This window comes from Streptomyces sp. NPDC002324, assembly GCF_053593335.1.
Genome location: NZ_JBSFCF010000035.1, coordinates 57672 through 106035 on the forward strand (window position 1 = coordinate 57672; position 48364 = coordinate 106035).

The window sequence follows — 48364 nt, forward strand, 5'->3', positions numbered from 1 at the left end:
GTGCGGGCCGCACGGATCACCGCCGCCGAGGGGGAGGACGGGGGCCGGCAGGGGCCGGAGGGGCTGGCGTGGCTCAGCCGGGCCGAGGCGGAGTGGACGCGGGTGCGGACCGGGCCCGATGTCGAGGCATGGCGCGCGGTGGTGGACGCGTTCGCGTTCGGTGATCCGTACGAGCGGGCGCGGTGCCGGCTGCGGCTGGCGGAGGCGTTGGCGGAAGCGGGCGAGCGGGAGGAGGCCGGGGCCGAGGCGCGGGCGGCGGGGGAGAGCGCCGACCGGCTGGGGGCCGTGGCGTTGCGCGCCGACCTGGACGCGCTGGTCCGTCGGGCACGGCTGGCACAGGCCCCGGCGGCCGGGGCCGTACCCGCGCTCACCGCACGGGAGGGCGATGTCCTGCGGCTGCTCGCGCTCGGGCGCACCAACCGGCAGATCGGCGACGAACTGTTCATCACCGGGAAGACGGCGAGTGTGCACGTGTCCAACATCCTGGCCAAGCTGGGCGCGGCCAGCCGTACGGAGGCGGTGGCCATCGCGTATCGGGACGGGTTGATCACGACGGGTTGATCACGACGGGGTGACGGAGACCGGGGGAGGACGCTCCGCCGACCGGACCGGAGGTCAGAGCCGCGCCCCCTTGAGCGCCATGTGCAGCAGCAGCCGGTCCTCGCCGTCCGTCAGACGCAGGCCGGTGAGCTGTTCGACGCGGGAGAGCCGGTAGTAGAGGGTCTGGCGGTGGATGCCCAGCTCGGCCGCGGTGCGGCCCGCCTGGCCCGCCCGGTCGAGGAACACCTCGGCGGTGTGGGCGAGTTCGCGGTGGGCCGGGGTGAGGAGGAGGCGGACACAGGGGTCCTGCGGGGTCCCGGGAGGGAGCGCGGTGAGCAGCCGGTAGGGGCCGATGGAGTGCCACTCGGCGACCGGGCCGAGACGCGGCTCCGCCAGCGCCGCCCGCGCCGCCGCGGAGGCCTCCCGCCAGTCGGTGCCCAGCTCGGCGAGGCCCGCACGGGCGCCCGAGACCCCCGCCGCCGCGTGCGCGCCCGCGCGCTCCAGGAGCCGGGCGGCGGCCGAGAGCGCCGGCGCCGCTACGTCCGCCGAGCGCAACCGCACCAGCAGGGCCAGGCCCCGGCCCGCCGTGCCCCACGGCACCGTGCACAGCGCGGTCGCCCCCGGCACCGTACGGAAGGACGGGGCGTCGTCGGGGTCGGCGGACGGCCAGGGGGCCACGCACACCATCGCGTGGACACCGTCGCCGCGCGGGCCGAGAGCCGTGCGCAGCTCCGCCACCGCCATGTCGCGCTCCCAGTCGCGCCCGGCGGTCAGGACCGCGCGCAGCTCCCGGGTGAGGTCGGCGCCCGCCTGGGCCTCGTCCGCGAGGAGGGCGCCGATGCGGGCGGCGACCGCCATCGCGGCGGCGAGCTGGGCGTCGGTCGGGCCCGGATCGCCGTCCAGGAGCCAGACGTAGCCGAGCACGACACCGCGATGGCGTACGGGCAGGCAGACGCGGCCCCGGAGCACCCCCGCCGCCGGAGTCGGCGGGATACGGACCGGGGCCGTCGCCCGGGTGATGCCGAAGCCCTCGAACCACTCCCGCACCGCCGTCGTCGAGCGGCGGGTCAGGATCGAGCGGGTGCGGACCGGGTCCAGGTCGGACGGATCGAGGTCGCCCTCACTGTCGTACGCGCCGAAGGCGATCAGCTCGAAGTCGCGGTTCTCCAGCGTCGCCGGGGCGCCGAGCAGCTCGGAGATCTCGTCGACGAGGTCCTGGTAGTCGCCCACGGGGTGGGGCGATGCGGGTTCCGGCGTCACGCGGGCATTCTCCCGTACCGATAGGTCTTCATACACTTGTCTGAGATCTGCGGCACGGATGCGTGACAGCTGTCGATGGCCGACGATCGGCGGGATCCTTAGGTTTCACGGTGGTTCTGTCTGCTGGTCTGTGGAGGTGCCCCGTGCTGGGTCCCGTGATTCTCGCCGCGTCGCGCAGCGGCCGGATACGACGCCTGATCTCGGCGGCGCCGGTGACCAGGCAGGTCGTCGACCGCTTCATCCCCGGGGAGCGGGTCGACGACATCGTCCCGGTCGTCCGGGACCTCACCGCCAAGGGCCTCGACGTGACCCTGGACGTCGTCGGCGAGGACATCACCCGTCCGGAGCAGGCCGCCGCCGCCCGCGACGCCTATCTGGAGCTGATCGACCGGCTGAAGGAGCTGGAGCTCGGCGAGCGCGCCGAGATGTCCGTCAAGCTCTCCCTCTTCGGCCAGGCCCTCCCGGGCGGCCACGAGCTGGCCCTCGCAGGCATCCGGCCGGTCGTCGAGGCCGCCGCCGCGATCGGGACGACGGTCACGCTCGACGCCGAGGACCACACCACCCTCGACTCGATGTTCGCCATCCACGACGAGCTGCGGCGGGACTTCCCGCAGACCGGCTGCGTCATCCAGGCCTACCTCTTCCGCACCGAGACCGACGCCCGCCGCCTCGCCGCGAACGGCAGCCGGGTGCGGCTGGTGAAGGGCGCGTACAAGGAGCCCGCCGAGGTCGCCTTCCAGCACAAGGCCGAGATCGACAAGGCGTACGTACGCGTCCTGAAGATCCTCCTGGAGGGGGAGGGGTACCCGATGATCGGGTCGCACGACCCGCGCCTCATCTCCATCACCCAGGAACTCGCCCACCGCGCCGGACGCAAACCGGACGAGTACGAGTTCCAGATGCTCTACGGCATCCGCGGCGACGAGCACCTGCGGCTCGCCGCCGAGGGGCACCGCATGCGCGTCTACACCGCGTACGGCACCGACTGGTACGGCTACTTCATGCGCCGCCTCGCGGAGAAGCCGGCGAACCTGCGCTTCTTCGTCCGCTCGATGATCAGCAAGGGCTGAGCCGACACCGCCCGTTCAGGACACCGCTCACGTCAAGGAGTTACGGAAATCATGGACGCTGTGACCCAGGTCCCCACCCCCGTCAACGAGCCGGTGCACGGCTACGCCCCCGGCTCGCCCGAGCGGGCCCGGCTGGAGGCCAGGCTCAAGGAACTGGCCGAGAACCCGGTCGACCTGCCGATGACCATCGGCGGCGAGCGGCGGATGGGCGGCGGCGACCGCTTCGACGTGGTGCAGCCGCACAACCACAAGGCCCGCCTCGGCACCTACGCCAACGCGACCCGGCAGGACGCCCAGGACGCCATCGACGCGGCCCTCGCCGCCGCGCCCGCCTGGCGCGCGATGTCCTTCGACGACCGCGCGGCGATCATCCTGCGCGCCGCCGAGCTGCTCGCCGGCCCCTGGCGCGAGACGCTGGCCGCCTCCACCATGCTGGGCCAGTCGAAGACGGCCCAGCAGGCCGAGATCGACTGTCCCTGCGAGCTGGTCGACTTCTGGCGCTTCAACGTCAAGTACGCCCGTGACCTGCTCGCCGAGCAGCCCCCGGCCAACTCCCCGGGCGTCTGGAACCGTCTCGACCACCGCCCGCTCGAAGGCTTCGTCTACGCGATCACCCCCTTCAACTTCACCGCCATCGCGGGCAACCTGCCGACCGCCCCGGCCCTCATGGGCAACGTGGTGGTCTGGAAGCCGAGCCCCACGCAGACCCACGCCGCCGTGCTGCTCATGCGGCTGCTGGAGGAGGCGGGCCTGCCCAAGGGCGTCATCAACCTCGTCACCGGCGACGGCATCGAGGTGTCCGAGGTCGCGCTGGAGCACCGCGACCTCGCCGGCATCCACTTCACCGGCTCGACGAAGACCTTCCAGTACCTGTGGAAGACGGTCGGCGCGAACATCGAGAAGTACCGCTCGTACCCGCGGCTGGTCGGCGAGACCGGCGGCAAGGACTTCGTGGTCGCCCACCCGTCCGCCGACCGCGCGATCCTCAAGACCGCCCTCACCCGGGGCGCCTTCGAGTACCAGGGCCAGAAGTGCAGCGCGACCTCCCGGGCGTACATCCCGGCGTCGATCTGGAACTCGGGCTTCAAGGAGGAGTTCGCCGCCGAGGTCGAGTACCTGACCATGGGCGACGTCACCGATCTGTCCAACTTCGTCGGCGCCGTCATCGACGAACGCTCCTTCGCCAAGAACAAGGCCGCCATCGACCGCGCCAAGTCCGACCCGGCCTGCACCATCGTCGCGGGCGGCTCCTACGACGACTCCGTCGGGTACTTCGTCCGCCCGACCGTCGTCGAGTGCACCGACCCGGCCAACGAGGTCTTCACCACCGAGTACTTCGGCCCGTTCCTCGCCGTGCACGTCTACGAGGACGACCGGTACGAGGAGATGCTGACCCAGATGGAGTCGGTGTCCGCCTACGCCCTGACGGGTTCGGTGATCTCGGGCGACCGAGCGGCCGCCGCGTACACGATGGACAGGCTCCGCTACGCGGCCGGCAACTTCTACATCAACGACAAGTCCACCGGCGCCGTCGTCGGCCAGCAGCCCTTCGGCGGCGGCCGCGCCTCGGGCACCAACGACAAGGCCGGGGCCCCGCAGAACCTGATGCGCTGGACCCTGACCCGCGCCATCAAGGAGACCCTGGTCCCGCCGACGGACTACACGTACCCGCACATGGGCTGACCCGGACACCTGGCCCGCCGCTCGTCGCGCCCCCGTTCCCGTGACCCGGGACCGGGGGCGCGACGATGTGACGGATGGGAAAAGGCCAGGTCAGCGATGTGTGACCCAATCCACCGTCTCAGATAGTAGGAAGTCCGACTAACTGTGGAGACAGATGCGCCTACCTCGCCTAGCTTTGTAGGAGCCGAACGTCTCGCTCGATCCAGCGAATGGCGGTCGTGAGCCGGAGCCCTAGGCAGGCAACCCCTGCGGCCCCGCTCCCCGCCCCTTCCGGCGTCTCGTACACCTCCCGTTTCCGAACTCCGGAATGCCTCGAAGGAGTCGATTCCCCATGGCCGAGACGACCGTCCGCCGCCGAGTCCGTCACGTTTCCCGGACCACCGAGTCCGACCGCAAGAACGCCGCCGCCGCCCTCCAGCGCGCCCTCGACCGCAGGGACAACGGCGGTTCGACCGGGCACTGAGCCCCCTGCCGGGAGCCGCACCCGTGTTCGGGGTGCGGTGCGGCCGTGAGCGGACGGCTCACGCGCCGCGCCGCACCTCGAAGTGGTCGATCCGCCTGCCGTCCTCGGCCAGCGCCGACACCTTCAGGGCCGGACGCGCGCCGCTCTCCGCCTCCACCGAGAGCAGCGAGAAGCCCCGGTAGCGCACCCGCGACCACTCCACCGTCTCCGCCTTCGACCTGCGGGACTTCGTCCACGCGAACGTCTCGACGGCGTCGTGGCGGGTCACGTGTCCCTCGTAGCTCTCCTTGACGCCGGACGGGAAGCCGTACAGATCGCGCCCGCCGCCGCCCGCCGTGACGTACACGATCCCGTCCCGGGTCGGGTCGGTCGACGCGCCGATGGGGACCGCCCGGCCGACCTCGCCGCCCTTGACGGCGTCGGTCCGCTCGTAGACGTGGTTGTGGCCGTTGATCACCAGGTCCACCTGGTGCTCCGCGAACAGCGGCAGCCAGGTGTCGCGGATGCCGCCGTCGGAGGCGTGCGACGACGTCGAGTAGGCGCAGTGGTGGAAGAAGACGACGACGAAGTCCACGCCCTTCGCGGTCCGCAGCTCACCCAGTGTCCTGTCCAGCCATCTGGTCTGCCGACCGCCCGTGTAGCCGAAGTTGGCGGGGATCTCGTACGACACGTCGTTGGCGTCCAGCGCCACGAAGGCGACGTTGCCGTAGGTGAACGCGTACACGCCCGGTGCCGTGCGCGGGTCGAAGCCGTTGTCCGGGAGGGACCAGCGGGCGAGCTGGCCGCCGTAGCCGTCCGGCGAGTACCAGGCCTCCATGTCGTGGTTGCCGGTCGTCACCATCCACGGCACGGACCTGGCCACCGACTCGTTCTGCTTGAGGAACAGGTCCCAGAACCCGGGGTCGTAGCCGTCCGACGTGACGCCCTTGCCGTTGCCGTTCGCGTAGCAGATGTCGCCGGCGTGGAGGTGGAAGGCGGGCTTCCGGCGGGCGATCAGGTTGTCGTTGGCCGCGGCCGCGCTGCCGACGCCCTGGTCGCCGAACGCGGTGAACACGAACTTCTCGGGGGTCGCGGGCGCCGTACGGAAGGTGGCGATCGTCGAGCGGTGGGCCGGGGAGGCCGGGTCGAAGCCCTCGTGGCCGACGCCGTAGTAGTACGTCGTGCCGGGGCGCAGGCCGTCCAGAGCCGCGTGCACGTAGTACTGCTCCAGCTCCAGGCGCACGCCCTCGACCCCCGGCGTGTGCAGGTCGCGGATCTCGGCGTCGATCTTCCGGCTCAGTTCCTCGGGTTTCAGCCCCACCCGCACGTACGGCTTCCGCACCGCCACCGGCACCTGCCAGGAGATCCGCATCTCCTTCCTGGGATCGCCGCCGAAGGCCAGATGGCGGCCGAAGGGGACGACGGCGGAGCCGGGCAGCCGGGAGGTGGCGGGCGACGGGGCGGAGGTCGTCGAGGGCGTCGAGTTCGGCGAACCGGAGCCGCCGCAGCCGGCCAGCAGCCCGCCCGCCGCCAGCGAGCCCGCCGTCACCAGCGTGCGGCGCCGCGTCAGCTTCGTCCGCAGGTACTCGTGCTGCTCGGCCATGCTCATCCGGCGCGCGAGCTGCGGCGGGATGCCGAAGTCGGGTATTTCCATGGGGACGAAGTTCCCAGCGAATCCCAACGCCCGCCCCCCGTACGGGTGAACGTGGGGTGACGTGTGGGCACCGTCACCCTCCGGCGGCCCCCTCGCGCGTCCGTATCGCGGACAGCGCATGTCATCCCGTGGGACAAGGAGTACGGTGCCGTCATGTCTCGCAGCCTCAATCTCGCAGTGATCCCCGGTGACGGCATCGGTAGGGAAGTCGTGGCCCAGGGGCTCAAGGTCCTCTCCGCCGTCCTTCCGCAGGATGTGAAGCTGGAGACCAAGGAGTACGACTTCGGCGCCCAGCGCTACCACGCCACCGGTGAGACCCTCACCGAGGCCGACCTCGACGCGCTGAAGCAGCACGACGCGATCCTGCTGGGCGCCATCGGCGACCCGAGCGTCCCCTCCGGGGTCCTGGAGCGCGGCTTCCTGCTCAAGCTCCGCTTCGCCTTCGACCACCATGTGAACCTGCGTCCGTCGAAGCTGCTCCCCGGTGTCGCCACCCCGCTCGCCGGCCAGCCCGAGATCGACTTCGTCGTGGTCCGCGAGGGCACCGAGGGCCCGTACACGGGCAACGGCGGCACGATCCGCAAGGGCACCGAGCACGAGGTCGCCACCGAGGTCTCGGTCAACACGGCCTTCGGTGTCGAGCGGGTCGTCCGTGACGCGTTCGCCCGCGCCCAGGCCCGCCCGCGCAAGAAGCTCACCCTCGTCCACAAGAACAACGTGCTGACCTTCGCCGGTCACCTGTGGACGAACATCTTCAACAAGGTGGCCGAGGAGTTCCCCGAGGTCACCACCGACTACATCCACGTGGACGCGGCGACGATCTACCTCGTCACCGACCCCGCCCGCTTCGACGTGATCGTCACCGACAACCTCTTCGGCGACATCATCACCGACCTCGCCGCGGCCGTCTCCGGCGGCATCGGCGTCGCGGCCTCCGGCAACATCAACCCCTCGGGCGAGTTCCCGTCCATGTTCGAGCCCGTGCACGGCTCGGCCCCGGACATCGCCGGCCAGGCCAAGGCCGACCCCTCCGCCACGGTCCTGTCGGTCGCCCTGCTCCTGCGCCACCTCGGCTTCGAGGCCGAGGCCACGGCGATCGAGGAGGCCGTCTCCGCCGACCTCGCGGAGCGCGTCGGCAAGCCCGCCCGTTCGACGGACGAGATCGGCGACGCCCTCGCCGTACGAGTAGCCGGCTGACCCGCCGCGCCACTCGAATTCTCTCGAAGCCGCCGGGTCGCACCAGCACCCGGCGGCTTCCGTATGGCTTCCCCATGGTCCCGCCGGGTGTCACCATCATCCCTGGGTCGCATTCACGCCGTTTTCTTCCGCGGACTCCGCTTGCGATAATCGAACGCGGAGCCGCTGAATGAGGCAATGCTCGGACGTCCGAGCACTCGCCACCGGCAGTGCGGATGTGAGCGCGGCCCGTCACACACAACCGGTGAAGGACAACCACTCATGACGACGCCCACGATCGAGCTCAAGCCCTCGGCCTCGCCACTCTCCGCCGCGGAGCGCGACGCGGTCCTGGCCGACCCCGGCTTCGGCCGCCACTTCACCGACCACATGGTCGTGATCAAGTGGACCGAGGGCCGGGGCTGGCACGACGGCCAGCTCGTTCCGTACGCGCCGCTCTCCCTCGACCCGGCCACCATGGTCCTGCACTACGCGCAGGAGATCTTCGAGGGACTGAAGGCCTACCGGCAGCCGGACGGCTCCGTCGCCACCTTCCGGCCGGAGAAGAACGCGGCGCGCTTCCAGGCCTCCGCCCGCCGGCTCGGGATGCCGGAGCTGCCGGTCGAGACGTTCATCGAGGCCTGTGACGCGCTGGTGCGGCAGGACCAGGCCTGGGTCCCGGCCCACGGCGGCGAGGAGTCCCTCTACCTGCGCCCCTTCATGATCGCCACCGAGGTGGGCCTGGGCGTCAAGCCCGCCAACGAGTACCTCTTCCTGGTCATCGCCTCCCCGGCCGGCGCCTACTTCCCCGGGGGTGTGAAGCCCGTCTCCATCTGGGTCTCCGAGGACCACGTCCGCGCCGTCCCCGGCGGCATGGGCGACGCCAAGACCGGCGGCAACTACGCGGCCTCCCTGCTCGCCCAGGCCGAGGCCGCCGCCGAGGGCTGCGCCCAGGTCTGCTACCTCGACGCGGTCGAGCGCAAGTGGGTCGAGGAGCTGGGCGGCATGAACCTGTACTTCGTTTACGGCGACCGGATCGTCACGCCCACCCTCACCGGTTCGATCCTGGAAGGCGTCACCCGCGACTCGCTCCTCACCGTCGCCGCCGACCTCGGCCACAGCGCCGAGGAGGGCCGGATCTCCATCGACCAGTGGCAGGCCGACTCCGAGAGCGGCGCCCTCACCGAGGTCTTCGCCTGCGGTACGGCCGCCGTCATCACCCCCGTCGGCACGGTCAAGCGCACCGGCGCCAGCTGGCAGCAGTCGGCCGGTGAGCCCGGCCCCGTCACGCTCAAGCTCCGCGAGGCGCTGCTGAACATCCAGCGCGGCACGGTGGAGGACAAGCACGGCTGGATGCACGAGCTGGGCTGAGTACGCGGAGTTCACGTCTCGCGTGGCGGCCGGGCCCCTGCCCGGCCGCCACGGGGCACTCCTCGGCCGCCACCGGGCGCTCGGCGGCGCGGCTCCTCATGCCCCCTCCGCCCGCACCCGCTCCACCAGCCCCAGGGTCAGCTCCTGCGCCACGTCCTCCAGGTTCCATTCCCCGTCCCGGTAGGCCTGGTTGCTGATCCAGAAGACGAGGACGCCGTCGGCCGGTGAGCGGCCGAGGAGACCGAGGGACCAGTCGTTGCCGCCGTCGTGCCAGGCGAAGGGGCCGTCGGGGGTGTCCCGCACGCTCCAGCCGTAGCCGTACGAACTCGTCGAGCCGGGCTCCCGGACCCGCGGCTCGAACAGCTTGTCCCGGGCCCGCGCCGGCAGGATCTCCTCGCCCAGCAGCGCGCGGTGCCAGCGGAACACGTCCTCGGCGGTCGAGAGCATCCCGCCGTTGCCGCGCAGGTTCCAGTGGGGCCCGTCGGCGGCCCAGGGGTGGTCGAAGGGCCTGCCCATGCTCCGCCCCCGGTCGTCGTACTCCACCGCGACGAGCCGCCGTGGCCACCGGGGCAGCACGTATCCGGTCCGCTTCATCCCGGCCGGAGCGAACAGGTGCCGGGCCAGGAACTCCTCGTAGCCCTCCGAGGACGCCTTCTCCACGATCGCGGCGAGCAGGCTGTAGCCGGTGTTGGAGTAGTGGAATCGCGTACCCGGCGCGGAGCGGAGCTTCGATGCCAGCGCCCCGCGCACCAACTCCTCGCGCGACACGGGGGCGTAGTCGTCACGAGCCCCTCCACGAGACCGGAGGTGTGGGTGAGCAGCTGCTCGACCGTGATACCGCGTTTGTCCTGCGGCACCGGCCCCAGGTGACGGTCGATGCGGTCGGACACCCGGAGCCGGCCCCGCACTTCCAGCTTGAGGATCGCGGCGGCCGTGAACTGCTTGGTCATCGACATGACGTCGTACACCGTGCGGCAGCTCGCCGCGGTCCCGGCCTCGCGGTCGGCCGTGCCGAAGCCCGCGCAGTACGCCAGTTGGTCGCCGCGCGCGGCGACGACGGTGCCGCCTCCGCCCTGCGGCAGGGTGCGGCGGACGAAGTCGGCGATCGAGGCGCCGGCGCGGGGCGGTGCGGCGTCGGGCGCCGGGCCGTCGCCGGGCAGGGGAGCGAGCATCCCGAGTGCCAGTGCCAGTGCCAGTGCCAGTGCCAGTGCCAGTGCCAGTGCCAGTGCCGCCGCGAGCAGCGCGGCGCTCCCGACCCTCGTACGGGGCTGAGGTGAACGGCGGGGCGGACCCATATGACCTCCCAGTGGTCTCCGAAGCGGGGCGATGCGCACCGAGGTTGACCGCCGATCTCCCGCCTCCTCAAGCTGTGGGGGTGTTCGAGCTTGTACGAGTCCGTGTCTGTCCAGCTCAGCGAGGGGGACCCCGATGACCACCGCACCGCCCGCACCGCCCGACACCGATCCCGCCGCCTTCGTCGCGGCCCTCCGGCGTCTCAAGGCCTGGTCGGGTCTGAGCTATCGCCGGCTGGAGCGCCGAGCGACCGACGCGGGTCACGTCCTGCCCCACTCCACGGCGGCGACCATGCTCGGCCGCGAACGCCTTCCCCGCGAGGAACCGCTCGCCGCGTTCGTCGCGGCCTGTGGACTGCGCGGGGCCGAGGCCGAGGCATGGACGGACGCGCGGCGCCGTATCGCCTGCGGCCCGGACGAGGTCCGGGCCGCGGCAGCCGTGCGGCCACCCGGTGTCGGCCTGCCCCGGCCCGCGTCCCCGGCGCGGCCCGACTCGCTGCCGCGGCCCGGGCGTCGGCGCGTCCTCGCCGTGGCGGCGCTCTCGCTCACCGCGCTCCTGGGCGGGGCCCTGTCCTCCGGCGCGCTCACCGAGGACGAGGAGGTACGGGACACCCGGATCGTGCACTACGACGCGTCTCGCAACCATTAGAGCGGTACTCGAATCACGTTCTCCTGTCATCCGCTCACATTCACGCAGTCAGACGCTGCTGTCCCGATGCGTGGCCGCCATACGCTTCCGCTTTCCTGCGAACCATGTTTAGAGTGACGTTCTAAGTAATGGATCGCAAGGAGGTGTCGCCGGATGCGACTGACCCCCACCGAACGCGACCGCCTGCTCCTCTTCGGCGCCGCCGAACTGGCCCGGGCCCGTCGTGCGCGCGGACTGCGGCTGAACGTGCCCGAGGCGACCGCGCTCGTCGCGGACGCCGTGTGTGAGGCGGCGCGGGACGGGCTGCGGCTCGCCGAGGCGATCGAGCGGGCGCGCGGCCTGCTCGAACCCGACGACGTGCTGCCCGGCGTGGTGGACATCGTGCGGGAGGTGCATGTCGAGGCGGTGTTCGAGGACGGGTCACGGCTGGCCGTCGTCCCGGACCCGATCGGCGGCGCACCGGGAGGTCCCGCCCCCGGTGCGCTCCTGCCGGGCCCGGCGCACGCGGACCCGGAGGCCGTCGTGCGGCTCACGGTGACCAACACCGCCGGTGTGCCCGTCTCGGTCACCTCCCACTTCCACTTCTTCGAGGCCAACCCACGGCTGGACTTCGCGCGGTCGGCGGCCTACGGGATGCGGCTCGCCGTCCCCGCCGGGTCGTCGGTGCGGTTCGGGCCGGGGGAGCGGGTCGAGGTCGGGCTCCTGCCGGTCGGGGGCGAGCGGATCGCGATCGGGTTCGCCGGCCTCGTCGACGGGGAGCTGGACGCGCCCGGCGCCAAGGACGAGGCCCTGCGCCGGGCCGCCGCCTGCGGATATCTGGGGGCGGACCGATGAGCGTCGATCCGTACGGGTACGCCGCCACCCACGGCCCGCGCGCCGGCGACCGGATCCGGCTCGGCGACTCGGGGCTCGTGATCCGGGTCGAGTCGGACTCCCAGCGGTACGGCGACGAGTTCCTGGCCGGCTTCGGGAAGACCGCGCGGGACGGACTGCACCTCAAGGCGGCCGCCGTCCGGGAGACCTGTGACGTCGTGATCAGCAATGTCGTGGTGATCGACGCGGTGCAGGGCGTCCGGAAGGTGTCGATCGGCATCCGCGAGGGGCGGATCAGCGCGATCGGGCGGGCCGGGAACCCCGACACCCTCGACGGGGTCGAGGTGGTCGTCGGCACGGGTACGTCCATCGTGTCCGGCGAGGGGCTGATCGCCACCGCCGGAGCCGTCGACACCCATGTCCATCTGCTGTCGCCGCGGATCATGGAGGCCTCGCTGGCCTCCGGGGTGACGACGATCATCGGGCAGGAGTTCGGGCCGGTCTGGGGTGTCGGGGTCAACTCGCCCTGGGCACTGCGGCACGCGTTCAACGCGTTCGACGCCTGGCCGGTCAACATCGGCTTCCTCGGCCGGGGTTCGTCGTCCGGTGACGCCCCGCTGGTGGAGGCGCTCGCCGAGGGCGGGGCCTGCGGTTTCAAGGTGCACGAGGACATGGGCGCCCACACCCGCGCGCTGGACACGGCGCTGCGCGTCGCCGAGGAGCACGACGTCCAGGTCGCCCTGCACAGCGACGGACTGAACGAGTGCCTGTCGGTCGAGGACACCCTGCGCGTCCTGGAGGGCCGCACGGTCCACGCGTTCCACATCGAGGGCTGCGGCGGCGGGCATGTGCCGAACGTCCTGAAGATGGCCGGGGTCGCGAACGTCATCGGCTCCTCCACCAACCCCACCCTCCCCTTCGGCCGGGACGCCGTCGCCGAGCACTACGGGATGATCGTGGCCGCCCACGGCCTCAAGACCGACCTGCCCGGCGACGCGGCCCTGGCCCGCGACCGCATCCGCGCCGGGACGATGGGCGCCGAGGACGTCCTGCACGACCTGGGCGCGATCGGCATCACCTCCTCCGACGCGCAGGGGATGGGCCGTGCGGGGGAGACCGTCCGCCGGACCTTCGCGATGGCGGGGAAGATGAAGGCCGAGCTGGGCGCCCCGGACGACGGCCACGACAACGAGCGCGTGCTGCGGTACATCGCCAAGCTGACCGTCAACCCCGCCATCGCCCACGGCCTCTCGCACGAGATCGGTTCGATCGAGGTCGGCAAACTGGCCGACCTCGTGCTGTGGCGGCCGGAGTACTTCGGGGCCAAACCCCAGCTCGTGCTCAAGTCCGGCTTCCCCGCGTACGGCGTCGTCGGCGACCCGAACGCGGCCACCGACACCTGCGAACCCCTTGTGCTGGGGCCCCAGTTCGGGGCGTACGGCGCCACTCCCGCCGACCTCTCCGTCGCCTTCGTCGCGCGGGCCGCCCTCGACCGGGGCGGCGACTCGATGCCGACCCGGCGGCGCAGGGTCGCCGTGCGCGGCACGCGCGGGATCGGCCCGGCCGACCTGCGCCTCAACTCCCGCACCGGATCGGTCGACGTGGACCAGCGCACCGGCCTGGTCACCCTCGACGGCGAACCGCTGCGCTCCGAGCCCGCCGAGTCGGTCCCGCTCAACCGCCTGTACTTCCTCTGAGGAGCCGTCCCATGACCACACCCGCCGCCGACGGTTTCCGGATGCCGCCCGAGTGGGCCCCGCACGAGCGCACCTGGATGGCGTGGCCGGGACCGAACCCGACCTTCGAGGACCCGGCGGACCTCGCGGACTCCCGCCGGGCCTGGGCGTCCGTCGCCCGTGCCGTCCGGCGCTTCGAACCCGTGACCGTGGTGTGCGGGCCGGGGCAGTCGCAGGAGGCGCGCACCCTGCTGGGCGGCGGCGTCGACACGGTCGAACGCGCGCTGGACGACGCCTGGATGCGGGACATCGGGCCGACCTTCGTCACCGACGGGCGTGAACTCGCCGCCGTCGACTGGACGTTCAACGGCTGGGGCGCCCAGTCCTGGGCCCGCTGGGGGCACGACGCCGAGATAGCCGGGCAGGTGGCGGACCTCGCGGGCGCGCGAACGTACGCCTCGAAGCTCGTCAACGAGGGCGGGGCGATCCATGTCGACGGCGAGGGGACCGTCCTGCTGACGGAGACCGTCCAGCTCGGCCCGGAGCGCAACCCCGGCTGGACCCGCGAGGAGGTCGAGGCGGAGATCCACGCCCACCTCGGCACCCGCCGGGCGATCTGGCTGCCGCGCGGGCTCACCGGCGACTATCCCCCGGACGGCTTCGGCACGCTCGGCCACGTCGACATCGTCGCCGCCTTCGCGCGCCCCGGCGTGGTCGTGGCCCACTCCCAGCGGGACCCCGCCCACCCCGACCACGAGATCACCCGGGAGATCATCGGACTGCTCCGGTCCGCGACCGACGCGCGCGGGCGGCGCCTGGAGGTCGTCGAGGTCCCGGCCCCGACCGTGCTGGAAGCGGACGGCCGCTGGGCCGACTACTCCTACATCAACCACTATCTCTGCAACGGCGGGGTCGTCCTGTGCGGCTTCGACGACCCGCGCGACGAGACCGCCGCGGACATCTTCGGCCGGCTGTTCCCACGGCGGACGGTCACGCTCGTCGACGCCCGCACGATCTTCGCGGGCGGCGGAGGCATCCACTGTGTCACCCAGCAGCAGCCGCGGACGGGCGTCAGGTAGAAACGTACGGATGACCACGCCACAGTCGCCCTCACCGCCCCCGGCCGCGCACGGACGCCCGGACAGCGCCCGTCGCCGCAACACCGCCCCGCCCCGCGAGGACGTGCTCGGGGCCGCCATGGGCATGATCGCCGAGCGGGGCCTGGAGAAGCTCACCATGGCGGCGCTCGGCCGGGAGGTCGGCATGAGCAGCGGCCATCTCCTCTACTACTTCCACTCCAAGGACGAGTTGCTGCTGCGGACCCTGGAGTGGAGCGAGGGCCGGCTCGGCGCCGAGCGCGCCCGGCTGCTCACCCGCACGGGCACCGTCCGTGAACGGCTGGCGGCGTACGTCGACCTGTATGTCCCCGACGGCCACCGCGACCCCCACTGGACGCTCTGGCTGGAGGTCTGGAACCGCTCGCAGAACGCCGACGACGACGCCCGTGAGCGTCAGGCCGCCATCGAGGGCGCCTGGCACCGCGACCTGGTGGCCCTGCTCGCGGAGGGTGTGTCGAAGGGGGAGTTCCGGGCGGTCGACCCGGACCGGTTCGCCGCCCGGCTGCGGGCCCTGCTCGACGGCTTCTCCATCCATGTGGCCATCGGCCTGCGCGGGACGGACCGTGCCCAGATCCTCGCCCACGTGCGGGAGTTCCTCGACGAGTCGCTGGGGTGAGCGCGACGCGCGGACTCGTACGCCGCACGCGGTGACCGCGCGATGATCAGCACGCTGTTCGCATCCTGAGACGGACGGTGAGCGCGGGCCCGGTCTGTGCCAGACTGCCCCCGTGCTCTCGTTCGCCATGATTATTGGCAGCAGGCGCGCCGGTCCGCAGTGACCGCCTCGTACGACCAGGTACGGGCGGACACCGTCGTTCTCGACCCGCGCGCAGACCTCTCGCACCCGCGAGGGGTTTTTCGCTTTTCTGGCCCACCTTCAGCCGGGAGCGCAGCGCGAGGGATCATTGGAGGACGGTGGAGCCGGTCATTCCGGTACGACCGAGATCCAACACAGGAGCCTTGAGACCATGACGGACACCAGCGAGCTCGACGACTCGTTCCACGTCTTCGACACCACCCTGCGCGACGGCGCCCAGCGCGAGGGCATCAACCTCACGGTCGCGGACAAGCTGGCCATCGCACGGCACCTGGACGACTTCGGCGTCGGCTTCATCGAGGGCGGCTGGCCCGGCGCGAACCCGCGAGACACCGAGTTCTTCGCCCGCGCCCAGAAGGAGATCGACTTCAAGCACGCCCGGCTGGTCGCGTTCGGCGCCACCCGCCGCGCGAACGGCAAGGCGAGCGAGGACCCGCAGGTCAAGGCCCTGCTCGACTCCGGCGCCCCGGTCATCACCCTCGTCGCCAAGTCCCATGACCGGCATGTCGAACTCGCCCTGCGCACCACTTTGGACGAGAACCTGGAGATGGTCCGCGACACCGTCTCCCACCTGCGCGCGCAGGGCCGCCGGGTCTTCGTCGACTGCGAACACTTCTTCGACGGCTACCGCGCCAACCCCGCGTACGCCAAGGCCGTGGTCCGCGCCGCCGCCGAAGCGGGCGCCGACGTCGTGATCCTCTGCGACACCAACGGCGGCATGCTCCCCGCGCAGGTCCAGGCCGTCGTCGCCACCGTGCTCGCCGACACCGGTGCCCGCCTCGGCATCCACGCCCAGGACGACACCGGCTGCGCGGTCGCCAACACCCTGGCAGCCGTCGACGCCGGCGCGACCCACGTCCAGTGCACCGCCAACGGCTACGGCGAGCGCGTCGGCAACTCCAACCTCTTCCCGGTCGTCGCCGCGCTGGAGCTGAAGTACGGCAAAAAGGTCCTCCCCGAGGGCGCCCTGCGGGAGATGACGCGGATCTCGCACGCGATCGCCGAGGTCGTCAACCTCACCCCCTCCACGCACCAGCCGTACGTCGGTGTCTCCGCCTTCGCGCACAAGGCGGGCCTGCACGCCTCCGCGATCAAGGTCGACCCGGACCTGTACCAGCACATCGACCCCGAGCAGGTCGGCAACACCATGCGGATGCTGGTGTCCGACATGGCGGGCCGCGCCTCCATCGAACTCAAGGGCAAGGAGCTGGGCGTCGACCTCGGCGACGACCGCGAGCTGGTGGGCCGCGTCGTCGAGCGGGTCAAGGAGCGAGAGCTGAAGGGCTACACGTACGAGGCCGCCGACGCGAGCTTCGAGATCCTGCTGCGCGACGAGGTCGCGGGCAAGCCGCAGCGCTACTTCCGCACCGAGTCCTGGCGGGCCATCGTCGAGGACCGCCCCGACGGCAGCCACGCCAACGAGGCCACCGTCAAGCTGTGGTCCAAGAGCGAGCGCATCGTCGCCACGGCCGAGGGCAACGGCCCCGTCAACGCGCTCGACCGCGCCCTCCGGGTCGCCCTGGAGAAGATCTACCCCCAGCTCGCCAAGCTGGAGCTGGTCGACTACAAGGTCCGCATCCTGGAGGGCAAGCACGGCACCAACTCCACGACCCGCGTCCTGATCTCCACGACGGACGGCACGGGCGAGTGGTCCACGGTGGGCGTCGCCGACAACGTGATCGCCGCCTCGTGGCAGGCGCTGGAGGACGCGTACACGTACGGCTTGCTGCGCGCGGGCGTCGAGCCGGCGGAGTAGGCCCGGGTGGCTCGCGCACCCCTACAGCTCCCCGCGCCCCCTGCTTGTCAGGGGCGCGGGGAACTGCGCGAGAAGCCCCACCTGACCCGTTCCCGACAGCCCACCGGACCCGCTCCCGACGTTCCCCGCACCCCGACGGCGCGACCGTCAGCACGCACGCGCGGCCAGATCCTCGAACTCCTCCGCGCCCATCACCCGGTCGTCGGCCCACACCCGCCCCGGCTCCAGCCTCGCGAGATCGGCCGGGGTGAAGGAGACCGAGCCGTTGGCCTGGTCGTCGGTGTGGCCGTAGAAGACGAACGTGTAGGTGTGGCCCGACCGGAGCCGCTGCTCGCCCCTCGCCTCGGCGTCCCACGCGGCCGGCGGCGAGAAGAGCGGGAAGTCCGCGTCCCCCGACCACTCGCCGTCCGTCTCCCAGACCGTCGTGTCCGTCTCGTCCTCGCCGGGCTCGTCCTCGTAGGAGCCGGCCCAGCCCATGAGCGTCGGCGCCGTGTACGTGGCGTCACCGCACGGCCGGACCAGCACGCGGGGTGACCCGTCGCCGTCCACGGTCACGCCGGCCAACGGCCGGATCTCCGGTGAGCACCCGCTCAACAGCACGGCCCCGCCCACCGCGCACACCATCGTGAGAACTCTCCGCAGCATTCCGTTCGCCCCCCGTAACCCCGTCGCCCCCGCGTGCACCGCACCCGTCTCGAACGGTTGTACAGCCATCCGGGTGACCGCCCAAGTCGACGGTCGGCTCCCATAAGGTCACGAACGGGGATCGTCCGTTCGCGCGCCGATCGAGGTAGCTTCGAAGGTATGAAAGGCGCACCGGTCCGACGTCTGTTCCGCCTCCTCATGATGCCGCTCGCCGCGTTCACGCTCGCGGCCCTCGCGGCCCTGACCCTCGGCGCGCCGGGCGCGCACGCGGCCACCGACCTCTCGACCGTGGCCGCGGCCCTGCGCGAGAGTCCCGTCTACGTCGACCCGGCCGCCTCCGACCTGCTCTCCGCGGCGGACGCCGAAGCCCTCGCCGACACGATCGAGGACGCGGACGAGCCGATCTTCGTGGCGGTGCTCCCGGCCGGCTACCCGACCCAGGACCTCTTCCGCAACCTGCGTACCGAGACCGGCGTGACCGGCCTGTACGCCGTCCGTCTCGGCGACCGCTTCGACGCCCGCGCCGACAGCGGCGTGCTGAGCCGCCAGACCGTGGCGAACCTGGTCTCCGCGGTCCAGGGCGCGGGCGACCCCAAGGCCCAGCTCAACGACTTCGTGGACGACGCGCTGCGCAGCAACCCCGGCGGCACGGCCCCGTCCAGCTGGAGCGGCGGCGGCGACCAGGGCGTGGACATGGGCGGGCTCGCGGTGGCGGGTGCGGTCGTGGCGGCGGGCGGCGTGGGCGCGTACGCGCTGGTGCGCCGGAACCGCCGCCGCAAGGAGGAGGAACGCCGCGAGGCGCTGGCCCGGCTCGCCGTCGTGGTGGACGAGGACATCACGGCCTTCGGCGAGGAACTGGACCGCCTGGACTTCCACCCGGCCGAGCTGGGCGCGGACGACGCGATGCGCGCCGACTACGAACGTGCCCTGGACGCGTACGAGCAGGCCAAGTCCTTCATGGCGGCGGCCACCCGGCCCGAGGAGGTCCGCGCGGTCACCCAGACCCTGGAGGACGGCCGTTTCTCCCTGGCGCAGCTCGCCGCCCGCCGGGAGGGCCGCCCCCTGCCCGAACGCCGGGCCCCCTGCTTCTTCGACCCCCGCCACGGCCCCTCCGTCGCGGACGTCCTGTGGACCCCGGGCGTCGGCACCGAACGCGAGGTCCCGGTCTGCGCCGCCGACCGGGCCCGGCTCTCCGACGGCCAGGACCCCCTGATCCGCGAGGTGGACACGGTGTCCGGCGGGCGTCGCCCCTACTGGGACGCGGGCCCGGCCTACGGCCCCTGGGCGGGCGGCTACTACGGCGGCGGCCTCCTCCCCGGTCTCCTCGTCGGCACGATGCTCGGCAGCATGATGGCCACCCCCTCCTACGCGGCCATGTACGGCTCCGGCTACGGAGACTTCGGCGCGGCCTCCGGTCACGGGGGCGGCGACGTCTCGGGCGCCGACTTCGACTCGGGCGATTTCGGCGGCGGCTTCGGCGGCGGGGACTTCGGCGGTGGTGGGGACTTCGGGGGCGGCGGGGACTTCGGCGGCGGTTTCTGAGAGCCGGCCCCGGCCGTACACGGGCACGGGCACGGGCCCGGCGCTGGAAGGCGCCGGGCCCGTGGACGTCGTACGGGAGGGTGCGGGGCTCCGCTCAGAGAGTGGCGGCGGCCGAGGCGATCTGGGACGCGAAGGTGGACACCTCGGAGTAGACGCCGGGGGCGTTGCGCTGGGCGCAGCCGTCGCCCCAGCTGACGATGCCGACCTGGATCCAGGCTCCGGCGTTGTCCCGGCGGAACATCGGGCCGCCGGAGTCGCCCTGGCAGGTGTCGACGCCACCGGCGGCGAAGCCGGCGCAGATCTCGTCGCCCGGGACGAGACCGCTGTACAGGCCGCCGAAGGCGCGGCAGGTGGCGTCGCTGATGAACGGCACCGTGGCCTTCAGCATGTACCGCTGCTGGGCACCGCCCTCGACGGCCGCGCCCCAGCCGGCGACCGTGAAGTCACCGGTGTTGTACTGCGTGGTGGTGGCGATCTTCAGCGTCGGCAGGTTGATCGGCTGGGCGAGCTTGATGAGGGCCCAGTCCTTGCCCGTGCCGTTGTAGCCGGGGGCCCGGTACACCTTGGTCGAGCGGACCTGGACCCGGCCGCTGGTGCTCTGCAGGTCCACGACGCCCGCCGTGGCGGTGATGCCGGTGTTGTTGCCGGTCGCGCCCACACAGTGCGCGGCGGTGAGCACGATCTGCTGGGTGTACAGCGCGCCGCCACAGCCCATCGACAACCGGACCATGAAGGGGAACTCGCCCTGCGCGGCACGCGTACCGCCGACGACCGGCGAGGGAGCGGCCTCGGCCGGTGACACGGGCTGCAGACTGGCGATCGCGAGCGCGGCGGCACCGACAACCGCGCATCTCTTCAGAGCGGTGATGAGTCGCTTCAACGTGATGCCTTCCGTGGGGGGTTGACATGCGATGACTCGTACGACCGAACCGCAGATATGACGTAGGCATGCCAAAAGGCGACAAGAACTCCCCTTCGATGGCATGCCCAGGTCAATTTCTGTTGCAGGATTATGAGAACGCCGAAAGCCCCCGCACAAGAGGCGTGAACCAGCCAGCCTCACGCCCGCCCACACCGCACACCGCGAAAACCACGTGCGGCGGCGCCGAGGGGCCGCGCACACTGACCCGGTGATCGACATCACCCCCCACCTCGTACGCGCCCTGATCTCGACCCAGTTCCCCGACTGGAGCGAGCTGCCCGTCCGGCCCGTCGACCGCCAGGGCTGGGACAACCGCACCTTCAGGCTGGGCGAGGAACTGACCGTCCGGCTGCCGAGCGCGGAGGGCTACGTGGCCGCCGTGGCGAAGGAGGACCGCTGTCTGCCCGAACTGGCCCGGCACCTGCCGCTGCCCGTGCCGGAGCCGGTGGCCGTCGGCGTGCCGGGGGCGGGGTACCCGTTCGCGTGGTCGGTCCGCAGATGGCTCCCGGGGGACACCGTCGAGGTCGCGCCGGGCATCGACAGGACGCGCCTGGCCCGCGACCTCGGGGACTTCCTCGTCGAGCTGCGCCGGGCCCCGCTCGGCCGGGGTCCGGCGGCCGGGCGGCACTCGTACTTCCGCGGGTGCCACCCCGGCGTGTACGGCGACGAGGTCGAGCAGGCTCTGGACCGGCTGACGGACGTCGTCGACGTGGCCGCCTGCCGGGCCGTCTGGGCGCAGGCGCTGACGTCCGCCTGGCCGTCGGCGCCGACGTGGTTCCACGGCGATGTCGCCGTCGGGAACCTCCTCGCCGCGGACGGCACCCTCCGCGCCGTCATCGACTTCGGCTCCTCCGGCGTCGGCGACCCCGCCTGTGACCTCGTCATGGCCTGGACGTACTTCACCGGCGAGGAACGGAAGGTCTTCCGCGAAGCGGTCGGCCTCCCCGACGACACCTGGCGCCGGGCCCGCGGCTGGGCAGTGTGGAAGGCGCTGGTGACCACGGCGGGCCTGTCCGGCCCCGACCCGGAGGGACGGCAGCGCCGGGTGATCGACCACGTGCTGGAGGACCCGGTCGTCTAGGCCGCTCTCTGTCCTACTTCCCTTCTACCGTGCGGAGCATGACCACTCCCGCGGGCCCGGAGGCCCACGCGTTCCCCGACGCCGACCGCCTCGACGCCTGGCTGACCGCCCACCCCGCCCCGCACAGCGGGGACCTCTGGGTCATGGTCGCCAAGAAGGGGTCCGGCATCCGTTCCGTCGGCGCCGGCGAGGTCAACGACGTGGCCCTCTGCCACGGCTGGATCACCGGCATCCGCCGACGCCTCGACGAGCAGTACTTCCTGCAGCGGATCACTCCGCGCCGCCCGGACAGCGCCTGGTCGACGGTGAACGTCCGCCGGGTGGCCGAGCTGACCGCCGCGGGCCGCATGCGCGCCGGCGGCCTCACGGAGGTGGCCGCGGCCCGGGCGGACGGGCGATGGGCGGCGGCCTACGCCTCACAGCGGGAGGCCGCCGTACCGCAGGACCTGACCACGGCCCTCGCCGACCACCCCAGCGCCCGCCGGGCCTTCGAACGCCTGGGGAGAACGGACCGGTACCTCGTCGTCCTGGGCCTGCTCAAGGCCCGCACACCGCACACCCGCGAGACCCGCCTGAGGGCGGCGCTGGCCGAACTGGAGGCGGGAGAGCGGAACAGGACCTGACCGGTCGGTCCGGAGCCGGGCGCCGGCTGGGGCTGCTCGGGGCGTGCGCCACGGGCTGCTGGTCCGGTCCGCGTGCCGCGTACACGGGCAGCCCGGTTGCGGTCGGCGCTGCCGGTCGGGGGCGGCGGGACAGTGCTTGACCGGCTCACGCCCGAGAGGGCGGACAGGGCCGCTCCAGGTCGGCGCCGCCTGCCCGTGGGTGGCCCCGCTGGGGTGGTGTCGGCCGAGCTGGGGCCCGGTCTGCCGGGCAGGGCGCTGGAGATGCCGGCACGCACGCGGCGGCTCGGTTGTGGGGCGGCGCCGGCCGAACGGGCGCCGGGCGGTAGGACAGAACCGCACCGGTTCGGCGCCGAGCCGCCGGTCGGGGCCGCGTACCTGCCGCCCGGCCGCGCAGGTGGCGCTCGCCGGACCGGAGACCGGCCGCGGCGCAGGGCCGATCCCCTCGCAGCCGAGTGGGCGGGCCGGGCAGTCCCTCCGGTCCGCGTGCGCGCACACGCGCCGCCCTGGCGCGGCCGGCGGTCACCGGACCGAGGACCGAGGGCCGGTCGGGGCGGGATCCGATCCACTGCCCCGATCGGCCGTCGACCCGACCCCCGCAGGAGGGTGGAGTCGGCACACGGAGGGGCGGTGTCAGCACGCGGCGAGGGCGGTGTCAGACCCCCGTGCCACACTCCGTCCCATGTCTCCTGACGCCCCGGACGCCCCCGGCTCCTTCGCGTCCTCCGGTGCCGCTCCGGACCCGTCGGCCTCCCTCGCGGGCGGCGGTCCTCTCGCCGCGCTCACTCTCGACCGGTGGCGCTCCTTCGAGGTCGCCACCGCGTGGCGCGTCGCTCGTGAGGCGGCCGGTCTGGTCGGGGGCCGACTGGTCGGCGTCGAGGCTGTCGAGCACCTCGGAGAGCCGTCGCACCGGGTGCGGATCGAGCGGGACGGGCAGGAGTTCGCGCTGATACCCGGCGGCCGGGTGACCCTCGGCTTCGACCCGGAGACCTGGCGCCCGACGCCCGAGCAGACCGCCGACTACGCGGCCAGCCGGGAAGAGGGGTTCGGATACGGCGCCGATCTGCGGGAGTACCTCGCGCGGGTGCTCAGCCCCCGCCGCACCGTCGTCCTGCCCACAGTGCTCATGGCGGTCGAGGGAGAGCGACTGACCGAAGCACCCGCCGACATGCCGGCCGTCCTCGCGGCGCGCGGACTGCGCATGCCCACCTCCGACGAGTGGGAGCACGCCTGCGGCGCCGGGGCCGGCACCCTGTTCCGGTGGGGCGACGAGTGCCCCCTCGACCGCGTCCCGTACGGGGACCACACCGGCCCGCACAACGAGCCCAACGCCTTCGGCCTGCGGATCGCCCACGACACCTACAGCACCGAACTCACCAGCGACACCAGGGAAGTTCGCGGTGGTGACGGCGGCGAGTCGGTCTGCGGCGGGTACGGTCACCTGCTGGCCTGGCTGCCGCTGGCCACCGCCCACACCCACCCCGACACGGCCGAGTTCGTGTACGGCGAGGACGGTGAAGGCCTCTACGACGACTTCACCGTCCGCCCCGTCCTCGCACTCCGCACAACCTGACGTCTCACGCGTCTCAGCCGGCGTTCCGGATCGCCGAGATGTCGAAGGTCAGCTTGATCTTGTCCGACACCAGGACGCCGCCCGTCTCCAGCGCGGCGTTCCAGGTGAGGCCCCACTCGGAGCGCAGGATCTCCGCCTTGCCCTCGAACCCGACGCGCTCGTTGCCGAAGGGGTCCTTGGCCGCCCCGTTGAACTCCAGGTCGATGGTGAGCGGCTTGGTCGTGCCGAGGATGGAGAGGTCACCGGTGATGCGGTAGTCGTCCCCGCCGAGGGCGACCGCCTCGGTGGAGCGGAAGGTCATCGTCGGGAACTCCTCCGTCCTGAAGAAGTCCGCGCTCTTCAGGTGACCGTCACGGTCGGCGTTGCCGGTGTCGATGCTGTCCATCTTGACGTCGATGGAGGCCGTGGACCGGGACGGGTCCGAGCCGTCCAGGTGCAGGCTGCCGGAGAAGTCGAGGAAGCCGCCCTTGACGTTGGTGACCATGGCGTGGCGGGCCGTGAAGCCGATCGTGGTGTGGGACGCGTCGATCGTGTAGTCACCGGTCAGCGCGGCCAGTCCGGGGTTCACCGCGGAGGTGGTCGCCGTGGCGGTGGCGGTCTCGGTGGTCGTGTTGTTGCGGCCGAAGATGCCCATGACGTGTCTCCTCGAGTGATGTTGTTCAACGTTCAATGAACCGAACACGCCCTACCGTAGACCCATTCCGTTCAACATTCAACCTTGTCATCTGTGTGATCGACACGTCACACACCGTTGATCCCGCGCGGACGGAATGGTAGACGCCATGGGCATGACCCCCACCCGCCGGAACGTCCTGCTCCTCGCCGCGACCCTGGCGGCGGCGCCCACCCCCACCGCGTACGCCGCCGACCGGTCCGCCGCCGACCGGTCCGCGGCCGACGACGACGACGAGTACGACACCCTGCGCCGCCGCTGGCTGACCATCGCACTCGGCGCCGGATACGACCCCACCGCCGAGCCCTACGCCACCCGCCTGCGCGAGACCGGCGACCTCGCCCACGCCTTCCGCGCGGCCATGGCACCCACCGCGGACTCCCTCTGGCCCGGCCACCGCTTCGACCCGCCCGCGGGAATCACCCAGAGCTACAGCCGTCTGTGGACGATGGCCCAGGCCTACGCGCAGCCGGGCACCGGCTCCACCGGCGACGCCGGCCTCCTCGCCGACATCCTGCGCGGCCTCGACCACCTCACCGCGACCGTCTACCACCCCTCCACCACCCGCTACGGCAACTGGTGGGAGTGGCAGATCGGCAGCCCCCGCCTCCTGCTGGACATCGTGGCCGCCCTGTACGCCGAACTCACGCCCGCCCGGCGGGCCGACGCCTGCGCGGCGGTCGACCACTTCATCCCCGACGCGCTGCTCCGCGAGTACACCGGCACCTCCACCGGCGCCAACCGCGTCGACCTCTGCCGCTCGGTGGCCCTGCGCGGCATCCTCGGCCGCGCCCCCGAGAAGATCGCCCTGGCCCGGGACGCCCTCTCGCCGGTCTTCCCGTACGTCACCCGGGGGGACGGGCTGTACGCCGACGGTTCGTTCGTGCAGCACACCTGGGTCGCCTACTCGGGGACGTACGGACAGGTCATGCTCGACGGACTGGGCAGGCTCTTCGCGCTGCTGGCCGGGTCGGCCTGGGAGGTGACCGACCCGAACCGGCAGATCGTCCTCGACGGTGTGGAGCGGGCGTACGCGCCGCTCATCCACGACGGACTGGTGATGGACAGTGTCAACGGCCGTGCCATCAGCCGGGGTTACCTCAAGGGCGACGACCGGCACATCATGCGCGGCGACCACTTCCACGGCCAGGGGATCATCGCCGCGATCGCGCTGCTCGCGCTCGGCGCCACCACCGCGGAGCGCGAACGGTGGCACGGGCGGATCAAGGGGTGGATCGCCCGCGACACGGTCACCCCGATCCTGACCGCGAGACAGTTCGGCGTCGCGGACCTGGCCCGGCTGCACGCCGTCGCCGCGTCCCCGGTCGCCGCCGCGCCCGAACCCGTCGGCCACCGTCTCTTCCCCGCCATGGACCGGGCCGTCCACCGCCGTCCGGGCTTCGTGGTGAACATCGCCATGGCCTCCGACCGCATCGCCCACTACGAGTGCGGCAACGGCGAGAACCCGCGCGGCTGGCACACGGGCGCGGGGGCCACCCTCTGGTGGGCCGCCGGGCACAGCGACCAGTACACGGACTGGTTCTGGCCCACCGTCGACTGGTACCGCCTCCCCGGCACCACCGTCTCCACCAAACGGCTCGCCGACCGGGAGGGCGGTGAGTGGGGCGCGCCGAAGCCCGCCGCACGGTGGGTCGGCGGCACCACGGACGGCGAGTACGCGGCGATCGGCCAGCACCTCAAGGGGCTCGGCTCCACGCTGGAGGCGCGCAAGTCGTGGTTCTGCCTCGCGGACGCCGTGCTCTGCCTCGGGGCGGGGATCACCTGCGCGGACGGGGTGCCGGTGGAGACGGTGGTCGACAACCGGAATTTGGGTGGGGGCGGCGGTACGGCTCACCCGCCGCTCGTACGCGGCCGGCTCTGGGCACACCTGGAGGGCCACGGCGGCTGGGTCTTCGCGGACCCGGCGGCGGGCGGCCCCGGCAGCCTGACCGGACTGCCCGTCCTGCGCACCCTCGGAGAGGACCGCACCGGCGCCTGGTCCGACATCAACACCGGCGGTACGACCGAGCGCCGCACCCGTCGCTGGCAGACCCTCTGGCTGGACCACGGCACCGATCCGGTGAACGCCGGCTACGCCTATCTGCTCATGCCCGGGGCGTCCCGCCACGCCGTCGAGGCCCGTGCCGCCGACCGGCGCTGGTTGTCGATCCTCGCCAACGACAGCGCCTGCCAGGCGGTTCACGTCCCCTCGCTCGGGCTGATCGGCGCCACCTTCTGGCACCCCGGTACGGTGGGCCCGCTGACCGCCTCCGCCGGGGCGAGCGTGCTGATCCGCCGCCGGGGCGGGACCGCTACCCTCTGCGTGAGCGAACCACCGCGCACGGGCGAGCCGCTGGAGATCATCTGGCGTGGTCCGGTGCGCGGGGTGACCGGGGCGGACGAATCCGTCGAGGTGCTGGAGTCGGTGCCCGGTCGGCTACGGCTGCGCATCGCCCCCGGCACGGCCTGCGCCACCCACACCTGTGAGCTGTCTCTCCGCTGAGGGCGCCGACACCGCTTTGTGAGACCCCTACAAGCCCCACACCCCCTGAGCAGTCGATTCGCCTGCATGCCGACGAGGTTCTGTTCAGGGGTACCAGGAAAACACGCCGGAGACTGTACGGAGTCGACGGACCGCTTTCCTCGCCCGGCTTCGTATGGTCGCTACATGACCGTTTTGGATGAGGCACCGGGTGAGCCGACGGACGCGCGCGGGCGAGTGGCCGAACTGCACGAGATCCGTGCCCAGGCTCTGGCCGGCCCCAGCGAGAAGGCGACCGAGGCGCAGCACGCCAAGGGCAAGCTGACCTCCCGGGAGCGCATCGAGCTGCTGCTGGACCCGGGCTCCTTCAACGAGGTCGAGCAGCTGCGGCGGCACCGGGCCACCGGATTCGGTCTGGAGGCCAAGAAGCCGTACACCGACGGTGTGATCACCGGGTGGGGCACGGTGGAGGGCCGTACGGTCTTCGTCTACGCCCACGACTTCCGTATCTTCGGCGGCGCGCTGGGCGAGGCCCACGCCACGAAGATCCACAAGATCATGGACATGGCCATCGCGGCCGGAGCCCCGCTGGTCTCGCTCAACGACGGCGCGGGCGCCCGTATCCAGGAGGGCGTCTCCGCCCTCGCCGGGTACGGCGGCATCTTCCAGCGCAACACCCGGGCCTCCGGTGTCATCCCGCAGATCAGTGTGATGCTCGGCCCCTGCGCGGGCGGCGCGGCCTACAGCCCCGCCCTCACCGACTTCGTCTTCATGGTCCGCGAGACGTCCCAGATGTTCATCACCGGCCCGGACGTCGTCAAGGCGGTCACCGGCGAGGAGATCACGCAGAACGGCCTCGGCGGCGCGGACGTGCACGCCGAGACGAGCGGTGTGGCCCACTTCGCCTACGACGACGAGGAGACGTGCATCGCCGAGGTGCGCTACCTCCTGTCGATGCTCCCGCAGAACAACCGCGAGAACCCGCCGCGCGTGGAGGTCTCCGACGCGGCCGACCGCCGCAGCGACGTCCTGCTCGACCTGGTCCCGGCCGACGGCAACCGGCCGTACGACATGACCAAGGTGATCGAGGAGATCGTCGACGACGGCGACTACCTGGAGGTCCACGAGCGCTGGGCCCGCAACATCATCTGCGCCCTCGGGCGGCTCGACGGCCAGGTGGTCGGCATCGTCGCCAACCAGCCGCAGTCCCTCGCGGGCGTCCTGGACATCGAGGCCTCGGAAAAAGCTGCGCGCTTTGTCCAGATGTGCGACGCTTTTAACATCCCGATCATCACGCTGCTGGATGTGCCCGGGTTCCTCCCGGGCGTCGACCAGGAGCACGGCGGAATCATCCGCCACGGCGCCAAGCTGTTGTACGCGTACTGCAACGCGACCGTGCCCCGGATCTCCCTGATCCTGCGCAAGGCGTACGGAGGTGCCTACATCGTCATGGACAGCCAGTCCATCGGCGCCGACCTCACGTACGCCTGGCCGACCAACGAGATCGCCGTCATGGGCGCCGAAGGTGCCGCCAACGTCATCTTCCGCCGTCAGATCGCCGAGGCCGAGGACCCCGAGGCGATGCGGGTCCGCATGGTCAAGGAGTACAAGGCCGAACTGATGCACCCGTACTACGCGGCCGAACGCGGCCTCGTCGACGACGTGATCGACCCCGCGGACACCCGCGCGGTCCTCATCCGCTCCCTCGCGATGCTCCACACCAAGCACGCGGACCTGCCGTCCCGCAAGCACGGCAACCCGCCGCAGTAACCCGCCCGTTCCCTCGCGGTACCCCTGCGGAAACCTCATCCACGGAGACTGACTTCCATGAAGCTGCCTGATATTCGCGTCGAGAAGGGCCACGCCGAGCCCGAGGAAGTGGCCGCGATCACCGCGCTGCTCCTGGCCCGTGCCGCCGCGCAGCCCACCGAGGCCACCCCGGTCCACCGGGGCCGCCTCCGTGCGGGCTGGCGCCGCCTGGAGCGCGAGCCCGGCTTCCGGGCGCCGCACAGCTGGCGCTGAGCGGATCCGTCCGCCGGACCTCAGGAGGGCCGGAACCCGTCGCGGGTTCCGGCCCTCCGGCGTTCCCTTCTCGTCCGCCGGTCAGACGAGGGCGACGATCCCCCAGATGATCAGCCCGAGCACCAGGAGCACGACGAGGAGCGTGCCGCAGGCGGCGGCCAGGACGAAGAGGTCGTCGTTCCCGGACGAGGAGCCGACGCCCGCCTTCGGCGGTGGCGAGCCGGGCGCTTGGCCGGGCTTCGGCGGCGGTGGCGCGGAGGCCGGTGGCGGTGTCGGGGTCGGTGGCGGTGGCGGTGTGGGGGGCGCCGCCGAGGGCCGGGGTCGGGTGGACGTGGACGCGGTCGGGGAGGTGGGCGGGGTCGTCGGCGTGGCGGTTCGGGAAGGCGCGCCGCTGGAGGGCGGGGGGCCGGAGGGTGCCGGGCGGGACGGGCCGGCGGTGCGAGCGGAGCCGGTACGGGGAGGCGCGGTGCCGGAGGGAGTGGTGCCCGAGGGAGTGGTGCGGGACCGTCCGGCGGGGGACGACACGGGTCGTGACATCGAGGCGGACGCGGTCGCCGAGGCCGACGCGGACGCGGCCCCCGCCCCGCCCGCCCGGCCGGGCGAACGCGTGAACGGGTCGGTCCGCCCCTCCACGAGCCGGCGGCACCACGGACACGCGTCGAGATGGCCGCCGTAGGAGTGCGCCGGAACCCGGACGCACCGGGTGATGTCCTCCCGGACGTCGTCGAGCGCGGCCAGCCACGCCGCCGAGCTCGGCCGGCGGGCCGGCTCGCGCAGCCCCGGCCCGAACGTGGCCTTCGCCAGCCGCAGCACCTTGGGCGGCACCACCTCGGCCGACAGCAGATGCGCGGGCACCACCACACGGTCGGGATGCACCAGGAACGAGGTCCCGCTGAGGATGTTGTCCTTGCGCGTGGACTCCTCGGAGCCGTACTTCGGGGCGCCGTCGAAGGGGTGGTTCCCGGCGGTGACCAACTGGTAGACGAGGACCGCGAGGGCGAAGTCGTCCGAGTGCCGGGTCGGCTGGGTGCCGTCGTAGCGCTCGGGGCAGGCGTAGTCGTCCGTGAACGCGTCGGAGCCGAACTCCTCGTCCGTCAGGGCGTCCCTGAACGCGAACGAGTCGCAGTCGAGCAGGGTGATGTAACCGCTGCGGTCCGCGACCGCGTTCGCGCTGGACAGGTCGCCCACGACGAACCCCTCGACATGCAGCCGGGCCGTCATGTACGCCAGGTTCGCGGCCACCCCGACCAGGAACTTCCAGTCGGTGGCCCCGTCGAGGCGGAGCCGCACCTGCTTCTGGAGCAGACCCTTGAGCGGCGTCTGCGCCGACGGCTCCAGCCGGGGCATCCCGTAACCGACCGGCCGGCCACCGGACTCGACGAGATCCGTCGGCCACGCCAGCAGCGGCGGCTGGTCCGGCTGCAGTTCCTCCTCCGCCAGCGGGGCCGCCCGCAGCATCGCCGTGAGCCGCCGTAACTGCTCCTCGCCCGGGGCGCGTTTGTAGATCTTGGCGGCGAGGTCGGGGCGCTCGCGCAACGCCCACACGTCGCCGTAACCGCCCTCCCCGAGCGGCTGTCCCTCGCGGGTGACCGGCGTACCGTCGCCGAGGGTCAGTTCGGCGGTGTCGTCCACGCCGTCGCCGTGGTCATGGCCGCTGTTGTCGTCGCTGCCGTCGTTCTTTCTCATGTCCGGACCGCCCACAGAAGAGTCTTGTCGTCGCCGGTCACCCGGGTGATCTGGTCCGAGGCCAGGAAGGAGGACAGCCACCGCTCCTCCTCGGCGTGGTCGTACGCGGGGTCGCCGAGCCGTGCGAAGAGGTGACCCACGAACGCGTCGTGCGGCAGGGGCGGGCCGGCCGGGGTGCGTTTCAGCAGTGCGTTGGTCAGCCCGTCGGTGGACAGCAGGACCCCGTCGACGCCGGCATCCCGCACACAGTCCACCCGGAGGTGTTCCTGCGCCCCGGGCGAGCCGACGAACACCGTCTCGTTGGCGTACTCGCTGCGGACGTGGGGGCGGGGCAGCAGGTGGTACGAGCCCGGGGCGCCGCCGGTGCGCAACAGCACCAGGCCGTCGCCGATGGACAGTTGCCCGAGCCAGCCCTCGGCGACGACCGCCACCGTCAGCGTCGTCGCGTACGGACCGGGGTCCGCGCCGCACCAGCTCAGGAAGGCGCTCCGGACCTGGTGGAAGGCTTCGGTCAGGCCGCCCTTGCGGGCGTGGACGTCCGGGAGGTCCGCCCAGGGGGTCGCCACCGTGGCGAACGCGTGCATCGCGAGGGTCACGACCTGCCGGGACCCCTCCTGCGAACAGGCGGCGCTGCCCGCCCCGTCCGCCACCGCCAGCACCAGACCCGTGGGGGTCTGCCGGTGGTCCAGGGCGTCCTGGCACGGCAGCCGTTCCTGGAGGTGCCGGTAGCCGATCACACTCGTGCCGTGCACCCGCCAGTTGGCGGCGGCGGCGCTCACGCGGGCACCTGCCCGCCGCCGCGACGGCTCTTGAGCCGGGCGAAGATCTCCTGGAACTCCGCCTCCGCGGCACCGCCCTGGGCCGCGCGGGCGCTGTGCGACATGGCGGCGAGCAGTTCCTTGAACGGGAACCCGTCCAACCAGGCGTGGTAGCTGGGCGCGAGCTCCTGCAGGACTGCCTCCGCGCCGCTGTGCCGTTCCCCGACGCCCACCGCGAACAGGCGGAAGCGGCGCTCCTCCTCGGCCTTGCGCAGCTCGGGCAGCAGATCGCGGTAGGCGTGCGAGAACTGGCCGCGTTCGTTGCTGGGGTAGCCGTCCGTGACCACGCAGATCTGCGGGCGGTAGTAGGTCAGTCCCGAAGTGCGCAGCCCCGCCTTGTAGTCCGCGACCACCTCCATCGCCAGGCGCAGGGCCCGGTCCAGGAGGGTCACCCCGTGGGCGCGCAGCTGGGGCGGACGGAACTCGTGGGCCGGGACGAACGGACTGTGCGGCCACACCGGCGCGGTCGTGCCGAGCGGGATGTCGCCCTGCCACACGGTGATGTTCTCCGGGCCGCCGAACGTGATCACGGCTACGTCGACCGCCGCGCTGAGGGCCATGTCGTCCACCAGGCTCTCGGCCCATGAGGCCAGCGCCGTGTTGAGGGAGGTGATGGCGCCCTTGGCGGCGAGCGAGCTGGAGGCGTCCAGGCAGAGCAACAGCGGCAGCCGTTGGGCGCTGTCGAACTCGAAACCCGTGTAGGGAACGGGGAGCTGGGTCTCTTCGGAACCAGGAATGTGGGTCACGGCTTCTCCGTGGTGCTGTGGGAAGAACAGGACGTTGTGCGAAAGAGGGATGGGGCGGACGCGGCGGACGGGCGTGCCGCGAGGCTCGGTGGCCGGTGGGGGAGGGGTCAGCGGAGCGGGCGGGCGTCCAGGACCGGAGGGTCGGACGGTGGTGCCGCGCCTGCGGTGGTGGAAGGGGATGTGGCTGCGGCTGTCGTCGTGACCGTGATGCGTACGGGACTGCCGGGCTGGGGGAACGCGTCGGTCGGACCGTGCCAGTGGGCTCGGCGCAGGACGCCCTCCCACTCGACGTACCCCTGCGGACGCAGCCAGGTGACCGCGGTCGCGATCCTGGTGCCCGAACCGAGGTAGAGCGTGTCCAGTCCGTCGCCGCCGGCGTCGTCCCGCACCGGGGACGGGGAGACGGCGGGATGGGGGGCGCCGATCGGGGTGGGCGGGGTGTGGGGTTCCGGCTGGTCGGCGGCACGGGTCGGACCGGGACCGGTCGGCCGGGGCAGAGCGTGCTCGTCGGGGTCGGGAGGGCTGTGCGAGGCGGACGGGTCGACGTGACCGGGCGGCTCGTCCGCGTCGGGGGGCGCCGAAGCCGTAGGCGGGGCGGAGGGATGGGGTCGCATCGGGGCGCTGGGAGGCGTCGGAGAATGCGGTGACGCCGCAGGGCGGGGCGATACCGGGGACTGGGGCTGCGCCGAGGGCCCGTGCGGCGCCGAGAACCTTGACGACGGCGATGACCCGGGCGACTGCGACGACCCGGGAGGTACGGAAGGCTCCGGGGACCTCGGCGACCTGGGGCGCGGCGGGGTGGCCGTCGGGGAGTGTTCCGGGGGTTCGGTCGGAGCCCGGTGGTCGGGCGGCGCGACGGACGACGTGTACGGACTCTCGCGCGAGGTGAGGCCGGGCTGGGTCGGATCGCCGGAACGGCTTCCGTGCCGCCCGGGGAGACCATCGGGACCGTCGGCTTCGCCCACCTCCTCACGCTCGCCGAACCGCCCGGACTCCCTGCGCTGCGAGGGCCGGCTGCCGCGTGCGGGTTCCCGGCGCGGCTCGGCTTCCTGACGTCGCTCGGGCCTGCCGGGGGTGGCGGGTTCACCCCGTCGCCGGGGCTCGCCGCCGCGTGCGGGTTCCCCGCGTCGCTCGGCCTCCTGGTGTCCTTCGGGCTTGTCGGGGTGTCCGGGTTCGCCGCGCCGTCGGGGCTCGCCGCCGCGTGCGGGTTCCCCGTGCCGCTGGGCTTCGCCGCGTCGCAGGGGCCCGCCGTGGTTCTCGGGTCCGCCGCCCTGTGCGGGTTCCCCGCGTCGCTCGGCTTCCTGACGTCGCTCGGGCCTGCCGGGGGTGTGGGGTTCGCCGCGTCGCCGGGGCTCGCTGCCCTGTGCGGGGTTTCCGCGTCGGTCGGCTTCCCGGTGCCCTTCGGGCCTGAGGGGGTTCCCGGGTTCGCCGCGCCGCTGAGGCTCGCTGCCCCGTGCGGGTTCCCCGCGTCGCTCGGGTCCGGCGCGTCGCTCGGCTTCCTCGCGTCGCGCGGGCCGGGCCTGGTCGGCTTCCCCGCGTCGCTCGGCTTCCCCGCCCCGACCGGGCCTGCCGTACCACCCAGGCTCGCCAAGAGGTCCGGGTTCGGTGCGCTGCTCAGCTTCTCGGCGCCCTCCCGGCTCGCCGAGCCTGCCGGATACCTCGCGTCGCTCGGCTGCACCGCGTCGCTCGGGCTCACCGAGAAGCCCGGGCAGGCCGGACCTCTTGAACACACCGAACCTCCCGGACGCACGGCGCCTCCTGGACTCATTGCGTCGCTCGGGATCGCTGTGCCTGCCGAAGGCACGACGCCCGTCGCGCCCCTCGGACTTCCCGCGCCGGGCGATCGCTCCGCGCCCCTCGGACCCCCCGCCCTCGTCGGACGCCCCGCGCCCCTCGGCACCCCCACGCTCGTCCAACGCTCCGCGCCCGCCGGACCCCCCACGCTGATCGAGCACGCCCCGCCCCCCGCCCTTTGCGGAGACCTCGTGGGCCCAATGCCCCAGCGCGGCGCCCGCCCTCTCCAGCAGTCGGCCGGGGAGGGCGAGCAGCCGGCGCACATCCGTGCTCAGGCGGCGGCCGGTCGTCCCCCGGGCCGGGCGTCCCGGGCGGCGGACACGGTCGGACGTGGCCGACGAACCGTGGGCGCTGTCGCCCCCGCGCCTGTTCCTCCGGCTCCCGCGCCGCCCGCCCGCACGCTCTCCCCCGGGCTCGCCCCGCCGCCTTTCCCCGCGCCCATCAGAGTTCCTGGGGTCGCCCTTCTCCCCCTCCTCGTACTCGGTGTCGAAGTCGCCAGGGCGGCCGTCCCCGGACTCTTCCCGCAGGTCCCGCTGCGGGCGTGGGTGCCCGCCCGGGGAGCTGTGGCCGCCGGGTCGGCGGGAGGGGCGGGCGCGTGTGACCCAGATGAGTGCCGTCCCCACCGTGATCAGTGCCACCAGCACGGCCCAGAGCGTGTGGAACACGAGTTGCACCGGATCACCCCCGCGCCGCGAGGTCATCGGCGCCGCGCAGCGTGTGTCCCAGGTCCCGGCACTCCGCGAGCAGCCGGGTCGCCCGTTCCAGCACGGTGTCCAGCGTCGCGTCGAAGCCGGCCGGGGTCATGTGCGAGGTCAGGGGGAGCGTCGACACCGCGGAGAGCAGGGGCAGTTCGGTGCGGTCGTACCCGAGTACGGCCGTGGGGGTCACTTCGCGCGCGTTCCACGCCGTCGCCGCCGCGGCGGTCGACGCGACCCGGTCGGGCGGCACGAGGGTGCCGTCCGTGACGATCACCACCACCCACCCGCCGGCCTGGTTGAAGTCCACGACGAGCGCCGGCCCGGGACGCCCCTGCGGGGTGGTGATGTCGACGCCGAGCGCGCCGTGCTCGGCGGTGACGCGGGCGCCGCGTCGGCGGGCCCAGGTGCGGGCCAGTGCCTCCCAGCCGTCGCGCAGCGGGACGAGGGGATCAGCGGTCATGGTGCGCGAGTGCCTTCCGGATGAGTGCCTGGGTCAGTCCTGCGTCCAGCAGCCGGACGGCGGCGGGCCGCAGCGCACAGCCGCCGCCCGGCTCCGGCGGCCCGGGCACATGGCACCGGTGCGGCGGCCCGGGCACCGGGCGTGGCTGCCGGCCGTCCCGTGAGGGCGCCCGCTGCGGCCGGGTCGGGGTGTCCGCCAGTGCCGCCAGGCCGGCCATGACCTCCAGCGGGGTGGGCCGGGTCAGGGGCGCGTAGGAGAGGCAGGCGGTGATCAGCGGGGCGAGGGCCGCGGGCATGCCGCCCAGGTCTGGCCGGACGGCGCCGAGGATCCGCCGGTCGGCCTCCCGGCCGGTGCCGTACGGGGGCCGTCCGGTCGCCGCGAAGGTCAGGACCGCCCCGAGGGCGAAGATGTCGACCGCGGGCGTGGGCGAATGGCCCGTGAGCTGCTCGGGGGCCATGTAGCCGGAGGTGCCGAGGACGGTGCCCGGCGCGGTGAGGCCGCCGGCCGCGGCGGCCGACCGGGCGATGCCGAAGTCGATGAGGCGGGGCTCGTCGCCCTCCAGGACGATGTTGCCGGGCTTGAGGTCGCGGTGGATCACCCCGCGCTCGTGCACGGTGACGAGCGCCTCGGCGAGCATCAGACCGAACCGCTGGACGAGCCCGGCGGAGAGCGGCCCCCGTTCGTGGACCCGCACGGCCAGAGTGGGCCCGTCGACATAGCGGGTGGCCAGCCACAGCGGGGGAGTGCCGGTCTCGGCGTCGTACACCGGCACGGTGTAGGGGCAGTTCACCTCGCGCAGCGCTGCCACCTCGCGCGCGAACCGCAGTCGTATCTCGCCCTGTTCGGCGAGGTCCTCACGGATGACCTTGACCGCCAGCCGCTGCCCGGCGGGAGTGCGGCACAGATAGACCGTGCCCATGCCCCCGCTGCCGAGCCGGCCGACGACCGTGTACCGCCCCACCCGTGCCGTACCGCCAGGCCAGTCCATGTGTCCCCCGAGCGTCCCGGCGCCGACAGCCGTCCCCCTGACCTGTCGTCGCGCCGCAGGTCGCTCAACGTACCCGAAGGCACACGCTCGGTGGGTGGATTTGCTGTTAGTACGACAAAAGCCGCGTTCTCCCGGATCGACGGGGGGACGCGGCTTTCGGCGCGAGGACCGCGGGGGCGGCTTCCTACCGGAGGCGGGCCATGAGGGCGTGCTCGACGAGCGTGATCAGCGCCGATTTGGCGTCCGACCGGTGGCGGGCGTCCGTCGTGATGATCGGGGTGTCGGGCCCGATCTGCAGCGCCTCGCGCACCTCGTCCGGGTTGTACGGCTGCTGACCGTCGAAGCCGTTGAGGGCGATGACGAAGGGGAGGCCGCTGTTCTCGAAGTAGTCGACGGCGGGGAAGCAGTCGGCGAGGCGGCGGGTGTCGACGAGGACGATGGCGCCGATGGCGCCGCGGACGAGGTCGTCCCACATGAACCAGAAGCGGTCCTGTCCGGGGGTGCCGAACAGGTACAGGATCAGGTCCTGGTCGAGGGTGATGCGGCCGAAGTCCATGGCGACCGTGGTGGTCGTCTTGTCCCCGGTGTGGGTGAGGTCGTCGATGCCCGCGGACGCGGACGTCATGACGGCCTCGGTACGCAGCGGGTTGATCTCCGAGACGGCCCCGACGAACGTGGTCTTGCCCACGCCGAAGCCACCCGCCACCACGATCTTCGCGGACGTGGTGGAGCGGGAAGGCCCTCCGCTAGAGCTTGCGAAGTCCACTGAGCACCCTTTCGAGCAAAGTCACAGCTGGCTGGCCGCCGGCGCTTTCGTCGCCGCCGGGCTGATGAATGGCGACCAGGCCCGCCTCCGCCAAGTCGGCGACGAGGATCCTGGCCACGCCGAGAGGGATCGTCAGGAGGGCCGAGATCTCGGCCACCGACTTGATCTCCCGGCAGAGGTTGCAGATCCGCTGATGCTCGGGCAACTGGCCCTGCATCTGATGCGGCTGCGCGGTGGTGTGCACCAGCGCCTCGATGGCGAGCTGGTAGCGCGGCCTGGTGCGGCCGCCTGTCATGGCGTACGGGCGCACCAGGGGGTTGTGCGCCGCCCCTGCGGGCGACGGCTCAGGGGTGCGGCGCTGCGGCTGCACGGGCTGGATGCGCGGCGCCGGCGGCTGGTCGTACGGCGAGGGGCCGGGGCCCTGCGGTGCGTACGGCTGCTGGCGGCTCGGTGCGGAGGGGAAGTTGTACCGATTCTGGTCACCCTGGCCCGGCCCCTGGCCAGGGTAGGACCAGTTGCCCGACGATGAACCGCCTGGGGGTGTTGCCACGTTCTCTCCTCCTCCGACTGTGCTGGCATCCATGGCTCATTGGAAGCCGCGTCCCGAAACCTTACGGCCCCGGGACGCCAAAACGCACCGTCTGACTGTTAGTTGAGCAGGCTGCCCTGGAGCTCCGCACGAAGATCGGGCGTCAGGACCGTACCGGCACGGTCCACCAGAAGGGCCATCTCGTACCCGATGAGACCGATGTCGGCTTCCGGATGTGCGAGAACGGCGAGCGAGGAACCGTCGGAAACGGACATGATGAACAGGAATCCCCGCTCCATCTCCACAACCGTCTGATTGACGCTGCCACCTTCGAAGATGCGGGAGGCACCCGCGGTCAGAGAGGTCAGACCCGACGCGACGGCCGCCAGCTGGTCGGCACGGTCGCGCGGGAACCCTTCGGACATCGCCAGAAGGAGTCCGTCGGCGGAGACCACCACCGTGTGCGACACCCCGGGGGTGTTGTCCACGAAATTGGTGATCAACCAGTTCAGGTTCTGCGCCGCCTGGCTCATCGGGCTCACACTAACGCTCCTGGTTGTAGGTGCTGTCAGGCCCACTGTGGTGATTCCTAGTGGCCTGGCCGTTCGTTTCACTGCTTGCGTTGCGCCCACGCTGGACACCCCGGCGCAGGTTGCTCAGCCTGCCCCGGACGTCCTCGGGAGCGCGGGAGATCTGTGGACCTCCCTGCGGGGTCGTCTGGGCGGCGCCCTCGACCAGGTTGGCCTTGGGCACCCGCCGCGGCAGGCCGGAGGAGGTGACCCCGCCCGCCTTGGGCTTCTTCAGCTGGGAGGCCTGCTGCCAGCGCGCGTCGTTGTCCGAGCGCCAGTCGCCGTTCGGTCCCCCGGCCGTCGGCTGGTCCTGGGCCACTTCCTGCCGTCCGTTCACGGCGCCCGCGCTCGTGCCGCCCATGCTCGCGGTGGATCCGCGGCGGGGCAGGCCGGCGTCGGTCAGCGCGTGGCCGGCGGAGGGGGTGGGTCCCGGACGGTCGAAGCCTACGCGGTCCGGCTCCTTCACGTCAGCGGCCTGCGAAGATTCCGGTTCCGGAGCGTACTCGGAGCGGTACGAGCTCTGGTAGTCCTGCTGCTGCGGCCAGTCGTCCTGATAGGACTGCTCGTCGAAGCCGGCGTACGACTCCGGGGCGCTCGCGGCGGCTGCCGTGTGCTCCTCCTGGACGGACTCCGCATAGGAGGGCTCGGGGTAACCGCCGGTAGCGGAGAACGTGTCGTTCCCGCCCGGCATGTGCCCGTTGCCGTTCGCCATGCCGTTGCCGCCCTGGCCGAAGTACGCCTCGTCGTACGACGGCTGCTGCGGCTCCTCGTACGCCGTCTGCTGGTCGAACGACCGCTGCGGGTCCACGTAGGCCGTCGCGCCGTTGTCGTAGGACGGCTCGGGGGACTGGAAGTCGTCGCCGTAGTGCGGCGTCTGGCCCGGGGGCAGCTGAGGGCTCTGGTGCGCCTGCGACTCCAGGGCCGCACGGCGCTCCTCGCGTATCAGCGAGCGGCCCACGGGGTCCAGGTCGCGCAGGTCGTCCGGGACCTCGTAGCGGCTGTCGTCGAAGCCCAGCTCGGCGGCGGTCCGCATCGGGGCCACGGCCGGCTGCTGGAAGGCGTGCTGCTGCTCCGGGATGATCTGCGAGACCGTGAACTGGTCGGCCGCCGGCTGCTGCTCGCCACCGCCACCGTGGGTGATGACGTCGGGGAGCATGACCAGCGAGGTCGTCCCGGCCTGCTCGCCCGAGGGGCGGAGCTGGACGCGGATGCCGTGCCGGTCGGACAGCCTGCCGACCACGAACAGACCCATGCGCTGCGAGATCGCGGCGTCCACGGTCGGCGGGTTGGCCAGCTTGTGGTTGATGTCCGCGAAGTCCTCGGCGGTGAGGCCGATGCCCTTGTCGTGGATCTCGATCATCACGCGGCCGTCGGGGAGACGGGTCGCGGTGACGCGGACCTTGGTCTGCGGGGAGGAGAACGTGGTGGCGTTCTCCAGCAGCTCGGCGAGCAGGTGCACGAGGTCGGTCACGGCACGGCCGTGGATCTCGGCCTCCGGGACGCCGGACAGCTCGATGCGCTCGTACTGCTCCACCTCGGAGGAGGCGGCGCGCAGCACGTCGATCAGCGGGACCGGCTGGTCCCAGCGGCGGCCGGGCTCCTCGCCGGCGAGGACCAGGAGGTTCTCGCCGTTGCGGCGCATACGGGTGGCCAGGTGGTCCAGCTTGAAGAGGTTCTCCAGCTGGTCCGGGTCGGCCTCGTTGTTCTCCAGGTCGGTGATGAGGGTCAGCTGGCCCTCGATCAGCGACTGGTTGCGGCGCGAGAGGTTGGTGAAGATCGCGTTGATGTTGCCCCGCAGGAGGGCCTGCTCGGCGGCGAGCCGGACGGCCTCACGGTGGACCTGGTCGAAGGCGCGCGCGACCTCGCCGATCTCGTCCGTGCTGTTGATGGGGATCGGCGCGACGCGGGTGTCGACGCGGCCGGGGTCGGTGCGCGAGAGCTGGTCGACCAGCATCGGCAGACGCTGCTCGGCGATGCCGAAGGCGGCGTTGCGCAGCTGGCGCATCGAGCGGCTCATCTGGCGGGCCATGATCCCGGCGATGATGAACGCGGCGAGCAGGGCGACGATGACGATGGCGCCGTTGATGTAGGCGTCGCGCTGGGCGTCGGAGGCGATCTGTCCGGCCTCGGCCACCGCGCGGTTGATCAGCTCGGTCTCGACCTCGCTGTAGCCCTCGAACTTCAGCGTCGAGGCCGCCATCCAGTTCTGGTAGGTGACGCCCTGCTTGGCGAGGTCCTCGGTGGAGGCGCCGCTGCCGATCGCCTGGATCATCTTCAGCATGGTGTCCGGCGGCGGGACGTAGTTCTTGTCCTTGGCCGCGGCCTCGGCGGCCTGCTTCTTGCCCTCTTCGGTCTTCTGCGCCATGACCGATTCCAGGCGCGCGGCGTCGGCCTCGGTACCGCCGGAGACGTACTCCTGTACGGCGATGTTCTCCAGGTACGCGTACGAGGTGAACGCGGTGACCTGCTGGCGGAAGACCTTCTCGTCCTCGCTGCGCCGGACCAGCAGGTGGGTGCCGATCGAGCGCTGCAGAGAGGCGGCGCCCTTGGCGAGCGTGACCGCGTAGACCGTACGGCCGTACGCGGTGATGTTGCCGGTACCGAGTCCGAGCTCGTTGGAGAACTCCGCCAGGAGGTGCTCGACGGTGACGTAGCCCTCTTCGGTCTGGACCGGGTCGGCGGCCCGGGTGAAGGCGGTCTGCCGGAGCTTCTCCAGCGCCGGCTCGGCCTCCTCCACCAGACGCAGCCGGCGCTCCAGGCCCTGCCCGGACGGCATTCCGACGACCTCCGCGTGGAAGGCGTCGGCCTTCTCGTCGGTGAAGGCGCGGGCGTCCTTGACGACCTCGCTGTCGCGGTCGCCGTCCAGCAGCGGCTGGGCGGAGATGTCGCGCTCGTTGAGCAGCGCCTCGGCGTAGACACCGGCGGCGGATACGATCTTGGCCACCTTCTCGGCGTCCCGTGCTTCCTGCCAGGTGTCGATCGAGTTTTTCACCTGGAAGCCGCCCATGACCAGGCCGACCAGCACGGGTATGAGGAGGATCGCGTTCAGGCGAGTGGGTACCCGCCAGTTACGGGGGGAGAGACGGCTTCCGCTGGGCGCGGGAGCTGCCGTCGGCTCCGGTCCGGTCACTTGTGCGGCTGCCGCTCCGCGCGGCGGCGGGGTGAAGTTGCCCCGCGCCGACGGCTCGGGACCTTTCTTGCTTCGCCTCACTCGACCAACAACCTCTCGGCGCCGGCACCTACGTCGTGCCGTGGGTGACTCCACGCCCTAGTACGTCTTTGACTAATGGGCAGTTCAGGCATTCCAGCATGTCGTGGAGCGAGTTTCCAAACGGGACGAATCGGAGCACCCGACCCGCTCGCACGTCGGAGAAACGGGCAAATGGAGCGAGCTCCACCAAATGGTGGAGCTCTCGTGAGCGTAGCGATATGAGTCGTGTGCGAGCTGTAGTGACGCGCCTTTCGCTTCTCTGTCGAAACGTTATATACGTCAAGGCTCTGATGTACACGACCTTTGCTGCGCTCAAGCTGCAGCGCCAGTCCAGGCTACTCGGGATGGGTGCAGGAGTGCTTGGAGATGCTCGCTGGAAGGCTCGTGCTGCCTCCGTCAGCCGCAGTGCTTGCCGTAGAAGCCGCCCCTGTAGTCATATCCGTCATCTATGAGGCCCAATGCGTCGATGCAGGCGCCGGGTGCGGAGACGTATACAGGCCCGGCGTAGTACGTGAAGTCGCCGCCTTGTCCGATCCAGGTGGTAGTGCCGGACTTCCTTATGTCCACCTCAAGTCGGCTCGTCTTTCCCTGGTGAGTGGAAGATGGGTACACCACGGCACAGTTTTTGCCTGTGCTTGAACTGTAGTAAATGTCCAGGTATCCGCCAGGGTTCGTTGCCTGTGCCCAGCTGGACGTTATGGAGTAATGCCCCACTCTTGAGTAGCTTGATCCACAAGCGGTGGAGTGGGTGGCTGCCTCGGCTGTGGGCATTGTGGCCAGCGTGACCAATGTGAAAGAGGCGAACGTGACTGCGACTCTCTTCAAGATCACGGATATTCCAATCTAAGGTCTTTGATGTTGGGCGATTGATCCGGATACGCGTCAGCGCAGCCGTGCCATGAGGGCGTGCTCGACAAGGGTGATCAGCGCCGATTTGGCGTCCGACCGGTGGCGGGCGTCCGTCGTGATGATCGGCGTGTCCGGTCCGATCTGGAGCGCCTCGCGTACCTCGTCCGGCGTGTAGGGCTGGTGCCCCTCGAAGCCGTTGAGGGCGATGACGAAGGGGAGGCCGCTGTTCTCGAAGTAGTCGACGGCGGGGAAGCAGTCGGCGAGGCGGCGGGTGTCGACGAGGACGATGGCGCCGATGGCGCCGCGGACGAGGTCGTCCCACATGAACCAGAAGCGGTCCTGTCCGGGGGTGCCGAACAGGTACAGGATCAGGTCCTGGTCGAGGGTGATGCGGCCGAAGTCCATGGCGACCGTGGTGGTCGTCTTGTCCCCGGTGTGGGTGAGGTCGTCGATGCCCGCGGACGCGGACGTCATGACGGCCTCGGTACGCAGCGGGTTGATCTCCGAGACGGCCCCGACGAACGTGGTCTTGCCCACGCCGAAGCCACCCGCCACCACGATCTTCGCCGAGGTGGTGGCCCGCCCCGATTCAGAGCTTCCGAAGTCCACTGAGAACCCTTTCCAGCAGAGTCACGTCCGGGGCACCGCCGGCGTTCTCGTCGCCACCGGGCTGGTGGATCGCGACGAGTCCGGCCTCGGCGAGGTCCGCGACAAGGATCCGTGCCACACCGAGCGGCATGGACAGCAGGGCCGACACCTCGGCCACCGACTTCACCTCGCGGCACAGGTGGCAGATCCGCTGGTGCTCGGGGAGCAGTCCCGTCAGGTGCGCGGGGTCTGCCGTCGTGCTGATCAGCGCCTCGAGGGCGAGCTGGTAACGCGGCCGCGTCCGGCCACCGGTCATGGCGTACGGCCGAACCAGAGGCTGGTCGCCCTCGTCTCCGTACGGCTCTGCGTACGGATCGTGAGGAGCGGTGGGCGGGGTCATTGATCCTCCGAGCGGGACAGCATGTCGGTCAGTCGTGCCGTCTGACGGGGGCCGGTGGGGGGACTGTGTCGGCCTGACGGTGATGTGGTGAGGTCTGTGGATCCGCAGGCGTCAGTGGAGCAGACTGCCTTGGAGTTCGGCGCGCAGATCGGGCGTGAGCACGGCGCCCGCGCGGTCGACGAGCAGCGCCATCTCGTAACCGACCAGGCCGATGTCGCACTCGGGGTGGGCGAGTACGGCCAGGGACGATCCGTCGGAGACGGACATCAGGAACAGGAAGCCGCGTTCCATCTCGACCACCGTCTGGGCCACGTCCCCGCCCTCGAAGATCCGGGACGCCCCGGCCGTGAGCGAGGTGAGTCCGGAGGCGACGGCCGCGAGCTGATCGGCACGGTCGCGCGGGAAGCCCTCCGACATCGCCAGAAGAAGACCGTCGGCGGACACGACGACGGTGTGGGACACCCCGGGGGTGTTGTCCACGAAGTTGGTGATCAACCAGTTGAGGTTCTGTGCCGCTTGGCTCATCTGGCTCAACTAACGCTCCTGCTGGTGAGTGGGGCTCGGGAAGCTGCCGGTCTGGCCGTTGCCGGCCTGTCGACCCTGCGCGATGCCCCGACGGAGATTGGTCAGCCGGCCGCGTACGTCGTCAGGCGAACGCGAGACCTGCGGACCGGTTTGGTGCTGTTGCTGCTGAGCCGTGCCCGGCACGAGGTTCGCACGCGGGACCCGGCGCGGCAGGCCGGAGGTGGTGACCCCGCCCGCCGAAGGCTGTCGGGCACGTTCGGCCTGGCGGACCAGGTCGTCGTTGGGCGTGCTGCGCCAGCTGGTGGAAGCGGGCGCGGCGGGGCTCGCCGGACGCTGAGGAGCGACCGGAGTCTGGGGAGCGGGGGCGACAGGCTGCTGCGGCGCGGAACCGTTGCTCTGCTGTCCCTGCTGCTGGCCGTTCTGACCGTTCTGGCCGCCCTGACCGTGGAACCAGTTGGTCTCCAGCGTGTCGTAGAGCGGGGTACGGCCGTCCATCGGACCCGTCGCCGGGGGCAGTGCCTCCGGCTCCTGCGGGCGCGCCGGACGCTGCGGCGGCACCGGGGGACGCTGCGGCGGCACCGGCGGGCGGGGCGCGTTGAAGCCCTCCCCGTTGACCTGCGGCCGCTCGAACTGGCCGGTGTCCTGGGAGTTCTGCCGGCCCGGCGCGTCGTACCGCCCGGGGCCCTGGCCGTTCTGCCGGCCGGGAGCGCCGAACTGGCCGGTGCCCTGCGGGTTCTGCCTACCCGGCGCCGGGAACTGGCCCGTGCCGGAGCCGTCGTAGCCCGTCGCGGCGAACTGGCCGGTGGACGACGGGTCCTGCGAGCCACCCCGGGACGGACCGGTGGGCGCCGGCGGAGCACCGGCCCCGCCGTAGACGTCGGAGCGGACGTAGGAGCCGGTGCCGTCCTGCGCGGGCGTGCCCGCGCCGGGGCGACGGCTGTCGAAGTCGGCACCCGGGTCGCGCGGGAAGTCCGTGGGCGAGCCCGGAGCCTGGCCGGGGCCGACGCGCGGCATCGGCGCGGTGACGTCCGGCTGCTCCTCGTGGCCGCGCGGGGCGTCCAGCGAGGCGCGCGGTACCGGAGGCTGCGCGTTGTCGTCGCTCCAGCTGGGCGTCCGCGACGGGGCGTTGCCCCCGGGCAGCTCGGCGCGCGGACCACCGCGGCCGGGCAGCTGCGGACGGCGCCTGCCGGAACGTTCCTTGCCCTGCTTGGGCGGTACGGCGCCCGGACCGCCGTCGGCCGGGCCGGGCCGGGACGCACCGGCGTCACCGGGACCGCCGGCCGGGCGCAGGCCCGAGCCGGTCGGGAAGCCGCCCTGGCGTCCGGAGTCGTCGAAGCTCTCGAAGCCGTTCGGGCCACCGGTCCCGGCGGCCTGGAGGCCCTGCGGGGCACCGGGTGCCTGACCGCCGCCGAACGCACCGCCGCCGCCGAACCCGCCGGCACCGGCGCCCGCCGGAGGCCGGCCGCCCTGCGGGGGCACCGGCGGACCACCCTGGGGACCTCGCGGGCCACCGGGGTTGCCGAGACCGCCCGGACCACTGGGGTTGCCGGGCAGTGCGGCCCGCGGGCCCTGGCCCGCGCCGACCTGCCCACGCTGGGGGGCACCACCGAGGAGGCCACCACCGGCGGAGGGGCCGCCGAGCGGCGGACCCGACTGGTTGCCGGCCTGGCGACGCGCGGCGGCGGCACCGGCCGCGGCCTGTGCGGCGGCCGGACCACCGGTGGAGGGAGCACCCTGGCCGGGCTTGCCCGGGGTGGGCTTCTTGTTGCCCTGTGCCACGTCGACGGGAAGCATGACGAGCGCGGTCGTACCGCCCGAGTCGGACGGGCGCAGCTGGATACGGATGCCGTGGCGCTGCGACAGCCGGCCGACCACGAACAGACCCATGCGGCGGGAGACCGAGACGTCCACGGTGGGCGGCGAGGCGAGGCGCTCGTTGATCGCCGCGAGGTCCTCGGGGGAGAGGCCGATACCCGTGTCGTGGATCTCGATCAGCACCCGGCCGTCGGGCAGGGCGTGACCGGTGACCTTGACCTTGGTCTGCGGCGAGGAGAAGGAGGTGGCGTTCTCCAGCAGCTCGGCGAGCAGGTGCACGAGGTCGTTGACCACACGGCCGGCGACCTCGGTCGTCGGCACGGAGGACAGTTCGATGCGCTCGTACTGCTCCACCTCGGAGGCTGCGGCGCGGAGCACGTCGACCAGCGGGACCGGGCGGGTCCAGCGGCGGCCGGGCTCCTCACCGGCGAGCACGAGGAGGTTCTCACCGTTACGGCGCATGCGGGTGGCGAGGTGGTCGAGCTTGAACAGGGAGGACAGCTGGTCCGGGTCGGCCTCGCGCGACTCCAGTTCGGAGATGAGCGACAGCTGACGCTGGATGAGGCCCTGGGAGCGGCGCGAGAGGTTGGTGAACATCGCGTTGACGTTGCCCCGCAGGAGGGCCTGCTCGGCGGCGAGGCGGACGGCCTCGCGGTGCACGTCGTCGAAGGCCGCGGCCACCTGGCCGATCTCGTCCCGGGAGTGCACACCGACGGACTCGACGGAGGTGTCGACGTCCTGCGGGTCCGACTCCGACAGCTGCTTGACCAGCTCGGGCAGCCGGTCCTGGGCGACCTTGGTCGCGGTGTCCTGCAGCCGGCGCAGCGAGCGGATCATGGACCGGGCCACGACGAACGCGCCGACCAGGGAGACACCGAGGACGAGGAGGATCAGCGCACCGGAGATGATCGCCTCTTGCTCCGCGTCGGCGCGGAGGTTGCGGGCGGTCTGTTCCATCTCCTCGAGGAGCGAGCCCTCGATCTTCTTCATCTGCTCGATCTTGGCCGCGGAGTCGTCGGTCCAGTCCTTGTACGAGCGCTTGTCCTGCCCGCCCAGACCGCCCGCGCTGGCGAGGACCCGGTCCGCGTAGACGTCGGAGGCCTCGATGGTGGGGCTCGCGTCGTCGATCGGCTTGGTCACGTTCTCGGCGCCGGTGCCGTAGATGTCCGAGAACGTGCTGCGGTCGGACTCCTCGTTGGCCAGCGCCGCGTTGGCGTACAGCCGGTCGTTCTCGGAGAGCCGGCCGGCCTTGTCGTCGGTCTCGGGCAGGGCCGCCGCGATGACCGCGCGCTGCACGGACGCGTACTCCTTCGCGGAGGAGAACGCAGCCAGGGCACGGGTCCGCTTGATCATGTCCGGGTTGCTGGTGGCCTCGGCCATGTCCGTGGACAGCTCCAGCAGCTGGTCGATCAGGCGGTGGTAGGCCTCGACCGTCTGCGTGGAGTTCTTGGGGTCCACGTAGGCGTTCTTGCGGATGCTGCTCAGGTTGTAGAGCTCGCGCACGACCCGGACGAGGCTGTCGCGCACACCGGGCATCTTCTCGGTGGTGTTCGCGGTCTCGGCGGCCTGGGTCGCGTCCGTGAACTGGACGCGGGCCAGGTCCGTCTTGTCGCGGGCGCCCTTGACCGTGTAGTCGCCGGCGTTCACACCGTGCGCGAGGGGACCGGCGGATTCGTCCCGCTCGTTCTGGAGCGCGGTGGCGAGCTCGGTCGCCTGCTTGGTCATGTCCGTGAGCAGCCGCATGTTGTCGAGCTGCTGGATGTCGTCCACGTTGTCGCCGATGCGCAGGGCACCGAGCGAGGTCGCCGCCACCACGGGGAGCGCGAGCAGCGAGACCAGACGGGTGGAGATGCGCCAGTTGCGCAGGGCTATTCGGGAGCCGCTCGTGGCCCCGCCGTTGGTACCGCCCGTGGATTTCCCGGAGGGCTGGGGAGCAACTGACGCGCCGTGGCGCCCGGAGCGCTCCCCGCCGTCGCCGATCTCCGCCGGACCCGGGTTCTGGGCGTGCTGGGGGGAGGAACCGTTACCGGTTCCGTTGTGTGGCTCCGGCTCCGCCGAAGCGCTGCCATCCCTCTTGAAACGTCCCTGCACTAGCGTCGCAACCTCTGGACCAGGCGCCCCACCGCGTGAACGGCGGGACGGTGTCGGCGTCTTCGGGGGCGCCCTGAATACGTCCCCAATTGGTGGTCGTGAGTGACCGGCGCTGGCTCCCCCTCCCACCGCCGCCAGGCGCTGTTTCTTCTGCGCCCCTGCGCGCCGGCACGATCCTGCGGCGGTCCGTGGAATTCCAGCACAGTGCCGGATCTCCAACAAGGCCAATGGGTAACGGTCTGTTCACTGTGACAGCATGTGAGGAGCGCGTCACCGGGCGTGGAAGGTGTTTGCGTTCATAGCGGACATACCCGTGCGATCTCATGGTGCGAACAGGGTGTCCCAGTCGCCATGATCAGGAGCGGAATGGGTGCTTCAGGTGAGTTATGCCCGTTTCGCGAAGGTGCATCGATGACCTGAATTGACCGTTTTGCCCATGACTGAGTGAGCAAACTCACACGCCGATCATGCCTTCTTCACGACTTGACCCGGGAATCGGATGTTTAGCCTGACGCTTTACAGGGATGGCGAATCCGACAACCCGCGCTTGTGGGACGGCCCTTGCGGTCCGCCCGGCGCCCGCACATGACGAGGTCCAGGACAACAGTGAAGACGACGACGATGTTCCGCAACATAGCCAACCCCCGGCGCACGACGCTGGCCCACCTCGCCGACGCCGAGGACCTGCGCACGCCGGAGCAGGAGCACTCCGTCGACCTCCCCTCCCAGACCGCCAACCCCCGCCGGACGGTCCTGATGACGGTCCCGGTCCAGGCGGCGGAGTAGTTGCAAGCTCAAGTACGCGCGGAATCCGCCCACCGCTCAACGGGGTTCCGGTGAAGATTTCCCGGAGTCCTGTGTGGACTCCCGCGCGTACGCATGGCGAAGGGGGCGCCGCGCCCGGCCGGGGGCCGGCGGCCGGCCGGGGCGGGGGGCGGCCGCGGCGGCCGCCCC

The 48364-nt window shown here is 71.9% G+C and carries 41 protein-coding genes and 1 pseudogene (1 of these 42 running past the window's edge); 21 read left to right on the plus strand and 21 right to left on the minus strand.

Going from position 1 to position 48364, the window contains the following annotated elements; translation table 11 throughout:
- Nucleotides 1–561, plus strand: the end of a protein-coding gene (locus ACWCRJ_RS34110; RefSeq protein WP_450942924.1) for a helix-turn-helix transcriptional regulator. 2364 nt of this gene lie to the left of the window's left edge; 561 of the gene's 2925 nt are visible here — the last part of the coding sequence; its start codon lies off the left edge, out of view; its stop codon occupies nucleotides 559–561.
- A gap of 54 nt (nucleotides 562–615) precedes the next feature.
- Here ACWCRJ_RS34110 and ACWCRJ_RS34115 read toward each other — a convergent pair whose 3' ends face one another.
- Nucleotides 616–1800, minus strand: a complete 1185-nt coding sequence (locus ACWCRJ_RS34115) for a PucR family transcriptional regulator (protein ID WP_450942925.1) — start codon at nucleotides 1798–1800, stop codon at nucleotides 616–618.
- 143 nt (nucleotides 1801–1943) lie between these two features.
- Here ACWCRJ_RS34115 and ACWCRJ_RS34120 point away from each other — a divergent pair, with 143 nt between their 5' ends.
- The 3 genes from ACWCRJ_RS34120 (at nucleotide 1944) to ACWCRJ_RS34130 (ending at nucleotide 5016) form a co-directional block, all read left to right on the plus strand.
- Nucleotides 1944–2870 carry a proline dehydrogenase family protein gene (locus ACWCRJ_RS34120; RefSeq protein ID WP_450942926.1) on the plus strand — a complete coding sequence of 309 codons (927 nt, stop codon included), beginning with the start codon at nucleotides 1944–1946 and terminating at the stop codon, nucleotides 2868–2870.
- Between the two features lie 51 nt (nucleotides 2871–2921).
- Complete coding sequence (pruA, locus tag ACWCRJ_RS34125) at nucleotides 2922–4553, plus strand: L-glutamate gamma-semialdehyde dehydrogenase (protein ID WP_450942927.1); 1632 nt, start codon at nucleotides 2922–2924, stop codon at nucleotides 4551–4553.
- Nucleotides 4554–4884: 331 nt separating this feature from the next.
- A complete protein-coding gene (locus ACWCRJ_RS34130; RefSeq protein ID WP_005479955.1) occupies nucleotides 4885–5016 on the plus strand; it encodes a hypothetical protein in 132 nt (43 codons plus the stop codon).
- 58 nt (nucleotides 5017–5074) lie between these two features.
- On the opposite strand, the gene ACWCRJ_RS34135 is transcribed toward ACWCRJ_RS34130, so the two are convergent.
- Entirely contained in the window at nucleotides 5075–6649 is a 1575-nt protein-coding gene (locus tag ACWCRJ_RS34135; protein ID WP_450942928.1) for a purple acid phosphatase family protein, read from the minus strand.
- A 153-nt stretch (nucleotides 6650–6802) separates the two neighbouring features.
- On the opposite strand from ACWCRJ_RS34135, the gene ACWCRJ_RS34140 reads away from it, so the two are divergent.
- Nucleotides 6803–7846: a 3-isopropylmalate dehydrogenase gene (locus tag ACWCRJ_RS34140; RefSeq protein ID WP_450942929.1), complete on the plus strand. Its 1044-nt coding sequence runs from the start codon at nucleotides 6803–6805 to the stop codon at nucleotides 7844–7846.
- 261 nt (nucleotides 7847–8107) lie between these two features.
- Nucleotides 8108–9196, plus strand: a complete 1089-nt coding sequence (locus ACWCRJ_RS34145; protein WP_450942930.1) for a branched-chain amino acid aminotransferase — start codon at nucleotides 8108–8110, stop codon at nucleotides 9194–9196.
- Between the two features lie 96 nt (nucleotides 9197–9292).
- Here ACWCRJ_RS34145 and ACWCRJ_RS34150 read toward each other — a convergent pair.
- Nucleotides 9293–10230, minus strand: a pseudogene (locus tag ACWCRJ_RS34150) (serine hydrolase domain-containing protein).
- Between ACWCRJ_RS34150 and ACWCRJ_RS34155 the strand changes: the two are divergent.
- The 7 genes from ACWCRJ_RS34155 (at nucleotide 10130) to cimA (ending at nucleotide 17317) form a co-directional block, all read left to right on the plus strand.
- Nucleotides 10130–10468, plus strand: coding sequence for a hypothetical protein (locus ACWCRJ_RS34155; RefSeq protein WP_450942955.1), 339 nt, complete (start codon nucleotides 10130–10132; stop codon nucleotides 10466–10468). The pseudogene ACWCRJ_RS34150 and the gene ACWCRJ_RS34155 overlap by 101 nt on opposite strands.
- Nucleotides 10469–10624: 156 nt before the next feature.
- A complete protein-coding gene (locus ACWCRJ_RS34160) occupies nucleotides 10625–11137 on the plus strand; it encodes a hypothetical protein (protein WP_450942931.1) in 513 nt (170 codons plus the stop codon).
- A 153-nt stretch (nucleotides 11138–11290) separates the two neighbouring features.
- Nucleotides 11291–11971, plus strand: coding sequence for an urease subunit gamma (gene ureA / locus ACWCRJ_RS34165; protein ID WP_450942932.1), 681 nt, complete (start codon nucleotides 11291–11293; stop codon nucleotides 11969–11971).
- Complete coding sequence (locus ACWCRJ_RS34170) at nucleotides 11968–13647, plus strand: urease subunit alpha (protein WP_450942933.1); 1680 nt, start codon at nucleotides 11968–11970, stop codon at nucleotides 13645–13647. Before ureA ends, ACWCRJ_RS34170 begins: the two co-directional genes overlap by 4 nt.
- Before the next feature lie 11 nt (nucleotides 13648–13658).
- Nucleotides 13659–14705: an agmatine deiminase family protein gene (locus tag ACWCRJ_RS34175; RefSeq protein WP_450942934.1), complete on the plus strand. Its 1047-nt coding sequence runs from the start codon at nucleotides 13659–13661 to the stop codon at nucleotides 14703–14705.
- 118 nt (nucleotides 14706–14823) lie between these two features.
- Complete coding sequence (locus tag ACWCRJ_RS34180) at nucleotides 14824–15360, plus strand: TetR/AcrR family transcriptional regulator (RefSeq protein ID WP_450942954.1); 537 nt, start codon at nucleotides 14824–14826, stop codon at nucleotides 15358–15360.
- Nucleotides 15361–15712: 352 nt separating this feature from the next.
- Nucleotides 15713–17317, plus strand: a complete 1605-nt coding sequence (cimA, locus tag ACWCRJ_RS34185; protein WP_450942935.1) for a citramalate synthase — start codon at nucleotides 15713–15715, stop codon at nucleotides 17315–17317.
- A 147-nt stretch (nucleotides 17318–17464) separates the two neighbouring features.
- Here cimA and ACWCRJ_RS34190 read toward each other — a convergent pair whose 3' ends face one another.
- Nucleotides 17465–17962: a hypothetical protein gene (locus ACWCRJ_RS34190; RefSeq protein ID WP_450942936.1), complete on the minus strand. Its 498-nt coding sequence runs from the start codon at nucleotides 17960–17962 to the stop codon at nucleotides 17465–17467.
- Nucleotides 17963–18121: 159 nt separating this feature from the next.
- On the opposite strand from ACWCRJ_RS34190, the gene ACWCRJ_RS34195 reads away from it, so the two are divergent.
- Nucleotides 18122–19504 carry a hypothetical protein gene (locus ACWCRJ_RS34195; protein WP_450942937.1) on the plus strand — a complete coding sequence of 461 codons (1383 nt, stop codon included), beginning with the start codon at nucleotides 18122–18124 and terminating at the stop codon, nucleotides 19502–19504.
- Between the two features lie 94 nt (nucleotides 19505–19598).
- Here ACWCRJ_RS34195 and ACWCRJ_RS34200 read toward each other — a convergent pair whose 3' ends face one another.
- A complete protein-coding gene (locus ACWCRJ_RS34200) occupies nucleotides 19599–20384 on the minus strand; it encodes a S1 family peptidase (RefSeq protein ID WP_050398699.1) in 786 nt (261 codons plus the stop codon).
- A gap of 250 nt (nucleotides 20385–20634) precedes the next feature.
- Between ACWCRJ_RS34200 and ACWCRJ_RS34205 the strand changes: the two genes are divergently transcribed.
- The 3 genes from ACWCRJ_RS34205 (at nucleotide 20635) to ACWCRJ_RS34215 (ending at nucleotide 23700) form a co-directional block, all read left to right on the plus strand.
- A complete protein-coding gene (locus ACWCRJ_RS34205; RefSeq protein ID WP_450942938.1) occupies nucleotides 20635–21507 on the plus strand; it encodes an aminoglycoside phosphotransferase family protein in 873 nt (290 codons plus the stop codon).
- A gap of 38 nt (nucleotides 21508–21545) precedes the next feature.
- Nucleotides 21546–22130: a YdeI/OmpD-associated family protein gene (locus tag ACWCRJ_RS34210; protein ID WP_450942939.1), complete on the plus strand. Its 585-nt coding sequence runs from the start codon at nucleotides 21546–21548 to the stop codon at nucleotides 22128–22130.
- Nucleotides 22131–22809: 679 nt separating this feature from the next.
- Entirely contained in the window at nucleotides 22810–23700 is an 891-nt protein-coding gene (locus ACWCRJ_RS34215) for a hypothetical protein (RefSeq protein WP_450942940.1), read from the plus strand.
- Nucleotides 23701–23713: 13 nt separating this feature from the next.
- Here the strand turns inward: ACWCRJ_RS34215 and ACWCRJ_RS34220 are convergent, their stop codons facing one another.
- Nucleotides 23714–24334, minus strand: a complete 621-nt coding sequence (locus tag ACWCRJ_RS34220) for a YceI family protein (RefSeq protein WP_450942941.1) — start codon at nucleotides 24332–24334, stop codon at nucleotides 23714–23716.
- A gap of 148 nt (nucleotides 24335–24482) precedes the next feature.
- Between ACWCRJ_RS34220 and ACWCRJ_RS34225 the strand changes: the two genes are divergently transcribed.
- From ACWCRJ_RS34225 to ACWCRJ_RS34235, 3 genes are all read left to right on the plus strand, one after another.
- Nucleotides 24483–26876: a polysaccharide lyase 8 family protein gene (locus ACWCRJ_RS34225; RefSeq protein WP_450942942.1), complete on the plus strand. Its 2394-nt coding sequence runs from the start codon at nucleotides 24483–24485 to the stop codon at nucleotides 26874–26876.
- 165 nt (nucleotides 26877–27041) lie between these two features.
- The gene (locus ACWCRJ_RS34230; RefSeq protein ID WP_450942943.1) at nucleotides 27042–28625 is read left to right on the plus strand and encodes an acyl-CoA carboxylase subunit beta; all 1584 of its coding nucleotides are present in this window, start codon (nucleotides 27042–27044) and stop codon (nucleotides 28623–28625) included.
- Between the two features lie 57 nt (nucleotides 28626–28682).
- On the plus strand, nucleotides 28683–28877 hold the full coding sequence (locus tag ACWCRJ_RS34235) for an acyl-CoA carboxylase epsilon subunit (RefSeq protein ID WP_046916136.1): 195 nt from the start codon (nucleotides 28683–28685) through the stop codon (nucleotides 28875–28877).
- An 81-nt stretch (nucleotides 28878–28958) separates the two neighbouring features.
- Here the strand turns inward: ACWCRJ_RS34235 and ACWCRJ_RS34240 are convergent, their stop codons facing one another.
- The 15 genes from ACWCRJ_RS34240 to ACWCRJ_RS34310 all read right to left on the minus strand — a co-directional run bounded on the left by ACWCRJ_RS34240 (nucleotide 28959) and on the right by ACWCRJ_RS34310 (nucleotide 47410).
- On the minus strand, nucleotides 28959–30563 hold the full coding sequence (locus tag ACWCRJ_RS34240; RefSeq protein ID WP_450942944.1) for a hypothetical protein: 1605 nt from the start codon (nucleotides 30561–30563) through the stop codon (nucleotides 28959–28961).
- Nucleotides 30560–31342 carry a PP2C family serine/threonine-protein phosphatase gene (locus tag ACWCRJ_RS34245; protein WP_450942945.1) on the minus strand — a complete coding sequence of 261 codons (783 nt, stop codon included), beginning with the start codon at nucleotides 31340–31342 and terminating at the stop codon, nucleotides 30560–30562. The genes ACWCRJ_RS34240 and ACWCRJ_RS34245 overlap by 4 nt, the downstream gene beginning before the upstream one ends.
- Nucleotides 31339–32127, minus strand: a complete 789-nt coding sequence (locus tag ACWCRJ_RS34250) for a vWA domain-containing protein (protein ID WP_450942946.1) — start codon at nucleotides 32125–32127, stop codon at nucleotides 31339–31341. Before ACWCRJ_RS34250 ends, ACWCRJ_RS34245 begins: the two co-directional genes overlap by 4 nt.
- A gap of 107 nt (nucleotides 32128–32234) precedes the next feature.
- Entirely contained in the window at nucleotides 32235–32741 is a 507-nt protein-coding gene (locus tag ACWCRJ_RS34255; RefSeq protein WP_450942947.1) for a hypothetical protein, read from the minus strand.
- Between the two features lie 1858 nt (nucleotides 32742–34599).
- On the minus strand, nucleotides 34600–35079 hold the full coding sequence (locus tag ACWCRJ_RS34260) for a hypothetical protein (RefSeq protein WP_450942948.1): 480 nt from the start codon (nucleotides 35077–35079) through the stop codon (nucleotides 34600–34602).
- The gene (locus tag ACWCRJ_RS34265; RefSeq protein ID WP_450942949.1) at nucleotides 35069–36067 is read right to left on the minus strand and encodes a serine/threonine-protein kinase; all 999 of its coding nucleotides are present in this window, start codon (nucleotides 36065–36067) and stop codon (nucleotides 35069–35071) included. The genes ACWCRJ_RS34260 and ACWCRJ_RS34265 overlap by 11 nt, the downstream gene beginning before the upstream one ends.
- A gap of 184 nt (nucleotides 36068–36251) precedes the next feature.
- Nucleotides 36252–36833 (minus strand): GTP-binding protein, encoded by a 582-nt coding sequence (locus ACWCRJ_RS34270; RefSeq protein ID WP_013000463.1) that lies wholly within the window; start codon nucleotides 36831–36833, stop codon nucleotides 36252–36254.
- Nucleotides 36814–37383, minus strand: a complete 570-nt coding sequence (locus ACWCRJ_RS34275; protein ID WP_046704326.1) for a DUF742 domain-containing protein — start codon at nucleotides 37381–37383, stop codon at nucleotides 36814–36816. The genes ACWCRJ_RS34270 and ACWCRJ_RS34275 overlap by 20 nt, the downstream gene beginning before the upstream one ends.
- Nucleotides 37384–37481: 98 nt before the next feature.
- Nucleotides 37482–37895, minus strand: a complete 414-nt coding sequence (locus tag ACWCRJ_RS34280; protein WP_005479603.1) for a roadblock/LC7 domain-containing protein — start codon at nucleotides 37893–37895, stop codon at nucleotides 37482–37484.
- Nucleotides 37896–37905: 10 nt separating this feature from the next.
- The gene (locus ACWCRJ_RS34285; protein ID WP_450942950.1) at nucleotides 37906–41142 is read right to left on the minus strand and encodes a nitrate- and nitrite sensing domain-containing protein; all 3237 of its coding nucleotides are present in this window, start codon (nucleotides 41140–41142) and stop codon (nucleotides 37906–37908) included.
- A 396-nt stretch (nucleotides 41143–41538) separates the two neighbouring features.
- Nucleotides 41539–41973 carry a hypothetical protein gene (locus ACWCRJ_RS34290; RefSeq protein ID WP_450942951.1) on the minus strand — a complete coding sequence of 145 codons (435 nt, stop codon included), beginning with the start codon at nucleotides 41971–41973 and terminating at the stop codon, nucleotides 41539–41541.
- Between the two features lie 51 nt (nucleotides 41974–42024).
- Nucleotides 42025–42600, minus strand: a complete 576-nt coding sequence (locus ACWCRJ_RS34295; protein ID WP_020114072.1) for a GTP-binding protein — start codon at nucleotides 42598–42600, stop codon at nucleotides 42025–42027.
- Nucleotides 42581–42979: a DUF742 domain-containing protein gene (locus tag ACWCRJ_RS34300; protein ID WP_037695902.1), complete on the minus strand. Its 399-nt coding sequence runs from the start codon at nucleotides 42977–42979 to the stop codon at nucleotides 42581–42583. The genes ACWCRJ_RS34295 and ACWCRJ_RS34300 overlap by 20 nt, the downstream gene beginning before the upstream one ends.
- 111 nt (nucleotides 42980–43090) lie before the next feature.
- Nucleotides 43091–43504: a roadblock/LC7 domain-containing protein gene (locus ACWCRJ_RS34305; protein ID WP_005479910.1), complete on the minus strand. Its 414-nt coding sequence runs from the start codon at nucleotides 43502–43504 to the stop codon at nucleotides 43091–43093.
- 9 nt (nucleotides 43505–43513) lie between these two features.
- On the minus strand, nucleotides 43514–47410 hold the full coding sequence (locus ACWCRJ_RS34310) for a nitrate- and nitrite sensing domain-containing protein (RefSeq protein ID WP_450942952.1): 3897 nt from the start codon (nucleotides 47408–47410) through the stop codon (nucleotides 43514–43516).
- A 606-nt stretch (nucleotides 47411–48016) separates the two neighbouring features.
- Here ACWCRJ_RS34310 and ACWCRJ_RS34315 point away from each other — a divergent pair.
- Nucleotides 48017–48196, plus strand: coding sequence for a hypothetical protein (locus ACWCRJ_RS34315; RefSeq protein ID WP_005479907.1), 180 nt, complete (start codon nucleotides 48017–48019; stop codon nucleotides 48194–48196).
- The last annotated feature ends 168 nt before the right edge of the window (nucleotides 48197–48364 follow it).

Coding starts and splice junctions, on each gene's coding strand:
- ACWCRJ_RS34145 (WP_450942930.1), top strand. CDS start 8,108: ATGACGACGCCCACGATCGAGCTCAAGCCCTCGGCCTCGCCACTCTCC.
- ACWCRJ_RS34280 (WP_005479603.1), bottom strand. CDS start 37,895: ATGAGCCAGGCGGCGCAGAACCTGAACTGGTTGATCACCAATTTCGTG.
- ACWCRJ_RS34225 (WP_450942942.1), top strand. CDS start 24,483: ATGGGCATGACCCCCACCCGCCGGAACGTCCTGCTCCTCGCCGCGACC.
- ACWCRJ_RS34195 (WP_450942937.1), top strand. CDS start 18,122: ATGAAAGGCGCACCGGTCCGACGTCTGTTCCGCCTCCTCATGATGCCG.
- ACWCRJ_RS34130 (WP_005479955.1), top strand. CDS start 4,885: ATGGCCGAGACGACCGTCCGCCGCCGAGTCCGTCACGTTTCCCGGACC.
- ACWCRJ_RS34305 (WP_005479910.1), bottom strand. CDS start 43,504: ATGAGCCAAGCGGCACAGAACCTCAACTGGTTGATCACCAACTTCGTG.
- ACWCRJ_RS34235 (WP_046916136.1), top strand. CDS start 28,683: ATGAAGCTGCCTGATATTCGCGTCGAGAAGGGCCACGCCGAGCCCGAG.
- cimA (WP_450942935.1), top strand. CDS start 15,713: ATGACGGACACCAGCGAGCTCGACGACTCGTTCCACGTCTTCGACACC.
- ACWCRJ_RS34180 (WP_450942954.1), top strand. CDS start 14,824: ATGGGCATGATCGCCGAGCGGGGCCTGGAGAAGCTCACCATGGCGGCG.
- ACWCRJ_RS34135 (WP_450942928.1), bottom strand. CDS start 6,649: ATGGAAATACCCGACTTCGGCATCCCGCCGCAGCTCGCGCGCCGGATG.
- pruA (WP_450942927.1), top strand. CDS start 2,922: ATGGACGCTGTGACCCAGGTCCCCACCCCCGTCAACGAGCCGGTGCAC.
- ACWCRJ_RS34140 (WP_450942929.1), top strand. CDS start 6,803: ATGTCTCGCAGCCTCAATCTCGCAGTGATCCCCGGTGACGGCATCGGT.
- ureA (WP_450942932.1), top strand. CDS start 11,291: ATGCGACTGACCCCCACCGAACGCGACCGCCTGCTCCTCTTCGGCGCC.
- ACWCRJ_RS34265 (WP_450942949.1), bottom strand. CDS start 36,067: ATGGACTGGCCTGGCGGTACGGCACGGGTGGGGCGGTACACGGTCGTC.
- ACWCRJ_RS34255 (WP_450942947.1), bottom strand. CDS start 32,741: ATGCGACCCCATCCCTCCGCCCCGCCTACGGCTTCGGCGCCCCCCGAC.
- ACWCRJ_RS34230 (WP_450942943.1), top strand. CDS start 27,042: ATGACCGTTTTGGATGAGGCACCGGGTGAGCCGACGGACGCGCGCGGG.
- ACWCRJ_RS34215 (WP_450942940.1), top strand. CDS start 22,810: ATGTCTCCTGACGCCCCGGACGCCCCCGGCTCCTTCGCGTCCTCCGGT.
- ACWCRJ_RS34170 (WP_450942933.1), top strand. CDS start 11,968: ATGAGCGTCGATCCGTACGGGTACGCCGCCACCCACGGCCCGCGCGCC.
- ACWCRJ_RS34300 (WP_037695902.1), bottom strand. CDS start 42,979: ATGACCCCGCCCACCGCTCCTCACGATCCGTACGCAGAGCCGTACGGA.
- ACWCRJ_RS34210 (WP_450942939.1), top strand. CDS start 21,546: ATGACCACTCCCGCGGGCCCGGAGGCCCACGCGTTCCCCGACGCCGAC.
- ACWCRJ_RS34240 (WP_450942944.1), bottom strand. CDS start 30,563: ATGAGAAAGAACGACGGCAGCGACGACAACAGCGGCCATGACCACGGC.
- ACWCRJ_RS34220 (WP_450942941.1), bottom strand. CDS start 24,334: ATGGGCATCTTCGGCCGCAACAACACGACCACCGAGACCGCCACCGCC.
- ACWCRJ_RS34175 (WP_450942934.1), top strand. CDS start 13,659: ATGACCACACCCGCCGCCGACGGTTTCCGGATGCCGCCCGAGTGGGCC.
- ACWCRJ_RS34160 (WP_450942931.1), top strand. CDS start 10,625: ATGACCACCGCACCGCCCGCACCGCCCGACACCGATCCCGCCGCCTTC.
- ACWCRJ_RS34190 (WP_450942936.1), bottom strand. CDS start 17,962: ATGCTGCGGAGAGTTCTCACGATGGTGTGCGCGGTGGGCGGGGCCGTG.
- ACWCRJ_RS34260 (WP_450942948.1), bottom strand. CDS start 35,079: ATGACCGCTGATCCCCTCGTCCCGCTGCGCGACGGCTGGGAGGCACTG.